General features: G+C 55.2%; 54 protein-coding genes (1 of these 54 cut by a window edge). 21 read left to right on the top strand and 33 right to left on the bottom strand.

Features of this window, described 5'->3' with window-relative positions; translation table 11 throughout:
• The 5 genes from GM298_RS17140 to GM298_RS17120 all read right to left on the bottom strand — a co-directional run.
• Positions 1 to 301 (bottom strand): DUF4310 family protein (locus GM298_RS17140; protein ID WP_266154681.1); only part of this gene is annotated, 301 nt, incomplete at its 3' end.
• 12 nt (positions 302 to 313) lie between these two features.
• The gene (locus GM298_RS17135) at positions 314 to 1090 is read right to left on the bottom strand and encodes a DUF4311 domain-containing protein (RefSeq protein ID WP_025759080.1); all 777 of its coding nucleotides are present in this window, start codon (positions 1088 to 1090) and stop codon (positions 314 to 316) included.
• Between the two features lie 22 nt (positions 1091 to 1112).
• Positions 1113 to 1412, bottom strand: a complete 300-nt coding sequence (locus GM298_RS17130; RefSeq protein ID WP_006810338.1) for a DUF4312 family protein — start codon at positions 1410 to 1412, stop codon at positions 1113 to 1115.
• Positions 1413 to 1414: 2 nt separating this feature from the next.
• Positions 1415 to 1777 (bottom strand): SFCGS family glycine-rich protein, encoded by a 363-nt coding sequence (locus GM298_RS17125; RefSeq protein ID WP_006810339.1) that lies wholly within the window; start codon positions 1775 to 1777, stop codon positions 1415 to 1417.
• Between the two features lie 10 nt (positions 1778 to 1787).
• A complete protein-coding gene (locus tag GM298_RS17120; protein ID WP_025759077.1) occupies positions 1788 to 2126 on the bottom strand; it encodes a glycine dehydrogenase in 339 nt (112 codons plus the stop codon).
• Between the two features lie 417 nt (positions 2127 to 2543).
• Here GM298_RS17120 and GM298_RS17115 point away from each other — a divergent pair, with 417 nt between their 5' ends.
• Positions 2544 to 2699: a Hok/Gef family protein gene (locus GM298_RS17115; RefSeq protein WP_010427375.1), complete on the top strand. Its 156-nt coding sequence runs from the start codon at positions 2544 to 2546 to the stop codon at positions 2697 to 2699.
• A gap of 70 nt (positions 2700 to 2769) precedes the next feature.
• On the opposite strand, the gene cybC is transcribed toward GM298_RS17115, so the two are convergent.
• Both cybC and pmbA read right to left on the bottom strand, forming a co-directional pair.
• Positions 2770 to 3156, bottom strand: a complete 387-nt coding sequence (gene cybC, locus GM298_RS17110) for a cytochrome b562 (RefSeq protein ID WP_128339277.1) — start codon at positions 3154 to 3156, stop codon at positions 2770 to 2772.
• A gap of 38 nt (positions 3157 to 3194) precedes the next feature.
• Positions 3195 to 4547: a metalloprotease PmbA gene (gene pmbA, locus GM298_RS17105; protein ID WP_266154673.1), complete on the bottom strand. Its 1353-nt coding sequence runs from the start codon at positions 4545 to 4547 to the stop codon at positions 3195 to 3197.
• A 95-nt stretch (positions 4548 to 4642) separates the two neighbouring features.
• On the opposite strand from pmbA, the gene yjgA reads away from it, so the two are divergent.
• A complete protein-coding gene (yjgA, locus tag GM298_RS17100; RefSeq protein WP_008501414.1) occupies positions 4643 to 5194 on the top strand; it encodes a ribosome biogenesis factor YjgA in 552 nt (183 codons plus the stop codon).
• Between the two features lie 101 nt (positions 5195 to 5295).
• Here the strand turns inward: yjgA and mpl are convergent, their stop codons facing one another.
• On the bottom strand, positions 5296 to 6675 hold the full coding sequence (gene mpl / locus GM298_RS17095; protein WP_045284444.1) for a UDP-N-acetylmuramate:L-alanyl-gamma-D-glutamyl-meso-diaminopimelate ligase: 1380 nt from the start codon (positions 6673 to 6675) through the stop codon (positions 5296 to 5298).
• Between the two features lie 197 nt (positions 6676 to 6872).
• Between mpl and fbp the strand changes: the two genes are divergently transcribed.
• Both fbp and GM298_RS17085 read left to right on the top strand, forming a co-directional pair.
• Positions 6873 to 7871 (top strand): class 1 fructose-bisphosphatase, encoded by a 999-nt coding sequence (gene fbp, locus GM298_RS17090; protein ID WP_025759072.1) that lies wholly within the window; start codon positions 6873 to 6875, stop codon positions 7869 to 7871.
• Positions 7872 to 8021: 150 nt separating this feature from the next.
• Positions 8022 to 8378, top strand: a complete 357-nt coding sequence (locus GM298_RS17085; protein WP_045284443.1) for a helix-turn-helix domain-containing protein — start codon at positions 8022 to 8024, stop codon at positions 8376 to 8378.
• Here GM298_RS17085 and GM298_RS17080 read toward each other — a convergent pair.
• From GM298_RS17080 to ytfQ, 5 genes are all read right to left on the bottom strand, one after another.
• Entirely contained in the window at positions 8350 to 9921 is a 1572-nt protein-coding gene (locus GM298_RS17080) for a methyl-accepting chemotaxis protein (RefSeq protein WP_025759068.1), read from the bottom strand. The genes GM298_RS17085 and GM298_RS17080 overlap by 29 nt on opposite strands.
• A gap of 93 nt (positions 9922 to 10014) precedes the next feature.
• A complete protein-coding gene (gene yjfF, locus GM298_RS17075) occupies positions 10015 to 11016 on the bottom strand; it encodes a galactofuranose ABC transporter, permease protein YjfF (RefSeq protein ID WP_025759067.1) in 1002 nt (333 codons plus the stop codon).
• Positions 11003 to 12028 carry a galactofuranose ABC transporter, ATP-binding protein YtfT gene (gene ytfT, locus GM298_RS17070; RefSeq protein ID WP_014830435.1) on the bottom strand — a complete coding sequence of 342 codons (1026 nt, stop codon included), beginning with the start codon at positions 12026 to 12028 and terminating at the stop codon, positions 11003 to 11005. The genes yjfF and ytfT overlap by 14 nt, the downstream gene beginning before the upstream one ends.
• A 10-nt stretch (positions 12029 to 12038) precedes the next feature.
• The gene (gene ytfR / locus GM298_RS17065; protein WP_025759065.1) at positions 12039 to 13541 is read right to left on the bottom strand and encodes a galactofuranose ABC transporter, ATP-binding protein YtfR; all 1503 of its coding nucleotides are present in this window, start codon (positions 13539 to 13541) and stop codon (positions 12039 to 12041) included.
• 135 nt (positions 13542 to 13676) lie between these two features.
• The gene (gene ytfQ / locus GM298_RS17060) at positions 13677 to 14633 is read right to left on the bottom strand and encodes a galactofuranose ABC transporter substrate-binding protein YtfQ (protein WP_014882271.1); all 957 of its coding nucleotides are present in this window, start codon (positions 14631 to 14633) and stop codon (positions 13677 to 13679) included.
• Positions 14634 to 14942: 309 nt separating this feature from the next.
• Here ytfQ and ppa point away from each other — a divergent pair, with 309 nt between their 5' ends.
• Entirely contained in the window at positions 14943 to 15473 is a 531-nt protein-coding gene (gene ppa / locus GM298_RS17055; protein ID WP_008501423.1) for an inorganic diphosphatase, read from the top strand.
• A gap of 97 nt (positions 15474 to 15570) precedes the next feature.
• On the top strand, positions 15571 to 15894 hold the full coding sequence (locus GM298_RS17050) for a hypothetical protein (protein ID WP_266154664.1): 324 nt from the start codon (positions 15571 to 15573) through the stop codon (positions 15892 to 15894).
• Positions 15895 to 15940: 46 nt separating this feature from the next.
• Here the strand turns inward: GM298_RS17050 and GM298_RS17045 are convergent, their stop codons facing one another.
• The 3 genes from GM298_RS17045 to tamA are packed head-to-tail and all read right to left on the bottom strand — an operon-like array spanning position 15941 to position 21794.
• On the bottom strand, positions 15941 to 16285 hold the full coding sequence (locus tag GM298_RS17045; RefSeq protein ID WP_025759063.1) for a gamma-glutamylcyclotransferase family protein: 345 nt from the start codon (positions 16283 to 16285) through the stop codon (positions 15941 to 15943).
• A 2-nt stretch (positions 16286 to 16287) separates the two neighbouring features.
• On the bottom strand, positions 16288 to 20064 hold the full coding sequence (gene tamB, locus GM298_RS17040) for an autotransporter assembly complex protein TamB (RefSeq protein ID WP_266154662.1): 3777 nt from the start codon (positions 20062 to 20064) through the stop codon (positions 16288 to 16290).
• Positions 20061 to 21794, bottom strand: coding sequence for an autotransporter assembly complex protein TamA (gene tamA / locus GM298_RS17035; RefSeq protein WP_025759061.1), 1734 nt, complete (start codon positions 21792 to 21794; stop codon positions 20061 to 20063). The genes tamB and tamA overlap by 4 nt, the downstream gene beginning before the upstream one ends.
• Positions 21795 to 22018: 224 nt before the next feature.
• Here tamA and msrA point away from each other — a divergent pair, with 224 nt between their 5' ends.
• On the top strand, positions 22019 to 22660 hold the full coding sequence (gene msrA / locus GM298_RS17030) for a peptide-methionine (S)-S-oxide reductase MsrA (RefSeq protein WP_025759060.1): 642 nt from the start codon (positions 22019 to 22021) through the stop codon (positions 22658 to 22660).
• Here msrA and GM298_RS17025 read toward each other — a convergent pair whose 3' ends face one another.
• Entirely contained in the window at positions 22661 to 23719 is a 1059-nt protein-coding gene (locus GM298_RS17025) for a LacI family DNA-binding transcriptional regulator (protein WP_266154661.1), read from the bottom strand. It lies immediately after the preceding gene.
• 192 nt (positions 23720 to 23911) lie between these two features.
• Here GM298_RS17025 and GM298_RS17020 point away from each other — a divergent pair, with 192 nt between their 5' ends.
• From GM298_RS17020 to GM298_RS17000, 5 genes are all read left to right on the top strand, one after another.
• Positions 23912 to 25063 carry a Gfo/Idh/MocA family protein gene (locus GM298_RS17020; RefSeq protein ID WP_266154660.1) on the top strand — a complete coding sequence of 384 codons (1152 nt, stop codon included), beginning with the start codon at positions 23912 to 23914 and terminating at the stop codon, positions 25061 to 25063.
• Positions 25064 to 25079: 16 nt separating this feature from the next.
• A complete protein-coding gene (locus GM298_RS17015) occupies positions 25080 to 26258 on the top strand; it encodes a Gfo/Idh/MocA family protein (RefSeq protein ID WP_266154658.1) in 1179 nt (392 codons plus the stop codon).
• A gap of 2 nt (positions 26259 to 26260) precedes the next feature.
• Complete coding sequence (locus GM298_RS17010) at positions 26261 to 27328, top strand: Gfo/Idh/MocA family protein (RefSeq protein ID WP_266154656.1); 1068 nt, start codon at positions 26261 to 26263, stop codon at positions 27326 to 27328.
• Positions 27329 to 27340: 12 nt separating this feature from the next.
• A complete protein-coding gene (locus GM298_RS17005; RefSeq protein WP_266154655.1) occupies positions 27341 to 28363 on the top strand; it encodes a Gfo/Idh/MocA family protein in 1023 nt (340 codons plus the stop codon).
• A 78-nt stretch (positions 28364 to 28441) separates the two neighbouring features.
• Positions 28442 to 29989, top strand: a complete 1548-nt coding sequence (locus GM298_RS17000; protein WP_266154654.1) for an MFS transporter — start codon at positions 28442 to 28444, stop codon at positions 29987 to 29989.
• Between the two features lie 766 nt (positions 29990 to 30755).
• On the opposite strand, the gene GM298_RS16995 is transcribed toward GM298_RS17000, so the two are convergent.
• A complete protein-coding gene (locus GM298_RS16995; protein WP_266154653.1) occupies positions 30756 to 32165 on the bottom strand; it encodes a PAAR domain-containing protein in 1410 nt (469 codons plus the stop codon).
• A 10-nt stretch (positions 32166 to 32175) separates the two neighbouring features.
• Positions 32176 to 32886: a hypothetical protein gene (locus GM298_RS16990; RefSeq protein WP_266154651.1), complete on the bottom strand. Its 711-nt coding sequence runs from the start codon at positions 32884 to 32886 to the stop codon at positions 32176 to 32178.
• Between the two features lie 747 nt (positions 32887 to 33633).
• On the opposite strand from GM298_RS16990, the gene GM298_RS16985 reads away from it, so the two are divergent.
• The gene (locus GM298_RS16985) at positions 33634 to 34971 is read left to right on the top strand and encodes a hemolysin family protein (RefSeq protein WP_025758299.1); all 1338 of its coding nucleotides are present in this window, start codon (positions 33634 to 33636) and stop codon (positions 34969 to 34971) included.
• A gap of 70 nt (positions 34972 to 35041) precedes the next feature.
• Here GM298_RS16985 and GM298_RS16980 read toward each other — a convergent pair whose 3' ends face one another.
• Positions 35042 to 35248, bottom strand: a complete 207-nt coding sequence (locus GM298_RS16980) for a DUF1107 domain-containing protein (protein ID WP_008501430.1) — start codon at positions 35246 to 35248, stop codon at positions 35042 to 35044.
• A gap of 324 nt (positions 35249 to 35572) precedes the next feature.
• Between GM298_RS16980 and GM298_RS16975 the strand changes: the two genes are divergently transcribed.
• Positions 35573 to 36130 carry a YtfJ family protein gene (locus tag GM298_RS16975; RefSeq protein ID WP_025758297.1) on the top strand — a complete coding sequence of 186 codons (558 nt, stop codon included), beginning with the start codon at positions 35573 to 35575 and terminating at the stop codon, positions 36128 to 36130.
• Here the strand turns inward: GM298_RS16975 and cysQ are convergent.
• Positions 36124 to 36864, bottom strand: a complete 741-nt coding sequence (cysQ, locus tag GM298_RS16970; protein WP_095450385.1) for a 3'(2'),5'-bisphosphate nucleotidase CysQ — start codon at positions 36862 to 36864, stop codon at positions 36124 to 36126. The two genes, GM298_RS16975 and cysQ, sit on opposite strands and share 7 nt — an antisense overlap.
• 190 nt (positions 36865 to 37054) lie before the next feature.
• Between cysQ and GM298_RS16965 the strand changes: the two genes are divergently transcribed.
• Positions 37055 to 38998, top strand: a complete 1944-nt coding sequence (locus GM298_RS16965) for a bifunctional 2',3'-cyclic-nucleotide 2'-phosphodiesterase/3'-nucleotidase (protein WP_262748129.1) — start codon at positions 37055 to 37057, stop codon at positions 38996 to 38998.
• 68 nt (positions 38999 to 39066) lie between these two features.
• Here the strand turns inward: GM298_RS16965 and GM298_RS16960 are convergent, their stop codons facing one another.
• On the bottom strand, positions 39067 to 39453 hold the full coding sequence (locus tag GM298_RS16960) for a winged helix-turn-helix transcriptional regulator (RefSeq protein ID WP_025758293.1): 387 nt from the start codon (positions 39451 to 39453) through the stop codon (positions 39067 to 39069).
• 84 nt (positions 39454 to 39537) lie between these two features.
• On the opposite strand from GM298_RS16960, the gene GM298_RS16955 reads away from it, so the two are divergent.
• From GM298_RS16955 to GM298_RS16945, 3 genes are all read left to right on the top strand, one after another.
• Complete coding sequence (locus tag GM298_RS16955) at positions 39538 to 40386, top strand: SDR family oxidoreductase (protein WP_266154649.1); 849 nt, start codon at positions 39538 to 39540, stop codon at positions 40384 to 40386.
• Positions 40387 to 40467: 81 nt separating this feature from the next.
• Positions 40468 to 41292 carry an AraC family transcriptional regulator gene (locus GM298_RS16950; RefSeq protein WP_025758291.1) on the top strand — a complete coding sequence of 275 codons (825 nt, stop codon included), beginning with the start codon at positions 40468 to 40470 and terminating at the stop codon, positions 41290 to 41292.
• Between the two features lie 76 nt (positions 41293 to 41368).
• On the top strand, positions 41369 to 42334 hold the full coding sequence (locus tag GM298_RS16945) for a DMT family transporter (RefSeq protein ID WP_095450388.1): 966 nt from the start codon (positions 41369 to 41371) through the stop codon (positions 42332 to 42334).
• A gap of 39 nt (positions 42335 to 42373) precedes the next feature.
• Here the strand turns inward: GM298_RS16945 and GM298_RS16940 are convergent, their stop codons facing one another.
• Positions 42374 to 44023: a methyl-accepting chemotaxis protein gene (locus tag GM298_RS16940; protein ID WP_262748126.1), complete on the bottom strand. Its 1650-nt coding sequence runs from the start codon at positions 44021 to 44023 to the stop codon at positions 42374 to 42376.
• Between the two features lie 244 nt (positions 44024 to 44267).
• Between GM298_RS16940 and ytfE the strand changes: the two genes are divergently transcribed.
• Positions 44268 to 44930 carry an iron-sulfur cluster repair protein YtfE gene (gene ytfE / locus GM298_RS16935; protein ID WP_262748125.1) on the top strand — a complete coding sequence of 221 codons (663 nt, stop codon included), beginning with the start codon at positions 44268 to 44270 and terminating at the stop codon, positions 44928 to 44930.
• An 86-nt stretch (positions 44931 to 45016) separates the two neighbouring features.
• On the opposite strand, the gene cycA is transcribed toward ytfE, so the two are convergent.
• Positions 45017 to 46426: a D-serine/D-alanine/glycine transporter gene (gene cycA / locus GM298_RS16930; protein WP_008502891.1), complete on the bottom strand. Its 1410-nt coding sequence runs from the start codon at positions 46424 to 46426 to the stop codon at positions 45017 to 45019.
• A 312-nt stretch (positions 46427 to 46738) separates the two neighbouring features.
• Positions 46739 to 47359 carry an FKBP-type peptidyl-prolyl cis-trans isomerase gene (fklB, locus tag GM298_RS16925; protein ID WP_008502892.1) on the bottom strand — a complete coding sequence of 207 codons (621 nt, stop codon included), beginning with the start codon at positions 47357 to 47359 and terminating at the stop codon, positions 46739 to 46741.
• 233 nt (positions 47360 to 47592) lie between these two features.
• Between fklB and GM298_RS16920 the strand changes: the two genes are divergently transcribed.
• Entirely contained in the window at positions 47593 to 48237 is a 645-nt protein-coding gene (locus tag GM298_RS16920; RefSeq protein WP_045284427.1) for an OapA family protein, read from the top strand.
• A gap of 68 nt (positions 48238 to 48305) precedes the next feature.
• On the opposite strand, the gene rplI is transcribed toward GM298_RS16920, so the two are convergent.
• Genes rplI through rpsF form a run of 4 tightly spaced genes read right to left on the bottom strand, consistent with a single transcriptional unit; the run spans position 48306 to position 49745 of the window.
• The gene (rplI, locus tag GM298_RS16915) at positions 48306 to 48755 is read right to left on the bottom strand and encodes a 50S ribosomal protein L9 (protein WP_003856039.1); all 450 of its coding nucleotides are present in this window, start codon (positions 48753 to 48755) and stop codon (positions 48306 to 48308) included.
• Positions 48756 to 48796: 41 nt separating this feature from the next.
• On the bottom strand, positions 48797 to 49024 hold the full coding sequence (rpsR, locus tag GM298_RS16910; RefSeq protein WP_000135199.1) for a 30S ribosomal protein S18: 228 nt from the start codon (positions 49022 to 49024) through the stop codon (positions 48797 to 48799).
• Between the two features lie 4 nt (positions 49025 to 49028).
• Positions 49029 to 49343 carry a primosomal replication protein N gene (gene priB / locus GM298_RS16905; protein ID WP_025758284.1) on the bottom strand — a complete coding sequence of 105 codons (315 nt, stop codon included), beginning with the start codon at positions 49341 to 49343 and terminating at the stop codon, positions 49029 to 49031.
• Positions 49344 to 49349: 6 nt separating this feature from the next.
• Positions 49350 to 49745, bottom strand: a complete 396-nt coding sequence (gene rpsF / locus GM298_RS16900; protein ID WP_025758283.1) for a 30S ribosomal protein S6 — start codon at positions 49743 to 49745, stop codon at positions 49350 to 49352.
• 342 nt (positions 49746 to 50087) lie between these two features.
• On the opposite strand from rpsF, the gene yjfY reads away from it, so the two are divergent.
• Positions 50088 to 50363 carry a DUF1471 family protein YjfY gene (gene yjfY / locus GM298_RS16895; protein WP_025758282.1) on the top strand — a complete coding sequence of 92 codons (276 nt, stop codon included), beginning with the start codon at positions 50088 to 50090 and terminating at the stop codon, positions 50361 to 50363.
• Between the two features lie 140 nt (positions 50364 to 50503).
• On the opposite strand, the gene GM298_RS16890 is transcribed toward yjfY, so the two are convergent.
• The 4 genes in view from GM298_RS16890 to ulaC are tightly spaced (at most 12 nt apart) and all read right to left on the bottom strand, a layout consistent with a single transcriptional unit that may run on beyond the window.
• Entirely contained in the window at positions 50504 to 51190 is a 687-nt protein-coding gene (locus GM298_RS16890; protein WP_266154645.1) for an L-ribulose-5-phosphate 4-epimerase, read from the bottom strand.
• Positions 51183 to 52043: an L-ribulose-5-phosphate 3-epimerase gene (locus GM298_RS16885; RefSeq protein ID WP_266154643.1), complete on the bottom strand. Its 861-nt coding sequence runs from the start codon at positions 52041 to 52043 to the stop codon at positions 51183 to 51185. The genes GM298_RS16890 and GM298_RS16885 overlap by 8 nt, the downstream gene beginning before the upstream one ends.
• Before the next feature lie 9 nt (positions 52044 to 52052).
• The gene (gene ulaD, locus GM298_RS16880; protein ID WP_025758278.1) at positions 52053 to 52703 is read right to left on the bottom strand and encodes a 3-keto-L-gulonate-6-phosphate decarboxylase UlaD; all 651 of its coding nucleotides are present in this window, start codon (positions 52701 to 52703) and stop codon (positions 52053 to 52055) included.
• Between the two features lie 12 nt (positions 52704 to 52715).
• Positions 52716 to 52854, bottom strand: the final stretch of a protein-coding gene (gene ulaC, locus GM298_RS16875) for a PTS ascorbate transporter subunit IIA (protein ID WP_003856024.1). Its footprint extends 329 nt past the window's final position; 139 of the gene's 468 nt are visible here — the last part of the coding sequence; the start codon falls outside the window, past its right edge — the gene reads right to left on this strand; its stop codon occupies positions 52716 to 52718.

The raw sequence follows: 52854 nt of genomic DNA, 5'->3' as shown, positions 1-52854 counted from the left end.
GCAGCAGTGCCGGAACCCCCAGCCCCACGCCGGTCTGGATGGCGCCGCCGATGTCGAGAATACCGACCAGCGAGCCTTCGATAATGCGGGCGAACAGGAAACTCGCGCCAAACGCCGCCACCGCGCCGTAGACGCCGGTATCAATCCCGGCTTTCAGCATCGCCACGAAAGCCACTTCGTTAAACGCGCCGATGCCATAGAGGTAGTACATGTGCGTCCCGGCGAACACGCCGGAGGAGAGCAGGCCAACGAAGAGCGGGAACGACCAGTCGGCATACCAAAAACCTTTATTCTGTTCCATTGCAGGCTCCTGTTATTTACCGCTGAGCGAGTTGTGGATCATGTCGAGCCAGTTCGGCACGGTCAGATGGAAGGATTCGATCATCTTCATGTCGAAGCCGCGGAAGAAGCCGCTCAGCACGAAGAGCAGGACGATAGCCGCCATCATCACTTTGGTGACGTGGTTCCAGCCGCTCTCTTCCACGCCTTTACCGATCAGGATCCCCAGTACCAGGCCCGGTACGGCGTTGCCCATAATCAGCTGCGCCGCGCCGCCGAAGATGGTGGCCCAGAAGCCCGATTTTTTACCTGCGTCGATGGCCGCCAGCCAGAAAATCACCGGCATCACGGTGTTGACCAGCAGGTTCGCCGCCGGCACCAGCACCTTCACGGCGGTGACCTGCAGTGCGGCAGGGACCGAGGAGGCGGTCAGGTTCAGGAAAGTCACGACGACCATGCCGATCACGCCGCAGGCAATCGCCATTTTGCGCGGGTCGTGCAGCGTTTCGCCGACGTTACGGTTTTTGATCATCAGTGCAGCCGCACCCCAGTTCGGGATGATGCGGTGGTCAACGTCCTGTGTGAAAGCCCCTGCGGCCACGGAAGAGGCCCAGGCGTTAAAGAAGAAACCTAACCCAAATGAGAAGTGAGACGCCGGATCCCCTTCGCAGGAGTTCAGCTCCCCCAACGTACGAAACGCGCCCATCCCCTGTGTGGTAGGCGCATGAAACATGCGTGCAGCACCGGCCCCGACACCGACGCCTACCAGGCCGCCGATGATGAGCGATTTTATTAATATAATTAAGAACATCAGTCTGCCCTTTTATGAATAATCAGCGTTGCGTGACGAAATCCACCTGGTCAAGATTGATGGCGGTCACGTTGACGGTCACATCCAGCTCCACGCTGTAGGTGCGTCTTTCCCGGCGCAGAAAGAAGAACAGAAAGGCTTCTTTTCGCACCGCTTCTTGCGCCTGAACGACCTGCACATCCTGTGGCTCAATACGCAGTAAGATATGCGGTGAGGCTTTCATCACCGCGGCCTGAACGTGGTTGAGCGCGTCGGCAAAGGCGCGCGCTTTGGCGTCGCCTTTCCCCTTCACTCTCACCGTGGTTGTGAACTGTTCTTTCATGCTTATGCGCCGTATTTTTTCTGCCACGCCTGCACCAGACGCTCGCCCAGCTCTTCTTTATCCATAAAGCCAAAGCCCAGCACGTTGCAGCCTTCGTTGATGGCAGTCACGCCTTCATCCACGGAACGCATACCGTATTTGGCTTTGTAGCCATATTTGGTCTGGGCGGTGATGGCGCCCGCGCCGCCGCTGCCGCAGAAGGAGATACCGAAGGTGGCGTTTTCCGCTTTCATCACGTCGCCCAGCTTCATATCCGCGGCCATGCCCGGCACAACCACCGCGCGTCCACCCGCTTTTTCCACACCAGCGGCCACTTTCTGACCTTTACCCAGGCGATCGCCAATCACGACTGTAATCTGTTCCATGTGTTGCTCCTTAAAGGTTGTCTTTCGCGACTTCAAAGTGAACGGAGAGCAGCCAGGCCTCTTCATCAGGAAGGTTGCCAAACTGCGCCACCACTTCACGTGCCAGCCGCATTGAATCCGGTGAAATTTCGTCGAACAGCTCTGCTTCAACCTCCGGCAGCGGCTCGCCGGTCACGGACCGGTGCGCCATCGCACGAACGTGGGAGGTGAGCATCTGCTCCTGTACCGCATTGGGGATGATGTTGTGCCGGGCCAGCAGGGCATAAACCTGCTGCAGCATCGTGTTCGCAAGCTGCTCTGTTTGCACTGCCTGTTCCCCAACGTCGTTCATTACCGCTCCGTTACTCACTGGTCTTACCCCGTTAATGGCTCTGTAAGTAAACTAACGGCGGGGGGAAAGGGTTTGTAGCGAGTTGTTTTCCACTTCGAAGTGGAAAGGCGGGCCGCAGCAGTGATCTGTGCCACATAAATGAGCTGAATCTGGATAAACCACTGTATTTACGTGATGAATGTCACGCTATTACGCGGCAAGAAACAGGTCAGCAAAGTGGAAAAGATTACGAGTCGGCTCGTAGAAATGTGACGTGGATAAGGTTTTCTTATGGGGATTCGCTAGAGTGGCGACGGGTGCTTGAGACTGACCGTCTCAGGCAAGGGACGGAAAGTGGAAAGCCCCGCCTGATAAAAAATCAGGGCGGGGGCTCGAAACAACACGTCACGACCGTGGAGTTCGCTACCTCGCCCGCTTTACAGCAAGGAGGCATCCATGAAACGCAGAAACCCAAGTATCGGGGTTTTGATGATTATTTCTTTGACGATAATCATCTTAACGCTGGTGACGAGGAAAACACTGTGCGAGATCCGTTTTCGAAACGGCTCGCTTGAAGTGACCGCGCGGATGGAGTGTCGCTCCGGCAAGTAGGGAGCAAAGATGCGGGGGCGCGCAGTGCGCCTCCGCATACGGAGGAAGGACGTACAGCTCAGGCACCCAATTAACGGTACTTTTTATGATACGTGTTGCGCGTCGTCACAAACTGCTCGGCCGCGGCCTGGGCTTCTTTCACTTTGCCTTCGTTGACGAGCTTCAGCGCACCGTCGATTTGCCCTACCAGCACGTCAAAGCCGTGACGGTAGTCTTTCATCTCGGCACTGTCTGCCGCTTTGTTTTCAAGCTTAGGTGGTGTTGCTTTCTGGGCATCCAGCGCCGCTTCACGCATTTTGGTCAGCGCGTCTTTCATTTCCGCCGCATTGTCCGTTTTCTGCACCACCTTCAGGTTTTGCCCGAGGATACCCATGTCGTCTTCAAGATCGGCAGCAAACGCAGAAGAGCCAAGAACCAGCGTTGAAGCCGCGACGATCGCTAACAGATGTTTACGCATTGCTCACTTCCTTTTTTATTATTAACAAAACGCTATCTCTATTGTCCGGCGATTTTCATTTCCGGAAGTAATACAGAACCACACTGTATATTGCTGCGTGTTTCAATATCGTTACCGACCGTAACGATATTGCGCCACATGTCCTTCAGGTTGCCGGCAATGGTAATTTCGCTCACCGGATACTGGATTTCGCCATTTTCAACCCAGAAGCCCGCCGCACCGCGAGAGTAATCCCCGGTGATGCCGCTCACGCCCTGGCCCATCAGCTCTGTGACGACCAGCCCGGTGCCCATCTCTTTCAGCATCTGCTCAAAGTTCAGGCCCTGTCCGGCGATGCGCCAGTTATGGATACCGCCTGCATGCCCGGTGCTTTTCAGCCCCAGCTTGCGCGCGGAGTAGTTGGTCAGCAACCACTGGGTCAGCACGCCGTCTTTGACGATATCACGACGTTCGGTACGCACGCCTTCGCTGTCGAACGGTGTGGAGGCGAGGCCTTTCAGCAGGTGCGGATGCTCTTCGATGGTCAGCCAGTCCGGCAGGATCTGCTTGCCCAGCGAGTCGAGCAGGAAGGTCGATTTACGGTATACCGAGCCCCCGGCGATAGCGCCCACCAGATGGCCAAACAGTCCGGTCGCCACTTCATTGGCAAAAATGACCGGGGCCTTCATGGTGGAGAGTTTACGCGGTGACAGACGTGACAGCGTGCGTTCGGCACACTCTTTACCGACCCACTCCGGAGACTGTAAATCCCCCAGCGCACGGCCGATGGTGTAGGCGTAGTCGCGCTCCATGTCGCCGTTCTCTTCGGCGATCACGCAGCTGGAGAGCGAATGACGGGTGGAGCAGTAGCCCTGCAGCATGCCGTGGCTGTTGCCGAACACTTTGATGCCGTAATGGCTGTTGAAGCTGCCGCCTTCGGTATTGGTAATACGTTTATCGGCCTGCAGGGAAGCCTGCTCAGCGCGGGCTGCCAGTTCAATGGCTTCGTCCGGCGTGACGTCCGCCGGGTGGAAAAGGTCGAGATCCGGGGCGTCAAAGGCCAGCAGCTCTTTATCCGCCACGCCAGCGTAAGGGTCTGGCGAGGTATAACGGGCGATATCCAGCGCCGCCTGCACCGTACGGGCAATGGCATCCGGGCTGAGGTCGGTCGAGGAGGCACTGCCTTTGCGATTCTGGTGATACACCGTGATCCCCAGCGCGCCATCGCTGTTGAATTCTACATTTTCCACTTCGCCATAGCGGGTACTCACGCTAATACCGGTGGTTTTGCTGACCGCCACTTCGGCGCCATCTGATTTACCTGAAGCGAGCGTCAGCGCGGTGGAGACGGCTTCTTCCAGAATCTTACGCTGCGCTTCAACTTGTGAGGTTACTTTCATCGCAAATGCCATACTGTAAGAGAGAGTTAACTGAAGTCTAACAGAGAACCGTTTTTCAGTGCGCGTCTTAACTGGTAACATTAGCCTCTTTTTTTAAGGAGCCTGACATGACTAAGCAGCCCGAAGACTGGCTCGACGACGTTCCCGGTGATGACATCGAAGACGAAGATGATGAGATCATCTGGGTCAGTAAAAGTGAAATTAAACGCGACGCCGAAGAGTTAAAACAGCTTGGCGCAGAAATGGTGGAACTGGGTAAAAACGCGCTGGACAAGATCCCGCTCGACCAGGATCTGCGTGATGCCATTGAACTGGCACAGAAAATCAAAAAAGAAGGCCGTCGTCGCCAGCTTCAGCTTATCGGTAAAATGTTGCGCCAGCGCGACGTCGATCCGATCCGCCAGGCGCTGGACAAGCTGAAAAACCGCCATAACCAGCAGGTTGCGCTGTTCCACAAGCTGGAGCAGATCCGCGATCGTCTGATTGAACAGGGTGATGACGCCGTACCGGAAGTCCTGAACCTGTGGCCGGATGCCGACCGCCAGCAGCTGCGCTCCCTGATCCGTAACGCGAAGAAAGAGAAAGAAGGGAATAAGCCGCCGAAGTCTGCGCGCCTGATTTTCCAGTATCTGCGCGAGCTGTCTGAGAACGAAGAGTAATCCGTGCGTTTTGCGCCGGATGGCGGCGTAAACGCCGTATCCGGCCTACAAGGACGTGCAAAAGACAGGCCCGGTAAGCGCAAGCGCCACCGGGCTTTTTTTTACACGTCGGCGGCCACTTCCGCTTTTTTCGCCAGACCGTCCAGCAGCTTCTGATGGATCCCACCAAAACCGCCGTTACTCATCACCAGAATATGGTCGCCCGGCTGGGCCGCTTTCACCACCATCTCCGCCAGCGTATCCACATCCGCGCTCCAGTGCGCCGGCTGGATGCAGGCATCGGCCACTTCCGCCACCTGCCACGGAATATGCTGCGGCTGCAGCAGGAAGACCTCATCGGCACGCCCTAAAGAGGGCGCGAGATCGTCTTTGCAGATCCCCATCTTCATGGTGTTCGAACGCGGTTCCAGCACCGCCAGAATGCGCGCGGTACCGCCGACTTTGCCGCGCAGGGCCGCAAGCGTCGCCAGAATCGCCGTTGGATGGTGTGCGAAATCGTCATACACCGTGACGCCGTGGGCTTCACCGCGCAGCTCCAGACGGCGACGGGCATTGATAAACGAGCCCAGTGCGTTCGCCGCATCCGCAGGCTGAACACCCACATGGCGTGCGGCCGCGATCGCCATCAGGCCGTTGTGCATGTTGTGTTCACCCACCAGGCCCCACTTCACCTCACCCACTTTTTCACCGTCGAGCAGCACTTCCCACTCCGAGGCATCCGCGTTGAGTTTCTTCGCCTGCCAGTGGCCCTGCTCGCCCACCAGCTCCTGCTCGCTCCAGCAGCCCATTGCCAGGGTCTGTTTCAGGTTGATGTCGTTTTCCGGCAGGATGATACGGCCCTGGCCCGGCACGATGCGCACCAGATGGTGGAACTGCTTCTGAATGGCTTTCAGATCGTCAAAGATATCCGCATGGTCGAACTCAAGATTATTGAGGATCAGCGTCCGCGGGCAGTAATGGACGAATTTGGAACGTTTGTCGAAGAAGGCGCAGTCATACTCGTCGGCTTCGATAACAAAGAACGGGCTGTCACCCAGGCGCGCAGAGACGTCGAAATTACCCGGTACGCCGCCAATCACGAAGCCCGGTTTATAGCCACAGGCTTCAAGGATCCACGTCGCCATCCCGGCGGTAGTCGTTTTACCGTGGGTCCCGGCAACGGCAACCACCCAGCGGTCACGCAGCACGAAATCATGCAGCCACTGCGGGCCAGACATGAACGGAATATTGCGTTCCAGTACCGCCTCAACGCACGGATTGCCGCGGGTCATGGCGTTGCCAATGATGACCAGGTCCGGCTCGGGATCCAGCTGGCTGGCATCGTAGCCCTGAATCAACGCGATGCCCTGTTTCTCCAGCAGCGTGCTCATTGGCGGATACACATTGGCGTCCGAACCTGTCACTTCATGGCCCAGCGAGCGCGCCAGCATTGCCAGTCCGCCCATGAAAGTGCCACAAATCCCCAATATATGAATGCGCATACGTCACTATCCTTCTTCAATGTGGCGCACATTTTACTCACATGTTAGCGGCTGTGAAACGCATTTCAGGAAAATCCGTATCCTGCTGGCGCGATTCACCTCTGCGCTACTATTTGAATCTTTGTTAAGATTGTTGGGCTTTAGTCGTTTTAGTGAACATACAATCGCTTTACTCACAAAGATGCAGGGAAAGTGTTATGAAAACGTTAGGTGAATTTATTGTCGAAAAGCAGCACGAGTTCTCTCATGCTACCGGTGAACTCACTGCTTTGCTGTCGGCAATAAAGCTGGGCGCTAAGATCATCCACCGTGATATCAACAAGGCCGGTCTGGTCGATATCCTGGGTGCCAGCGGTGCCGAGAACGTTCAGGGCGAGGTTCAGCAGAAACTCGATCTGTTCGCAAATGAAAAACTGAAAGCTGCACTGCGCGCGCGCGACATCGTTGCGGGTATCGCCTCCGAAGAAGAAGATGAAATTGTTGTTTTCGAAGGGTGTGAACACGCGAAATACGTTGTTCTGATGGATCCGCTCGACGGCTCCTCCAACATCGACGTTAACGTTTCTGTCGGTACCATTTTCTCCATCTACCGCCGCGTCACGCCTGTTGGCACGCCGGTGACCGAAGAAGATTTCCTGCAGCCGGGCAATAAGCAGGTTGCTGCCGGTTACGTCGTGTATGGCTCCTCCACCATGCTGGTGTATACCACCGGGTGCGGGGTTCACGCCTTTACGTACGATCCTTCCCTGGGCGTCTTCTGCCTGTGTCAGGAACGTATGCGCTTCCCGGAAAAGGGCAGTACCTACTCCATCAACGAAGGAAACTACATCAAGTTCCCGAACGGTGTGAAGAAGTACATCAAATTCTGCCAGGAAGAAGATAAAGCGACGCAGCGCCCTTACACGTCCCGCTATATTGGCTCTCTGGTTGCGGACTTCCACCGTAACCTGCTGAAAGGCGGTATCTACCTCTATCCAAGCACCGCAAGCCACCCTGACGGGAAACTGCGTCTGCTGTATGAATGCAACCCGATGGCGTTCCTGGCCGAACAGGCGGGCGGCAAGGCGAGCGACGGTAAAGAGCGTATTCTGGATATCGTGCCGGAAAGCCTGCACCAGCGTCGTTCATTCTTCGTCGGCAACAACCACATGGTTGAAGACGTTGAACGTTTTATCCGTGAGTATCCGGACGCGTAATACCTTTCTTCAGGGGAGCCCGTCTGGCTCCCCTGTTCATTTATATATTTTACCGTATAAGTGTTTATAAAAAACACGCTTTAATCCTGAGCACTGCTCCTGCATTATTTCCATAACAGTTTGACAGATATTTCGTGGAGCAGAATCGCAATGAAAAATTATTCTCGTGCTAATACCGGTATTGATTTAAATCTTATCCCTGTTTTTATTGAGATCGTCCGCTGCGGCAGCATGGCAAAGGCGGCGGTGCGTCTCGACATGTCCCGCCCCGCGGTGAGTCTGGCCCTGAAACGTTTTAATCAACTGTTTGATGAGCCGCTGTTTTTCCGCAAAGGTTTATATCTCGAGCCGACGGAAAAAGCATTAGCTCTAACCAGTTCGCTGGAAATATTAATGGGCGATATTCACGATAATATCGCAGCAGTCAATTCTGCAAAAAATAAAACCCCGACACAAAACGTACCGGGGCTGGGCAATATTATGCCGCGTTCTGAGTCGTCACTTTGAATGAGGACATGGCGTCCATCAGCTGACGCGACTGCTCCTCAAGGGAGCGGGTCGCGGCGGAGGATTGCTGCACCAGCGCCGCATTCTGCTGCGCGGTTTCGTCCATCTGATTCACCGCAATATTCACCTGCTCAATGCCGCGGCTCTGCTCCTGGGACGCGGTGGCAATTTCGCGCATCAGTTTCGTCATGCGCAGCACTTCAGTTGCGATCTCATCCATTGTCTCGCCTGCCTGCTGAGCCAGCTCGCTGCCCTCGTTAACATGGGTCTGCGAATCACTGATAAGTGAGCGGATCTCTTTCGCCGCGTCGGCGCTACGGCTGGCAAGGTTTCGCACTTCGCCCGCGACGACGGCAAACCCGCGCCCCTGCTCGCCCGCGCGCGCCGCTTCCACGGAGGCGTTAAGCGCCAGAATATTGGTCTGGAAGGCAATGCCGTCAATCACGCTCAGAATGTCGGCGATACGCGCCGAGCTGCCGGAGATATCCCGCATTTTCTCAATCACATAGCAGACCATTTCGCTGCCATGATCCGCGGTATCAGACACCGATTTCGCCAGCTGGTGCGCCTGCTCGGCGTTATCGGCGTTGAGTTTCACCGTGGCGGTGATCTCTTCCATGCTGGCGGCCGTCTGTTCCAGCGACGTGGCGGTGGATTCAGTGCGCTCGGCAAGATCCCGGTTCCCCGCCGTCAGTTCGCGGCTGCCGGTGTCAATTTGCGCGCTGGCATCACGTACCCGCAGCACCGAGTTCATCAGCGACTGACGCATCTCCTCTATGGCGGCATTGAGACGGTTAAATTCCTGGCTCGCGGGCGCATTTAGCGTATGGGTTAAATCACCCGCCGCCACGTTCTCCAGCTGAGCGATTGACGCCGAGAGCGGCTTGAGCAGCATATGGCGCAACACCAGCCAGGCCAGCACGATAATGCCTGCCGTCATCAGCGCTGCGACGATAATCAGGATCAGTACGCGGGTTTTACTCGCCTGCACGGCACTGACTTCTGCCTGGCCTCGCGCTTCACTCCATTTCTGAAACGCCTGCATAGCGTTATCAAATTGCTTCGCCACCGGGATCAGGGCGTTTTCCAGCAGATCGTAGTAATTGTCAGCGCTCTGGTCATTCAGGGCTTTCAGCATCGGGTTGATCCCCTGCTGGTTATACGCCGCCAGCGTGGTCGCCACGTTATTGAGAAGCTGTTGCCCCTGCTCGTCAGCCACGCCGCCGTCGATCACGCCTTTCAGCGTTTTCTGGGCCAGGGCGACTTCCTGATTGATATTTTTTACCGCTCTGGAGGCATCGTCCAGCATACCGATTTCCATCATCCGGACGGCCTGGCCCGCTTCATTGCGCGCACGCAGAATCAGCGTATAGCCAGAATTAAGCTGCACCATCTGCTCACCCTGAAGGTGGTTGATACGCTGCAGAGAAGAAGAACTCTGTGTGAGGGCATAAATGCCAATGCCGCTGACAATCAGCAGCAGAAGGGTCATAACGGCCAGTAAAGAGAGCAAGCCGGTACGAATCGATAGCGTTTTAAGCATGATATTATTTCCGGTAGCGAGATATTTCTGGGCATAAAAAAAGAGTATCGGCCGCTACCGGAAAATGTTTAGACTTTAAGCAAATTCAGCATGTTATCGCTCTGTTGCCGACGTGTTTACGCGGGTAACAGGTGAGCTTTGGCGGTTCTCCCAGAGCACCGTCAGACCGCGCTGCAGGGCAATAAAGATAAACAGCAATATGCCGATGGCGATCTTCGTCCACCAGGAGCTGAGCGTACCGTCAAAGTTGATATAGGTCTGGATCAGCCCCTGGATGGCCACGCCGAACAACGTTCCCAGCACCGTTCCCACTCCACCGCTGAGCAGCGTGCCGCCGATGACCACCGAGGCAATGGCATCCAGCTCGACGCCCACCCCTGCCAGCGCGTAGCCCGCCTGGGTATAAACCGAGAAGACTATACCCGCCAGCGTCGCCAGCCCGGTCGAGAGCATATAGATGCGAATGGTGGTGCTGCGGGTGGAGATCCCCATCAGGTTTGCCGAGGTGGCGTTGCCGCCAATGGCGTAAACCTGGTTGCCAAACCGGGTACGGTGGGCAAGGAAGATGCCAATGACCACCACGCCCAGCATCAGAAGCCCCATCGCGCTCAGACGACCGCCGCCGGGGATTTTCCACGCCAGGCTGGAGAGCGTGTCGTACACCGGATGGTTAATCGGAATTGACTCTTCCGACACCAGATAGCTCACCCCGCGCAGGAAGAACATGCCCGCGAGGGTAATGATAAAGGCCGGGATCTTTAACGCGTCGATCAACAGCCCCATAAAGGCACCAAACGCGCAGCCCATCACCAGCACCAGTGGGAAGGCCACCAGAGGAGAGATCCCCCAGAAACCGATCGCCTTCGCGAGGAACACGCCGGTGAAGGCGATCACCGAGCCGACGGAGAGATCGATCCCACCGGAGAGGATCACAAACGTCATGCCGACGGCGATAATCCCTAAAAAGGCGTTATCGGTCAGGATGTTGCAAATCACACGCGTCGAGGCAAACCCCGGGAACTGGGTCAGGCAGTAGAGATACCCCAGTACAAACACGCCCAGGGTGATCATTAACGGTAAATTACGTTTTATCATGGCCACGGATCCCCTTAATGATGCTGACAAAGCGCGGTGACTGGACGATCAGCACGCAGAGCACGACCACCGCTTTTACCACCTGGTTGAGTTCCGGCTGGAAACCGGAGAGCAGGATCCCGGTGTTCATCCCCTGAATGATCAGTGCGCCAATCACCGAGAGCAGCAGGTTAAAGCGCCCGCCCATCAGCGATCCGCCGCCGATCACCACTGCCAGGATCGCATCCAGCTCCAGCCAGAGTCCGGCGTTGTTGGCATCGGCCCCGCGAATATCTGCCGCGACGATAACCCCGGCGATGGCGGCGCACACACCGCTCAGGACGTAGGTCAGCATCACCATTAGCCGCGTATTGACCCCGGCGTTGCGTGCCGCGCGAATATTGATCCCGACGGCTTCAATGAACATCCCCAGCGCCGTTTTGCGGGTGAAGAGCCAGAACACCACCAGCGTGACCAGAGCAATGATCACTGGCGTGGGGAAGAACAGCAGCTTGCCGCTGCCGAGCCACGCCAGGTTCGGCGAGTTGAAGGTGACAATCTGTCCGGAAGTAATGAGCTGTGCCACACCGCGCCCGGCGACCATCAAAATGAGCGTGGCGACAAAGGGCTGAATCTTCAGCACCGCCACCAGAATGCCGTTCCATAATCCTGCCAGCACGCCGGTGCCTAATGCCGCCAACAGGACGACCGGCAGGCTGTGCCCGGCCACGGTCATCGAGGCTGCCGTGGCCCCGGCGATGGCCATCACCGCGCCGACGGAGAGATCGATCCCGCCGGTGGCAATGACCAGCGTCATCCCGATGGCCAGCAGCGCCACGGGCGCAGCCCGGTTCAGGATGTCTATCGGGCTGCCAAACAGGCGACCATCCTGAACAATAATCTGGAAGAAATGCGGTGCGACAAGGCTATCAACCAGCAGTACCACCAGCAGCGCCGCGATTTGTGGCGTGCCGGTTGGCCAGTTGAAGCGGCGCTTTGTTTCGCCAGTTTGCGAAAGCGAACGGGACATCACGATTCACTCCTTATGCCGCAATGGCATTCATGATCGCCGGAACGGACAGCTTATCCAGCGGGATCTCTGCCACCTGTTTGCGATCGCGCATGATAATGACGCGATCGGCATAGCCCACCAGCTCTTCCAGTTCAGACGAAATGACCAGCAGCGCCAGGCCGTCCGCACACAGCGTTTCGATAAGGCGGATAATTTCGGCGTGCGCCCCCACGTCAATGCCGCGGGTCGGTTCATCGAGGATCAGGAACTGCGGTTTGGTCAGCAGCCAGCGTGACAGCAGTACTTTTTGCTGGTTGCCGCCAGAGAGAAACTCAATGGGCTGTTCCGCGCTCGGGGTGCGGATGCCAAGCTGGCGGATAAAGCGCTCCGCAATCGCGTTCTGCTCTTTGCGGGGGATTGGCCGCAGCCAGCCGCGCTGCGCCTGCAGGGCCAGAATGATATTTTCACGCACCGAGGCCGCGGCAATGATGCCATCCGTTTTCCGGTCTTCCGGGCAGAAACCAACGCCAAGACAGGAGGCCTGATGCGGCGATCGCAGGGTTTGCGGTTTACCCTTGATCAGCGCGGTGCCGCTGTCCGCAGGTTTGATCCCGAAGATCACTTCGGCGGTTTCGGTGCGTCCGGAGCCCAGCAGGCCCGCCAGGCCGACAATTTCGCCCGGGCGGACTTCCAGGTTAAACGGCGAGATCACCCCTTTTTTGCCATAATCGCTGAACGCGGCGACCGGTTTTTCGCTCAGCAGCGTGCGGCCTGCACGCTGAAGGGCGTTGGTTTCAAGTTCACGCCCCAGCATCATTTTGACCAGTTCGATCTGCGGCAGCTCGTGGGTTTCACGGCAGCCGACAAAGCTGCCGTTACGCAGCACCGTAATGCGATCGCTCACCTCGTACACCTGATCGAGGAAGTGGGTGACGAAGATCAGGCTGACCCCCTGATCGCGCAGCTGGCGCATCAGGGTAAAGAGCATTTCCACTTCCTGGGTGTCAAGGCTGGCGGTGGGTTCATCAAGGATCAGCACTTTTGCGGAGAGATCGATGGCGCGACAGATGGCGACAATCTGCTGCATCGCCACGGAAAAGCGGTTCAGCGGCTCGCGAACGTCGAGGGAGAAGCCGTATGATTCCATCAGCTTCGTGGCACGCGCCTCCATCTCTTTGCGGCGCAGCAGGCCAAAGCGTCGTGGCTCCCGGCCAATAAACAGGTTATCCGCCACCGACATATTCGGTAGCAGGTTCACCTCCTGGTACACCGTCCCGATCCCCAGCTGTTGGGCATGAGCGGTGTTTTTCGGTGAAATGGCGTGACCTTCCAGCCAGATGGTGCCGCGATCGGCGTGGTAAACGCCGGTCAGGGCTTTAATCAGCGTTGATTTTCCCGCCCCGTTCTCCCCCAGCAGCGCCATGATTTCACCGCGCCGCAGGCTGAAATCAACGTTATCCAGCGCTTTTACGCCGGGAAAAAATTTACTCAAGCCCTCTGTGCGGAGGATTGCCTGGTGTTGTTCAGTGGTCATGGTTTTCCCCCCCTCACCCTAGCCCTCTCCCCGGAGGGGAGAGGGGATCGATCGTGCAAATTGTTTATTTCCAGCTCCGCCCTGCCTTTTTCCCTCTCCCCTATGGGGAGAGGGTCAGGGTGAGGGGCGAAGGTCTTAGTAGCCCATATTTTTCTTCTTCTCTAACTCTTCTTTCGCCGTGTCCGGCAGGTAGAGCGTGGATTTGGTGACCGTCACCTTCTCAGGCATCGTGCCGTCCTTCTTGAATTTCTCCAGCGCATCGAATGCCGGGCCGGCCATGTTTGGCGTGAGTTCCACACTGGCGTTGGCTTCACCGTCGATCATCGCTTTATAGATGTCCGGCACGCCGTCGATCGAACCGGTGAGGATATCTTTGCCCGGCTTCAGGCCCGCTTCTTTAATGGCCTGAATCGCCCCGATCACCATGTCATCGTTATGGGCATAAACCATGCAGATGTTCTTGCCGTTGTTTTCGGCCTTAATGAAGCTCTCCATGACCTCTTTCCCTTTACTGCGGGTAAAGTCGCCGGACTGGGAGCGGATAATCTTGATGTTTGGCGCTTTGGCAATCGCCTCAGCAAAGCCTTTCTTACGGTCAATAGCCACGCTCGCGCCGACCGTGCCCTGCAGCTCCACGACGTTACACGGCTTGCCATCCACCTGCTTCACCAGCCAGTCGCCAATTAATTGCCCTTCAAGCACGTTGTTGGCGGTCACGGTGGTCATATAGAGAGATTTGTCTTTTACATCGATGGAACGATCGAGCAGGAAGACCGGAATTTCAGCGTCTTTCGCTTCTTTCAGGACAGGTTCCCAGCCGGTTGCCACCACAGGCGCAATGAAGATGGCATCCACGCCCTGAGCGATGAATGAACGCACGGCTTTAATCTGGTTCTCCTGCTTTTGCTGACCATCGGCGATTTTCAGCGTAATGCCGCGTTTCTGGGCCTCGCTTTTCGCCACGTTGGTTTCTGCTGCACGCCAGCCCGATTCAGAGCCGACCTGCGAAAATCCTACGGTTAAGGGTGCGGCCATCGCCATAGACGACATGGCTGCCGAAACTGCTGTGACAAGAAGTAAGCGCTTCCACATATGAGCGTCCTCGTAGGGTGAGTTATTGTTGGTTAAAAGATGTTCTGCGAAATGACTATAGCCAATGAAATATGTAACGAATTGCGTTACATCACACTTCAGAAAAGTGAATAAAACGTTAATCACAAGTTTGTAATCGCTTTCATTTCTCCATGAAAAATGCGGCTGAGTTTATGGATTTTTCTGTCATGGAATCGGTCTGAAAAGTGGGAAGGAGAGGGAGAGAAGGCGAAAACAGGCAGAGACATTCAGTGCGAGTTGGCTATAATACCTGCCACTTGTTTACCATCCATTTTAAAGGACACCGACATGAGCTTACTCAACGTCCCTGCGGGTAAAGAACTGCCAGAAGACATCTACGTAGTTATCGAAATCCCGGCTAACGCAGATCCTATCAAATACGAAGTGGACAAAGAGAGCGGCGCCCTGTTCGTAGACCGTTTCATGTCTACCGCGATGTTCTATCCGTGCAACTACGGTTACATCAACCACACCCTGTCTCTGGACGGTGACCCGGTTGACGTGCTGGTCCCAACGCCATATCCGCTGCAGCCAGGCGCCGTCATTCGCTGCCGTCCAGTGGGCGTGCTGAAAATGACCGACGAATCCGGTGAAGATGCGAAGCTGGTTGCGGTACCACACACCAAACTGAGCAAAGAGTACGATCACATCAAAGATGTGAACGACCTGCCAGAGCTGCTGAAAGCGCAGATCACTCACTTCTTCGAGCACTACAAAGACCTCGAAAAAGGCAAGTGGGTTAAAGTTGACGGCTGGGACAACGCAGAAGCGGCGAAAGCAGAAATCATCGCCTCTTTCGAACGCGCGGCTAAGAAGTAATTCTTACGGCCTGCCGATAAAGCCCCGCTGGTCGGGGCTTTTTTTTGCCATTGAATAACAAGAACACTCCTGACCGTCGCGATCGTGAGCGTTATACATGCTAAGTTTCTTTCTTCAAAGCATAAAAATGGGCTACATAAAGGCGTTTGACTGTTACGGCAAAGACAGCAAATGGCAGTATCTCTGCATCATGGCATTCCAGCTTGCCTGGTTTTTGTTTTACTTATGGATCCCTTATCGAAGCGATTATGCGATTCTGCTGTTTTTACTGTTTTTCCTGCCCGTCATTTCAAGTAATACACGGTGCATAAACTACTATGGCCGTTCACGCGCTTTGTGTTTGTTATGGCTCATTGCCCCCTACATCATGCTGTTCGTTCCTCTGTTTTTAACCCGGCGCCGGGATCCAGAAGAGAAATGAAAGAGTAAAAAAAAACAACGCCACCTCACGGTGGCGTTGTCGTTTTTCAGTACTGGTCTCTGTCTAACCAGTTACCGCTTACAATCCGCGTTAACCCTTCGACCGGACGCTGGTAGACGTACATCCACGCGCTTCCGTACGGCGTCTGGATCAACTGGCGCGCGTATTCACCGCCCCTGGTGCGCAAGGCATCAAGTTCGGCAAGTGTCGCGTTATCAATACGATAAACCTCACCCTGTACCGTTCCCTCCCCGGGAACCGCGCCTGGATAGTGGCCCAGGCTGTACAACTGGTAGTTCTCGATATTGTAATTCCCCAGTAGCTGGGCATTGGTCATCCAGTGACTGTTGCCTTGCCTGGTTCTTAAACTGCCGTAGACAAATATTCGCATTGCTAAAACTCAAACTGATAGAGCAGATCAAGTGCCTGGTCTACGCCGGACACTGCTTCCAGATATAGCTTAGGCATCAGGCGATAGCGTAGCGTGAGTGTTGCCAGTGAGTCAAAGATCCCCACACCATATTTTACCTGCAGACCCGGCAGTACATAGCCGCTGACCACCACCTGCGAGGAGTCACCCACGCCCTGGGTGTCCAGCGCCAGATTGCTTACGCCGAACGTCTCACCGATTTTACCCACAACCTGCCCACTTTGTGCAACCCCCAGGCCCACTAACATCGAGGTCATCGCCGCACTGTCGCTCTGACCGCTGTCCAGACCTTGTCCACGCAGCAGGTATGAGAGAGCTTCCTGCTGCGACATCGCCGGGTCAGAGAAGATCTCCGCCTTCGGTTCGTCAGCGGAACCCGTAACGCGCACGCCTGCAATAACGTCGTTTTCCGTCGCTTCCGGGTTACGAATCGCTTCGATGTTAAGCAGAGGCTGATCCGGTGGACCGGAGAACAGCAGCTCACCTTTGCGGACAATCAGATCCTGGCCATAGGCATGGAAACGCCCTTCAGGAATATTGATTTGCCCGTTCAGGCCAAGCCCTTGTTTATCCTGCGCCACTTTCAGGTCGCCCGTCAGTCGCGCCTTCAGCCCAAACGCATCCAGCCGCACGTTATTCCCCACGTGCACGATAAGGTTACTGTTGATGGGTATGCCCGCGCTCTTCTGTTCGACAGGTTTCAGATTGTCATCGAGCATCACTTCATCATTTGAGACGCCGACTGCGCTTTCCGGCACGTCGTGGACCACGATGCGTGCCCACGGCACGTCGACGCGTCCGTCAAGCGTGAAGAGGCTTGGCGTGGCTTCAAAGACCACATCAGGCGAGACGTCCAGTCGCACCATAGGCGGTACGGTGATGCGCACCTTACTGCCTTTCGCCGCAATACGGGCCCGCCAGTTATCGAGCTGGCTCCAGTCCGCGTCGCCGCTGAGGTTGATTTGCCCCTGCTGGGTTAACACCGAGCCGCTCAGCGTCGAGCTCATGCCGTTGAAGTTCATCGCGAGCTGGCTGGGCTGCATGTCAAACGGCATAAAGTTACCGTCGATATCCACCCCGCTGAGCCGCATCTGACCGAACAGCTGCGGGCTTTGCGCGTTGCCGGCCAGACGCAGGTTGGCATTGAGCATCCCTTCTGCTTTTTCCCCGCGGGCGAAAATCGGGTTCACCATCGCCAGGTTGAAGTTGCGAATAGTGACGTTGCCGCCCAGATTGCGCCGTCCCTGTGGGTCGGTGATTTCAACTTTCCCGTCAAACTGACCGTTGTTGGTAAGACGAATCAGCCACCCCAGCTCCGCACGGTTGTTATGCAGGTCCGCGCTCAGGTTCAGGGTGTCGAAAGCCACCGGCAGCGGCGCATCGTTGACCTCCTGCGTCACCTTCACGTTACGTCCGGAAAGCGTGACGCTGCCCTGTGGCAGCCCCTCTTTGGTGGTGTCCCAGGCGACATCGGCTTTCCCGCTGAAGACGCCGCTCGCCTGGGTGGTATCCGGCATAAACGGTTTCAGCATCGCCAGATCGAAGCGATTGAGGTTGATCTGTGCGCGACCTTCCGCCCCCGCATCGATGGTCTGCGGTACGCACAGTTCCGCATTCGGGTTGGTCCAGCAGTGTGGCCCAATGCTGATCTTCTGCTCGGCGTTGCGGTAGTCCAGCGCGATGGCGCGCGACAGTGCCAGCGGCCCTACCGGGGTGTTGAAGCGGGTATTGTCCAGCGTCCCTTTCCAGCGCTCTTCCTTGCGGTCGAAGCTGCCGGTCAGGTGAAGCTGACCGGAGACCGGCTCGCCCTGCACCCGCAGCTGGAGGTCGTGCTGCTTCTCGTTCCCTTTGGCGTCCAGGGTGACAAGGTTAATGTTGACGTCCGGCTGAGAAATGCGCTCCACGCGCAGGTTCAGGTTACCGCCGATCTGATCGGTGGATTTCACATCCCCTTCCACGCGGACGCGGGCGACGCTCAGTTCCTGCCAGCGCAGGTTACTGGCGGTGATATCCGCCAGCAGCTGCGGCGCGTCGACCGTGCCGCGCACTTTCACTAGCCCTTTCGCCGTACCGCCAAGGCCCGGTAGCGCGTTATCCAGATTCGGCGCGTCGATGGTGGCATCCAGATTGAGATCTTTCACCCCCAGCTCGCCTTTGATATCCGCCGTGTTGCGACCCAGCGCCACGTGCAGACCCGGGATAATCCACTGCAGATAGCTGTTGCCTTTGACCGAGCCCTCAACGTTAACCTTGTTCTGCTTCACGTTACCGGTGAGCTTAATCTCCGGCACGTCCATCTGCCACGTTCCACCGTACAGGCTGCCGCGGGTTTTAATCAGACCATCCAGTTTCGACGGCCAGTCCGGCACCTCTTTGGCGGTGTTAATGCCCGTCAGCTTCAGCTCGCCGCGCCAGCTGATCGCCTGCTGCCAGTCGAGCAGCGCGGTCAGCTCAGTTTTGCCTTCCAGCGCCGCGACGGTCAGCTTATCGAGATTGACCTGCTGTTCGTTGCCCTTCGCATCCAGCGTGATGTTTGCAGGCGGTACACCCTGCCCCTTCACCGCGGTACGGAACGACAACGTATAATCGGTCATCTTGCCGCTCAGCTTCAGCTTCAGGTCATCGGCCTGGAACTGCTTTTCGCCGGTGAACGGCCAGGAAAGCTGCTTGCTGACGACCTCAAGATTCAGCGGCAGCCCGGCTTCCGCCAGCTGGGTTTGCGCACGCAGAACCATGTCCACCGGGCCGGAGAGATTCACGCCGACGTCCAGCTTGTCGCGCAGCGCCCCGCCCACTTTGACCTTCACCTTTTCGCCTTTCAGAGGATCGATATTGAGCGCGCTGTTCAGCGTGATATCCACCGGCCAGTTGTCGCGCAGCAGGGCATTCCCTGACGCGTTCACCGAGCCCTGGTTGGTGTCGATATCCAGCGCGTCGAGTTTCATGTTGCCGTCAATGCTGCTGACCTTCAGCAGCATGTTAAAGACCGTCAGGTCGGTATCGCCGGTCAGACGCAGCTGCTCGCCTTTGAACTCTTCAATGTTGAGGTTCAGCGGCAGGTGAACGTCGGTCATCTCCGGCAGGACTGGCTTAGAGAACAGATCTTTCAGCGTTTCGCCCAGCGGCTTCTCTTCCGGCTGCGGGTTCTGGATCTTCGGCTCGACGATCTCTTCCTGCGCCACGTCTGCCACTTTCGGCAGCGCGATCAGTAAACCCTGCAGGGAGGTGGGCGTCAGGGTCAGGTTTTTCTCCTGCCAGCGCAGGCCGGAGGTGAAATCCATCACCGACACGGTGGTGTCGTCGATTTTGATATTGACGTTATCCAGCGCCACCCGATAGAGCGCAATCGGGTACGGCGTGGAGAGATTCAGCGGACCGCTCTCCTCTTCTTCCACCGGCGCAGACTTCGGCATTTTTTTCGTATCTATCGCCACGTTGACATCTTTTAGCGACAGATCGTTGACGCAGAGCTTGCTGTCGCGCAGACAGCCCAGCTTCACTGCGAGGTGGAATTCACCGGCGTTCACCGCCACGCCCGGCTGTTCATAGCGGATGTTTTTCAGACGCAGGTCGCGCCAGCCGCCCGTCACCTGGCCGATTTCCAGCCCGGGCACCCAGCGGTTCGCGGCGTTAAACAGCAGATGCAGCCCGCTCGTCGTGCCCACCAGAAATGCCACCGTACCGAGCAGCAGCACGATAAAAATCAGTACCCCGAGGCTTATCTTCTTCCATAAACTCATAATTCAGGCCCCAGACCGATGTAAAACTGTAATCCGTGTTCTTCTTTGTCGCCCACCGGAACGGCGAAATCGAGCTTGATGGGCCCGACGGGTGACTGCCAGCGCACGCCTACGCCCGCGCCGGTTTTAAAATCGCTGCGGCGGATATCGCTCACCGCTTCGCCGCCATCGACGAACATCGCCCCCCACCATTTTCCGCTGACGTTGTATTGATACTCCAGCGAGCCGGTGGCCAGCTTGGAAGCACCGATCAGCTTGCCGTCATCATCTTTTGGCGCGATAGACTTGTATTTGTAGCCGCGGATACTGCGGTCCCCCCCGGCGAAGAAGCGCAGGTCCGGCGGGACTTTCTCGAAGTCGCCGGTTTCGATCCAGCCGAGGTTGCCGCGCATCACAAAGCGGTGTTTATCATACAGCGTGCGGATCCAGACGTTTTGCGCCTGAATTACCGAGAAATCCACATCGGAACCCCACATGGTGTTGGAGTAATCGATAGAGTAGCGCTGGGAATCGCCCCAGGTGGGCATCAGGCCGCCGCGCGAGCGGGTGCGACTGATCATCACCCCAGGATAAAGCAGCATGGTGGTGTTGGTGACGTTGGCCTGAGTAAAGTGGTCCAGACTCCAGCGCAGGTTAATGGCGCGCTGCCAGCCGCTGGAGAGATCCCAGTAACGTGACACGGCAAGCGTGGTGGAATCTGACTCGGTATCGTTCAGGTCAGTTCGCTTAAAGCCCCCCTGAACCAGGTAGTACTGCTCGAGCGGGTTTTTCAGCAACGGCATTTTGTAGCTGAAATCGAGCTGCTGTTCCGGGGCAGAGATACTGGCGCTGGTGGTCAGGCTGTGGCCCCAGGAGTTCATCCACGGCTTTTTCCAGGTGGCCTTCACGCGCGGGCCGACGTCCGTCGAATAGCCCACACCGGTTTCAATGGTGTTCTCGGTGCGCGGCGAGACAACGCCATGCAGCGGCAACACCTTGGTTTTGCGAGACTTATCAAATTCCGGCGCGACAATCACGGAGTTAAACCAGCCAGTGGCAGAGAGGCGTCGGTTCAGCTCTCCCAGATCGCTCGACTGGTAGTAATCCCCTTTTTTGAAAGGCACGAGGTTTTGCAGGTACTCTTCACGAATTTGCGAACCTTCGAACGTCACATCGCCAAAGCGATAACGTTCCCCGCTGTCGTAGTCGATATCCCAGAAGGCCTGACGTCGCGCCAGTGCAATACCGAGCTGGCTTTTGTTGAACTGGCTGTCAAAGTAGCCCTTACGCAGGGACACGCTCGTCAGCTCTTTTTTGAAATGGTCGTAGTCACCGTGGTTGAGCACGGTGCCGATTTTCGGCCGCGTGCTGAGCAGATCCAGATAGTCCCGGTCAGTACGCGCCCCGCCGCGCAGGATAACGTTGGTGCCGCCAATCAATACGGGCTCACCCGGCGAAACGCGGGCAATAAGCACCTGCCGCCCCTTCTTTGGCGGTGGACGGAGGTCAAAATCAATGGTGGGCTCGTAATACCCCAGCGCTTTCAGCCCTTCACGGATGGCATCATCCACGCGCGCGCGAAAACGCCGGTCCGGCGTCACCTCATCACTCTGGATGGTCGATAACTGCGCACGCACGTTTTTTTGTAGCGCCCCGGATAACCCCTCAACCTGCAAACGGACATTCGCCGCGCTGGCAATCCCGCTTGTCAGCAACATACTGACCAAACATAACTGGCGGATTTTTGTCACGTTCTCTCCTGAATATCCCTGTTTCCACCCTGGAAGCAAATGAAATGCCGCTCCGCGGCAAAATACGGCCTGTTGGCCAAAAACCCACATCGCGGGTTGAAAATGGGTATAACACCCAAATATTTCTTATGATTAAATCTAGACTCATTCAGCGCATTTATTGTGTTCAATTAAACGCTTCGTGACAACCTTAACCGAAACATCGCACCCCGGGAGGCCCCATCGTGAGTTTATTCGACAAAAAGCATCTGGTTTCACAAGCTGATGCATTACCGGGACGCAACACCCCTATGCCTGTGGCGACCTTACACGCCGTCAATGGCCATTCCATGACCAATGTTCCTGAAGGTATGGAAATCGCCCTGTTTGCCATGGGCTGCTTCTGGGGCGTTGAACGCCTCTTCTGGCAACTGCCTGGCGTTTACAGTACGGCAGCCGGCTATACGGGCGGTTACACGCCAAACCCAACCTACCGCGAAGTCTGCTCCGGCGAAACCGGCCATGCGGAAGCGGTGCGCGTGGTGTATGACCCCGCGGTGATTAGCTACGAGCAGCTCCTGCAGGTCTTCTGGGAAAACCACGACCCGGCGCAGGGCATGCGTCAGGGCAATGACCACGGCACCCAGTACCGCTCGGCCATTTATCCGCTCACCCCGGAGCAGGACGCCGCGGCGCGCGCCAGCCTTGAACGCTTCCAGCAGGCCATGCGTGAAGCGGGCGATACGCGCGAGGTGACCACGGAAATCGCGACGGCAAAACCGTTCTACTATGCCGAGGACGATCACCAGCAGTATCTGCATAAAAACCCCTATGGCTACTGCGGTATCGGGGGCATCGGCGTCTGCCTGCCGCCACAGCTGGCCTGATTACTGATCCAGCGCCACGCGAGCCGCGTGGCGCGTAGCATTGCTGACCGAACCGTAATCCATCACTTTGCCCTGCAGCAGCAGGTTAAAGACCGGCGCCTGCGGTCGGTTCAGCCGCGTCTGCAGCAGGTGCACAGCCTCAATCCCCAATTCCCGGCAGGGTACCGTGACGCCCGTGACCGGCCTTTCCAGACGGTGCGCCAGATTCCAGGCAAAATCGGTGGTAATGAGCGAAATATCTTCCGGGATACGCAGCCCGTGGCGCGTTAATGCCCTGACCACCCCTTCGGTCATGCTGGTACTGTTGGGGAAAATGACCTCCGGCCACTGGGATCGGTCATGGCTTAACAGCCACGCATCGAGCGCCTGCTCGGCCTCGTCTGCCGTAAACCACTCCGTGACTAACAAATCGCGCTGGGGATCAAAGGCAACGTGAAAATGGCGGTATGCCTCTTTAATGCCGTCCAGACGCGCATACAGCGTATCCCGTCGCAGGCAGGTGAGCGTAAGCACGCGGCGGTGCCCCTGCTCAAAGAGGTATTGCATGGCGGTAAAGCCGATCGCCCGATGGTCGGGTGACACGGAATCCAGGACCCGATCCCGGTCAACAGAGTTGATTAAAACGCAGGGTTTATTAAGCGTGCTGGCCAGTTTAAATATGGTGGCATCATCCGTGCCGATGATAATTATCGCATTGATATTTTTATGGCTGGCCTTTTCCATAAATAACTTCACATCCGCGTGTTGCTCTTCTAATGCACAACAGCTGACCCACACATTGTGTCGCGAGCAGGCTTCGGCAATGCCTTTGGTCACTTCCAGATAAAAAATATCACCGCGTCCCTGAAAGGTTCTTTCCGGTGCAAAAACCGCGATGCCGTTAATTAACAGCCGTCCGCTCGCCATTGACTCCAGAACACCTAATTCTCGCGCGGTGCGAACGATCGCGTCCCTGGCTTTATCGCTGGTATAAGACTTGCCGCTTAATACCCGCGAAACCGTGCTAACGGAATAGCCCGTCAGGGACGCGATCTCCTCAATTTTTAACCTGCCCGGCATAGTGTGACCTCGCTCTCAATCAGTTTTTGCAAATATTTGCAGAAACAGCACGTTGATTTTAAAACCAAATTTCAGAAAGCCTGGAGATTACTTAATCACCTTGCGAGTATTCTCACAAAAACACATTGTCGCTGTGGCTCCCCTTTCCTATTTTCCGGTCATCACTCATTTCAACTGAAATTAAGGTGTGACATGGAGAAGGTACGTTTTGGCATTATTGGAATAGGTAATATCGGTACGGTCCACGCGCGTTATTTACTGGCGGGTACGGTCAGTGACGCCTGCCTGACGGCGGTTTGCGATAATGCGCCGGAAAAGCACCCGGCTATTCGTCAGCTGGTCGGCTCCATCCCTCTCTTCAGCGACGCGCAGGAGATGCTCCAGAGCGGGCTTATCGACGCGGTGATTGTCGCGACGCCCCATTATGACCATCCACGCCTGTCGATGCTGGCGATGCGCCACGGCATCCATACCTTGTGTGAAAAACCGGCGGGCGTGTATACCGCCCAGGTTCAGGAGATGAACGCCTGCGCTCGGGAGTGCGATGTGGTGTTTGGCATCATGTACAACCAGCGCCCGAACCCGCTCTACCAGAAGGTGAAGGATCTGATCGACAGCGGCGAGCTGGGTGAGATCCGCCGGTCGAACTGGATCATCACCAACTGGTATCGCTCGCAGAGCTACTACAACTCCGGCGGCTGGCGCGCCACCTGGAAAGGCGAAGGCGGCGGCGTACTGCTCAATCAGGACCCGCATCAGCTCGATCTCTGGCAGTGGCTGGTCGGCATGCCTGTTCGTCTGCGCGCGTTTTGCCAGTTCGGTAAACATCGCGATATTGAAGTGGAAGATGAGGTCACCGCTTATGCCGAGTACGCCAGCGGCGCGACCGGCGTGTTTATTACCACCGTCGCGGAAACGCCGGGGACCAACCGGCTGGAAATCACAGGCGATCGCGGCAAGGTAGTCGTCGAAGAAGGCAAGCTGCGCTACTGGCGACTGCGAGAATCCGAAACCGCCTTCAACGCCCGCTGGCAAAACGGCTTTGGCGAACCCGAATGCTGGGAGGTCACTCTTCCCGTCGCCCCGGAGTGCAGCGAACACCATGTCATTACCGCCAATTTCTGTGCCGCCATCCTGCGCGGCGAGCCGCTTATTGCACCGGGCCTGGAAGGCATTCGCGGGCTGACGCTCTCCAACGCCATGCACCTTTCCACCTGGACCGACGACTGGGTCGACCTGCCGCTCAACGAGAAACAGTATCTGCGCCTGCTGCAGCAGCGTATCAGCACCTCAGTGGCTAAAGAGACAGCCAGCGTCACGCTGGATGCTTCCGGCACCTGGTAACTCCGGAGAAGAAACGATGTTAAATGTCGCTATCGTGGGAACAGGGAATATCTCGCATAACCATATTCAGGGCTATTTGCAGTTTGGCCAGCGCTGTCGGATCGTCGCGCTGGTGGATATCTACCCGGAAAAAGCCCACGAGAAAAAAACGCGCTACGGCCTGACGGACGCCCGCGTGTATGAAAGCCACCAGCAGATGCTGGCGTCAGAGCCGGAGATTGACATCGTGGATGTCTGCACCCCGCCCTACGTCCATGCAGAGATCAGCATTGATGCCCTCAATGCCGGTTGCCATGTGCTGTGCGAAAAACCGATGGCCGCCTCGCTGGAGGAGTGCGACGCGATGATCGCCGCACAAAAGGCCAGTGGCAAAATCCTCTCCATCATTGCCCAGAATCGCTTTACCGACGCCTTCTGGCGTCTGAAAGCGGCGCTGGATTCCGGTCTTGCCGGCAAGATCTGTCATGCCCAGGTGGATTCGTTCTGGTGGCGCGGACACTGCTACTACGACCTGTGGTGGCGCGGCACCTGGGAAAAAGAGGGGGGCGGCTGCACCCTTAACCACGCGGTTCACCACATCGACGCCATTCAGTGGATGCTGGGCTTCCCGTCCGAGGTGGTGGCGATGATGACCAACGTGGCGCACGACAATGCCGAAGTGGAGGACCTCAGCGCCGCGATATTTAAATACCCCAGCGGCGCGCTCACCCAGCTGACCGCCTCCGTTGTGCACCACGGGGAAGATCAGAAAATCATTATCCAGGGTGAAAAGGCGCGCATCTCCGCGCCATGGCAGGCCTTTGCCAGCGTCAGTGCGGACAACGGTTTCCCGCAGGAAACCCACGACCAGCAGCGAGAAGCGCAGCTCGACGCCGTGTTTCAGGAGACGCCGAAGCTCGACTGGACGCTGCACACCGGGCAGATTAACGATCTGCTTGACGCCATCGGGCACGGCACGGCGCCGTTAGTCGATGGTCTGCAGGGCAAACGCTCCCTGGAGCTGATTACCGCGATTTATAAATCCGCCATTACCCGCACGGTGGTCACGCTGCCGATTCAGCGCGACGACCCGTTTTACCGCACAGGTGGGACGAACAGCCTCGCCCCCCGTTTTTATGAAAAATCCGCAAGCGTCGCCAACTTCAGTGAAGTCGGCGCCATCCCTCTGGGCAAAGATCTGGATCGAGGACTCTAACCATGAACAAAAATGACGGAATGAACTACGCGCCGGTCGGTAAACCACAGCCGGTGGTGAAGGAAGGCGAATTTGTCTTTGCCGCCGCCGCGCTCGACCACGGCCATATCTACGGCATGAGTAACGGGCTGATTGAAGCCGGGGCCACGCTGAAGTGGGTGTACGATCCTGACCCGGCAAAAGTGGATAAATTCATCCAGCAGTATCCGCAGGCACGCGTTGCCGCGTCGCTGGAGCAGATCCTCGCCGACGATGAGGTGCGCCTGGTGGCCGGCGCCGCCATTCCCTCCGAGCGCTGCGCGCTGGGGCTGAAAACGATGGCCGCCGGCAAGGACTACTTCACGGATAAAGCGCCACTCACCACCCTTGAGCAACTGGAAGACGCCAAAGCCATGGTGGAAAAAACGGGCCGCAAATACGCGGTGTATTACAGCGAACGCCTGCATGTGGAGAGCGCGGTCTTTGCCGGACAGCTGGTGCAGCAAGGGGCCATTGGCCGTGTCGTACAAACGCTGGGGACAGGCCCGCACCGGGAAGGCACCGGGCGCCCGGACTGGTTCTACGATCGTCGTTATTTCGGCGGGATTCTGTGCGATATCGGCAGCCATCAGATTGAACAGTTCCTTTTTTACACCGGCAACCACGACGCCTCCGTGGTGGCAAGCCAGGTCCGCAACGTCAAACACCCACAGTATCCCGCCTTCGAAGATTTTGGTGATGCCATGTTGAAAGGGGAAAACGGCGCCAGCGGCTATTTTCGCTGCGACTGGTTTACCCCTGACGGGCTTTCTACGTGGGGCGATGGCCGCCTGACGCTGCTCGGCACCGACGGGTATATCGAGATCCGCAAATATGTCGATCTCACCCGCGGCGAGCAGGACGTGGTGTACCTCGTCAATAAAGAGGGAGAGTTCCGCTATCCGGTCGCCGGCCAGGTCGGCTTCCCGTTCTTTGGCGAACTGATCCTCGACTGTTTGCATCGTACTGAAAACGCCATGACCCAGGCACACGCCTTCAAGGCGGCGGAGCTTTGCGTGAAGGCACAGATGCTGGCCAACGCGACAAAATAACGGGAGGCGACAATGACGATCCTGAACACGGCGGTGATCGGTGCCGGGGCGATCCACATTTGCCATATCAATGCATTGCGCCAGATCCCCGGGGTCGCGCTGCGCGCGCTGGTCGATACCGAAAGCGTGAAAGGGCTGAAGCTGGCAATGGGCTATCAGTGCCGCTTTTATCAGGATTACCGGGAAATGCTGCTGGATGACGCCATCGACGTGGTGCATATCTGCACGCCGCATGTCGAGCATAAGCCCATGATCCTGGCGGCGCTCGCCGCCGGGAAGCATGTGTTCTGCGAAAAACCGGTGGGCATGAACCGCAGTGAACTGGTGGATATCACCCGCGCCGCGGAACAGGCATCGGGCCTGCTCGGCGTGTGTTATCAGAACCGCTATAACCCCACCAGCCTGCGCATTCGCCAGGCGCTGGACGATAGCGAACTGGGGAAAATGCTCAGCATCAAAGCGGTGCTGACATGGTCACGCTCGGGGACGTATTACACCGAAAGTCCCTGGCGCGGGCGGCTGGCAACGGAAGGTGGCAGCCTGCTGATCAACCAGGCCATTCATACCCTCGACCTGATGCAGTGGTTCGCCGGCGGGGTGACGCGTGTGAAAGGCGTGGTGGATAGCGGTGAGCTGGCGGCGGTAACCGAAGGCGAAGACAGCGCGATGGCCACCCTGCACTTTGCCAACGGCGCGCGTGGCCTGTTTTACGCCAGCAACTGCAATACCACCGATTCCCCGCTCCTGATGGAGATCCACTGTGAGCGGGGCTCGCTGCTGCTGAACGACAACGCGCTCTGGCGTGTGACGTCGGGGGAGCGCGTTACCCTCGCGAGCGACGGCTCCCCGGATGGCTCGGTCAAAAGTTACTGGGGGCTCGGGCATCAGCAGGCGATCCGCCGTTTCTATCACGCGATTACCCACCCGGGCTACGCGGACTACACCGACATCCGTGAAGCCGGAAAATCACTCACTCTTGTGGAGGCTATTTACCGCTCATCTCAATTAAGGCAATGGATAGAGATCAACAACTAGAACGTAATTTGTATTCCAGCAGTAAATAAAAAAACGACCCAAATATGGGTTTATAGCTACCCTACACTGGATATTATTATGGTCAAACCAACTGAACGTAGAGTGGGTTATGGCGTGGCGCTCGGCTACGGCATAACCGATCTTTTTGGCGGCGGCGCTTTCGCCATTATCGGCACCTGGCTGTTATTTTTTTACACCACCTATTGCGGCCTCTCGGTGATTGAAGCGGGGTCTATATTCGCGATTGCCCGCGTTATCGATGCGTTATTAAGTCCGATTATGGGGTATATCACCGATAATTTCGGCGACACCTGGCTCGGGCGTAAATTTGGTCGTCGCCGCTTCTTTTTATTACTCAGTTCACCGTTAATGTTTTTATATGCTCTGCTGTGGTTAACGGATATGGGTTACTGGTATTACCTGGGCACATATCTTTCGATTGAGCTGCTGTCGGCGATGGTGCTGGTGCCCTGGGAAACCCTGGCGGCAGAGATGACAAATCGGTATGAGGAGCGTAGCCGCCTCTCCGGCGTGCGGATGATCTGTTCCCAGTTGGGTGGTTTTCTTGCGGTTTCCGTTCCCGGCGTGATTATGCAGTTCACAGGGAAAGATAATCCGTTTACCTATACCCTCACCGGGCTGATCTTCTCCTGTGTATTCTGCATCGCAGTATTTATTACCTGGTACATCACCTGGGAAGCGAAGGATGTGCAACAGGAATCCACGTTTAAAGTGGAGAAGCATCGCAGCAGCGGGATACTCAATCACCTGAAATATCTGGTGCTGGATCTCTTTTCCTCTTTCCGGATCCGCGCGTTTCGCCTGCATATTATTATTTATATCTTTTCCTTTACGGCGATGGACGTATTCGGGTCGGTCTTTACCTATTATGTCGTTTATTGTCTGAGCCAGGATGCGGCGGCGGTGTCGGGCTGGCTGAGCATTGCGGCATTCGCCTCGGTACCCGGCACGTATGGATTTATGTTGTTGCTGAACAGGTTGAATATTACCCCTTCCGCCGCGTTACGCCTCTCCTACAGCTGCATTTTCCTGGTGCTGGCTTTCCTGTTTGCGATCTACCTGACCAAAACCCAGGTGCCGACGCTGCTGTTCTCGGCGGTCTTTATCCTGCTCGGTGCCGCCCGCTCAGGCCTCTATTACATTCCGTGGAACATCTACAGCTTCATTCCGGATATCGACGAGATAGTGACGCAGCAGCGCCGCGAAGGCATTTTTGCCGGCGTCATGGTCCTGACCCGCAAAAGCACCGTGGCGATGGCCATCATGATTATTGGCCTGGTGCTGCAGGAGGCCGGTTTTGTGAAAGGCAGCGGCGCGCAGCCTGAAAGCGCGCTGGGGGCGATAATGGGTCTGATGATTTTCGCGACGTCAGCCCTGCTGGCGGTCAGCTTCTTCACTACCTACATGTTTAAGCTCACCCGCGAGACGCATAAGCTGCTCCTCAAAGAGATTGCGCGCCGTAAGCTCGGCGGAGATTACCGCGACTGCGACGCCAGGACGCGCGTGGTGATCAAACAGCTCACCGGCTATGAGTATGATCAGGTCTGGGGCGGCGATGCGACACGCCGGGCGGTTGGCGATGTCCGCCTGTCTACCGTGAAATAACGCGATGTACCGGACTGCGCCCGCTGTCCGGTCTGTTTTATGCCAAAAATGTGACCTCTGGCAGATTTACATCTCTTTACGCTCTACCCTAAAGAGATTCTTTACCGATCGTTTTTTAGTCAATACAGGGTTAGTGGAAAGTTCAGTACGGAGATCTGAGTACACGGCATTTTGTCGGCGGGGTAGAAATTGATCAGGTGAACGAGATTTTAAATCAGGCGAAAAAAAACGGACTGTACTTTTTCCTGAGTAAAAGATTACTTAAGTTTTTTGCCAGAAATCGGGAGGCCTGGGATTTGATTATTTTGTGCTCTAAAGACCAATAACCTAATCACTTTCGTATTCACGGACAAGAAAAGCCGCTTTAGCGGCTTTATAAAATAGACTTAGAGAAATAAGTAAGATGTTATGATGGTTGTACAAAACAGAACAATCATTATTAAGAAAAGAGTGAACTTGATTTTTAGCCACGATACTTCCTCTTTAGGTAAATTTTTGATGAAATCATAATGTTCGGGGTTCATATTTCTCACCGGAAAACTTCCCTTTTTAAAAGCAAATGGGAAGATGAAGTACATATCTTTTTGAAAAGCTAAGAATATCCCCCCAGCCTGGGCAAGGATTATACCTGCGGGTACGTATCCAAATCGTTCTTTAAAAATATCGCACAATAAAAGGTGTTGTTTATTCTTCGTGACCGAATATGCACATGCTACAATTGTCGATAAGACAAACAATATGAATATGATAGCAGATACAATTTTCATCATTTTCCTACTGTGTTATAAATTATTTCACCATACTCTTCACCTTTGTCTGAGAGATAGTCTCCGCCGACATACCCACCACCAGTACCAAGAATTACACCACAAGCTAATGCACCTGCTCCGGCAGCTTCTATTGTTAAAGCCCCCAAAATGACAGAACAGAGGCCAACACCAGCAGCACCGCCAGCATAACTACCAGCAAGCCCCCCTGCAAAGCTACCTATTTCCGTGTATTTCTTTTTAGTACATTCGCTTTCACGACCAACAGAACAAGCCTCATTTATTTCATTGATAGAATGCAAAGCACTAAAGCCGATCCCGACATAACCAACATATCGCATAGCTGCTACATATTTTGCCGCTCGCTCTATATGTGTAGCGTAGCCATCAATATCACTTATTCCCGTTTCATTCCATTTATGAGTTATCGATTTAGTTGATAAACCAAGAGCACTTTTTAAGTTGTTGTACTCACCAAGTTTCATACCTTTATTAAGGAAGCCGACTTTAAGTACATGATCAAGTTCCTTGAATAGTTGAGCACGTCTTACATAGAACTGCTCACCGATCAAAGCCCCTCTTGTGATGTATGTATTCTTGTACGTTTCCTGAATTTCTTTCAGGATTTTTTCTATATTTTCGAAATACTTCCCAACAGGTTCAGCAGCAAGCCCGATTCCTTTATCGGCGATGTTGCTAAAGTTAGCTATTGTTGCATAGTGATCGTGTAAGAAGTTAGCCTCTTTATGCGTAAGCGGTTCTAATGCTGTATCAATACGTTGTTTAGCGGCCTGCATATGTGCGATCTGATCACTGTCCTGTTTTTCTGGATCAACAACAAGCAGGATAGAACCAGCTTTGTATTGCTTACCTTCTCCATTAAGTGAACGGTAAAGTTCGCGTGTTCCTGCTGGCGGTTCACTCTCGAATAGATATCTTTCGTAGGCTCCAGTTTCAGCACCGTAAGGAAGTACACAAAAGCCAGCATCTACTGGTTCACGTTTAGTTTCTTCCTTATGTGGTTTTTTAGCTGTCTGGGCGTGCTGTACGGGTTCTTCCGCTTTTGTTGGTACAGGAGCAGCTAAAGGGGCGGCAGTAACTACAGGGACAGCCTTAACAGCTTTCTTCTCCTCGACCCAATAGGAAGCATTTGGGAATGACGAAATGAAACTTGCGTTACAGGGGCATGTACTGCGGCTATGCAAAGTACCTGCTGCGGCAACTCCATGAATCGAGTAAGTGGGGATACCACCTGCGATATGGTATACCTTGCCATCTTTACCACAAGAGACAGAATCGCCATTTCTCGCGGTCGCAATCCCTCCAAAGCTGTGATTTGGGGAACCTGAAAGAATACTACCGCCGCACGTTGTTTTGTCGCCAATCCTCAGAAAATGACCAGTAGCCATAGAATCATCCTTAATGAAGTTTGTTAGCAGGTTTAGAACCATTCACTGCCAGAGAAGATACGATCCACATTTGCTTTTCAATGGAATAGGTGGATACACAGTATTGCGTTGCCGGGCTGAACATCGGTGTTGCGGTGACAAGTGCCGTTGATACAGCATTCTGGGCATGTTCTTTTATGAAGTTGAGAGGTTGAGAGTTCAGGATCTCCATTGATTCACAGTAGCTGGGAAACTCTTCATGCCAGTAACCATTCATCCCCTCGAACAGAGATTCATCGAATTTCAGGATTACCTTGTTTGTGATGGGATCTAAGCCTTCACCGATTGGGAATGATTCAGGGAATTGCAGAGTTCGGTATAGATCAGATTGCAGTATAAGGTTTCTGAAATCGTCGATTGAGAACCCAAACACAAGCATCATGTCGTAATGTGATTTATGGGCTTTCGTGTTAATCATCATTTCTGTAATGTTCAGATCAGAGAATGGGTAAACCTTCCATTCCGACAGGGTTTCTGCCTGATTCAGTACTTCAGCAGCAATTGCCGCATCAAGAATCGAAGTGTAAAGAGCCATCCCCTGAAAATTGCCACCGCCAACCCACTGAGTCTCTAACCACTGAATCCCGTCATCATTTACCGTCATCCGGGCAACTGAGAAAAGTAAAGTTGGGCTGATGTAATCGTTTGTACCAGGTGCATAAAAATGAATCTTTTTGGTCATAACGTCCTGTTCTCGTGTTGTTTTTTTAGACTCTAATTCTCACATGAACATTACGGTTTTGTACAGAGATTGAACTATTAACCTCATGCTTTTGCCACAAATACATAAAACAGAAAGTATTTACATATCATGCAATTGCCATTACACATGATTGCTTTCGCTACCTTGTGCCAGTACAAACAGTTATTGAGATTGATCGAGCAACCTATACGCTGGCTGGCACATACAGCCCCGATACCACACGGTTGGTCTTAGTGATCGACATTAACGATCTATTGCTTACTTATCTCTGGACTTTAGAAACATTTTTCGTATTCGCCGTTAGCGGGAAGAGACTTATAAAGACCTAATTGAGCTTTCTGTCGCGATACTGAACAACAGTTTTGTCATGAGTCCGTACACTGATCCGAGAAGTTTCCCAGTTAATCTACGCTGCCACATAAAAGAGCGTTCAGAGGAAGCTGTCCTGTCTAAAAAACGCACATTTTGCTGTATAAAGATTGGATAATGATCTGGTAAAGATTGCATGAAAACCCTCTTAAAATGAGAATGGTTCCCATCAATTCCCAAACACAACACTTATCGGTACTTAAGCGTCAAAATGTGACCTCTGGCAGATTTACATCTCTTTACGCTATACTACCCGCTGAAATAATCGGCTCAACGCTACGAGCTGACGTTCAATGTGTTTCCACACAAATGGTATCAACTCCCCTTCTGAGGATCTGGCGAGAAGCCGGATAAACTATGTTAAACAGTATTTTAGTAATACTTTGTCTTATTGCCGTCAGTGCATTTTTCTCGATATCGGAGATCTCGCTGGCCGCGTCCCGTAAAATCAAACTGAAGCTGCTTGCTGACGAAGGCAATATCAACGCCTCCCGCATTCTCAAAATGCAGGAGAACCCCGGTACGTTCTTCACCGTGGTGCAAATTGGCCTGAACGCGGTCGCCATCCTGGGCGGTATCGTGGGCGATGCGGCGTTTTCCCCGGCATTTTATAGCCTCTTTGTGCAGTACATGTCTGCCGAACTGGCCGAGCAGTTGAGCTTTATTCTCTCCTTCTCGCTGGTGACCGGGCTGTTCATCCTCTTCGCTGACCTGACCCCGAAACGCATCGGTATGATTGCGCCAGAAGCTGTAGCTTTGCGTATCATCAACCCGATGCGCTTCTGTCTGTACGTGTTTCGTCCGCTGGTGTGGTTCTTCAACGGCCTGGCGAACGTGATTTTCCGCATCTTTAAACTGCCAATGGTGCGTAAAGACGACATCACTTCTGACGACATTTATGCGGTCGTGGAAGCCGGTGCGCTGGCCGGGGTGCTGCGTAAGCAGGAACACGAGCTGATTGAGAACGTATTCGAACTGGAATCCCGTACCGTTCCCTCTTCCATGACGGGCCGTGAAAGCATTATCTGGTTCGATTTACATGAAGATGAGCAGAGCCTGAAGAACAAAGTGGCGCAGCATCCGCACTCTAAGTTCCTGGTCTGTAATGAAGACATCGACCATATCATCGGTTACGTCGACTCGAAAGATCTGCTGAACCGCGTGCTGGCGAACCAGAGCCTGGCGCTCAACAGCGGCGTGCAGATCCGCAATACCCTGATTGTGCCGGACACCCTGACGCTTTCAGAAGCGCTGGAAAGCTTTAAAACCGCCGGGGAAGACTTCGCGGTGATCATGAACGAATACGCTCTGGTGGTGGGTATCATTACCCTCAATGACGTCATGACCACCCTGATGGGCGACCTGGTTGGTCAGGGGCTGGAAGAGCAGATTGTTCAGCGTGACGATAACTCATGGCTGATTGATGGCGGCACACCGATTGAAGACGTGATGCGCGTGCTGGATATCGACGAGTTCCCGCAGTCCGGAAATTACGAGACCATCGGCGGCTTTATGATGTTTATGCTGCGTAAAATCCCAAAACGTACCGACTCGGTGAAGTTCTCCGGCTACAAGTTTGAGGTGGTGGATATTGATAACTACCGCATCGACCAGCTGCTGGTGACGCGTATCGATAACAAACCGACCGTGCTGGTACCGAAGTTGCCAGATGCGGAAGAGAAGGTGTCGGCGTAAGGTTTCTTCCCCACAAACATCAACGGCTCCCATCGGGAGCCGTTTATTTAACTACTGCATAGCACGTTGGTTAAGCCATCTCAGTTTGCAGACGCATAACCTGACGGTTGACTTCGGACATCACAGACAGGTGCTGTTTGTCCTTCACTTTTGGGACAAGGATCTTGCCCTTATCAAACTCAAAAGCGCCAACATCCTTGATATACAACCGTCCACGGAACAGGATCTTCACGTACTTCGCCACCTGAAGCGGGTTGTAGCGTTGGAAAATTTTCATTCTTGTATCTCCTGCGAATCATACGCTCTTGCGGTGCCACAATCGGCCCGACTGTCCTGAGCGCAAATTTTAATGCCCAATGACTATAGACCAGAACTACGTTGTTACCCAGTGTGCATAAGTTTATTTACCGTTTGATTACAATTATTCAGAATAATCTTTGCAAACCGCCACTGAGGGCAGTATAAGCCGTCGTTTTTTCGTGGATATGTGCGTTGACCCGCAAACTGGCATCGCGATTGCGGGAAAACCACATTGATCGCACTTATCATTAAAAGCGCATGACCAAGTGGTCGGATCACCTGCAAACAATAAGGAAACGCCATGACCCTACGTACTATCCTTGCCGCAGCTTGCCTGCTGCTGCCTCTGTGGGCTTGCGCTCACAACATTGAAAAAGGACAACGTGTACCGCCAGTCGGCATTGCTGACCGGGGAGAATTGATTCTCGACAATGATAAGTTTAGCTATAAACCCTGGAATAGCGCGCAGCTCGCGGGCAAAGTGAGAGTTGTACAACATATTGCCGGTCGTACATCTGCAAAAGAGAAAAATGCCAACCTCGTGGAAGCGATCAAAGCCGCAAAATTCCCTCATGACCGCTACCAGACCACCACCATTGTGAATACCGATGACGCCATTCCAGGCTCTGGCATGTTTGTGCGCTCAAGCCTTGAGAGCAATAAAAAGCTCTACCCGTGGTCGCAGTTTATCGTCGACAGCAACGGCGTGACGCGTAAGGCATGGCAGCTTGAGGAAGAGAGCTCTGCGATTATCGTGCTGGATAAAGAGGGCCGCGTAGAGTGGGTAAAAGACGGGGCATTGACTCAGGAAGAGGTGCAGCAGGTTGTCGACCTGCTGCATAAGCTGCTGGCTCAATAAATAGAGACGCGGAAGCCGGGGTTGAGGAACGATTCGCGCGGGGTGTAGTCCAGCGGTTTGCCCTGCCAGTCATGAACATGCGCCCCGGCAGCCGCGGCCACGGCATGCCCGGCCGCGGTATCCCAGATGTTGGTTGGCCCAAAGCGGGGGTACAGCTGCGCATGCCCCTCCGCCACCAGGCAGAATTTCAGCGATGAGCCAATCGAGGTGGTCTGGTGTTCACCCAGCTGTTGCAGATACTCCTGCAGCTCGCTGTCGCTGTGCGAACGGCTAATCACCACCAGCGGTGGACGCGCATCGCGCACCTGGATCTGCTTACGTACGCCGCACTCTTCCTTCCAGGCCTTCCCGTCTGCGGCGCTGTACATCACTTTTAACACCGGCGCGTAGACCACGCCCAGCACCGCTTTGCCTTTCTCGATCAGGGCAATGTTGACGGTGAACTCACCGTTGCGCTTGATGAACTCTTTCGTCCCGTCCAGTGGGTCTACCAGCCAGTAACGCTGCCAGTGCTGACGCTCTTCCCAGCTTTGCGGCGCTTCTTCAGAGAGCACAGGGATGTCCGGCGTTAAGGCCTGTAAACCCTGCAGGATCACCTTATGCGCCGCGATATCCGCTGCCGTGACCGGAGAGTCATCTGCTTTACTGACAACCTCCATGGGTTCACTACCGTCATACACCTGCATGATGGCTTCCCCCGCATCCCGTGCGAGCTGACAAATCTTATCTAGCATTTTCCACCTCTTTGTTAACGCAGTGAGGTTAACTCTTTGTTTTAGTTATATCGTAATGTGAACAATTCCGCTATCTGTGAAGCAATTCCGGTTTCAGGTTACTTTTTTCTGTCAGGATTCACATTTCTGTAAGCAACACGTTATAGATACATACTCTTTTGTGGCCTGGATCGAAAAAAGGACTCCTCTGATGATTAAGTTTAGCGCAACGCTCCTGGCGACGTTGATTGCAGCGAGCGTGCAGGCGGCGACGGTTGATCTGCGTATTCTGGAAACAACCGACCTGCACAGCAACATGATGGACTTCGATTACTACAAAGATACCCCGACGGAAAAATTCGGTCTGGTACGTACGGCAAGTTTGATCAACGCCGCGCGCGGTGAAGTGAAAAACAGCGTGCTGGTCGACAACGGCGATCTCATTCAGGGCAGCCCGCTCGGCGATTACATGGCGGCGAAGGGACTGAAAAAAGGCGAGATCCACCCTGTGTATAAAGCGATGAACACGCTGGACTACACCGTCGGCAACCTCGGCAACCACGAATTCAACTACGGCCTGAAATACCTACATGATGCGCTGGCAGGGGCCAAATTCCCGTACGTTAACGCCAATATCATCGATGTTAAGACCCAAAAACCGCTCTTTACCCCTTACCTGATTAAAGAGACAGAGGTGGTCGACCAGGACGGTAACAAGCAGACGCTGAAAATCGGCTACATCGGTTTTGTGCCGCCGCAAATCATGACGTGGGATAAGGCGAATCTCAGCGGCAAAGTCACCGTTAACGACATTACCGAGACCGCGCGTAAATACGTGCCGGAGATGCGCGAGAAAGGGGCGGATTTGGTTGTCGTGGTCGCCCATTCCGGCCTCTCGGCCGATCCGTACCAGGCCATGGCAGAAAACTCCGTGTACTACCTGAGTGAAGTTCCGGGCGTCGACGCGATCCTTTTCGGTCACGCTCACGCGGTCTTCCCGGGCAACGATTTTGCCAGCATCAAAGGAGCGGACATTGAGAAAGGGACGCTCAACGGCGTGCCATCGGTGATGCCAGGCATGTGGGGCGACCATCTCGGCGTGGTGGATCTGGTGCTGAATAACGACGGCGGCAGCTGGAAGGTCACGCAGTCAAAAGCTGAAGCGCGCCCGATTTACGACGCGGCAGCGAAAAAGTCACTGGCGGCGGAAGATAAAAAGCTGGTCGACGTGCTGAAGCACGATCACGACGCCACCCGTGAATTCGTCAGCAAACCGATCGGCAAATCCGCCGACAATATGTACAGCTTCCTGGCGCTGGTGCAGGATGACCCGACCGTCCAGGTGGTCAACATGGCGCAGAAAGCCTATGCCGAACACTTTATTCAGGGCGATCCGGATCTGGCAAAACTGCCGGTCCTGTCCGCCGCGGCACCGTTCAAAGTGGGCGGGCGTAAGAACGATCCGGCAAGCTATGTGGAGGTTGAAAAGGGCCAGTTGACCTTCCGTAACGCCGCCGATCTCTATCTCTACCCGAACACGCTGGTGGTGGTTAAAGCGACCGGTCAGGAGGTAAAAGAGTGGCTGGAGTGCTCCGCCGGGCAGTTTAACCAGATTGATCCGCACAGCAGTAAGCCGCAGTCGCTGATTAACTGGGACGGTTTTCGCACCTACAACTTCGACGTGATCGACGGCGTGAATTACCAGATTGACGTGACCCAGCCGGCAAAATATGACGGCGAGTGTCAGGCGATTAACCCGCAGGCAGAGCGCATCAAAAACCTGACCTTCAACGGCAAAGCCATTGATCCTAAAGCCATCTTCCTGGTGGTGACCAATAACTATCGCGCCTACGGCGGCAAGTTTGCCGGTACGGGGGACAGCCACATCGCCTTTGCCTCGCCTGACGAAAACCGCGCGGTGCTGGCCGCCTGGATCGGCGCGGAGTCGAAAAAGCGTGGAGAAATTCACCCGGCGGTGGATAACAACTGGCGTCTGGCGCCGATCCACAGCGCGACGCCACTGGACATCCGCGTTGAAACCTCACCGTCCGATAAGGCAGCCGCGTTTATTAAGGATAAGGCGCAGTATCCGATGCAACAGGTGGCGACGGATGATATTGGGTTCGCCATTTATCAGCTTGACCTGAGCAAGTAAAAGAAAAACTTCCCTCTCCCTGTGGGAGAGGGTCAGGGTGAGGGCATCAGGCCGCACATTCCCGCCTTTTACGCCGCACGCTCGTCCCGATTCGCCATCACCTTCGGCGTATTCACCTCGATCCAGTCCGCCAGCGCGGCGACTTTCTCGCTCACCTCTACGCCAAGCGGCGTCAGGCTATACTCTACGTGCGGCGGCACAACCGGATACGACACGCGATCGACAAACCCGTCCATCTCCAGCGCCTGGAGTGACTGGGACAGCATCTTTTCACTTACGCCGCCCATTTTACGGCGCAGATCGCTAAAGCGGTGCGTTCCCTCGCGCAGGGCCAGCAGAATCAGTACCCCCCAGCGGCTGGTCACGTGTTTGAGTACCTCCCGCGAAGGACACTGTTCCGCAAAAAGATTGCCATCGCGCATTTGTTCGCTGAGCGTCGGGATCGTTGTTTTCATACTTACCTTTTTGTACGTACTTACTAAAAGTTAGCTATGGTGCTAGTGTGCCACAACACCAGACAAACACGAAGGAGATTCATCATGATCGCGATTACCGGCGCTACCGGCCAGCTTGGCCATCTTGTTATCGAACAACTGCTAAAAGCCGTCCTGGCCGGCCAGATTGTAGCCATCGTACGTAACCCGGCGAAAGCGCAAGCCTTGAGCCAGCAGGGGATTGTAGTGCGTCAGGCTGACTACACCGACGAAGCCGCCTTCACCGCTGCGCTGAATGGCGTGGATAAGCTGCTGCTGATCTCGTCCAGCGAAGTCGGCCAGCGCGCGACACAGCACCAGAACGTGATTAACGCCGCCAAAGCCGCTGGCGTGAAATTTATCGCCTACACCAGCCTGCTGCATGCGGACACCTCTCCGCTGGGTCTGCACGTTGAGCACGTTGCAACGGAAAACGCACTGGCGGCGTCCGGCATTCCTTATGCCCTGCTGCGCAACGGCTGGTATACCGAAAACTATCTGGCAAGCGCGCCGCCTGCACTGGAGCATGGCGTCTTTATTGGTGCAGCCGGTGACGGCAAGATTGCCTCTGCCACCCGTGCAGACTATGCCGCAGCGGCGGCCAAAGTGATTGCTGAAGAGGGTCATGCGGGCAAGGTCTACGAACTGGCGGGCGACCACGGCTGGACGCTGAGCGAACTGGCGGCTGAGCTCAGCAAACAGAGCGGGAAGCCGGTCACCTATCAGAACCTCAGTGAGGCGGATTTTGCCGCCGCGCTGAAGGGGGTTGGTCTGCCGGCAGGGCTGGCGGATATGCTGGCGGACTCCGATGTGGGCGCGTCAAAAGGCGGCCTGTACGACGACAGCCGTACCCTGAGCAAACTGATCGGCCGCCCGACCACGCCGCTGGCGGAGAGCGTCAAAGCCATCCTGTAATTGTTAAGAACTGGTTATTTTTTGTGGCATCCCCTCGGGTCATCTTTGATAATGGAGAGATGACCCATGAGGAGGCTCCCCGTGCAAGGCGTACCGGAACAGTTCATTGATGAGAGAGACCACGCGCGCTTTCGCCATCTGGCGCAGGTGCCGGGCATCGAACTCTATCACGCGCATATTTCCCGCTATGCCTTTGAGCCTCACACTCACGAAGCCTTCGGAATCGGCACCATTGAAACCGGTGCCGAGCGTTTTCGCTATCGCGGCACCCAGCATCTCGCCCCTGAAAAATCCGTTGTGACCATGAACCCGGACGAGATCCATACCGGTGAATCCGCCACCGAAGACGGCTGGCGCTACCGGATGGTGTACATCGAACCCGATCTGCTGGAAGAGGTTACCGGCCTCCGGCACTGGTGGTTTAGCGATGTGACCCGTTATGACCCGCTGCGCTCGCAGCAAATCGGCAGACTCATTTATGGTTTGTGGCACACGGACGACCCGCTGGCACAAAAAGGGCTGCTGCTGGATCTGATTGAGACCTTCCAGCCGTTAGCCCACCACGCGCCGGTTATTCACGAAGGGGCACACCGGTTCGAACGGGTGCGTGAGTATCTGCACGATAACTATATGCACGCCCTGACGCTGGACGAGCTGGCCAGCGTCGTCTCGCTGAGCCCGTATCATTTCCAGCGCCAGTTCAAAGCCCATTTTCATGTGACGCCGCATCAGATGCTGATGGCCATCCGCCTGTGGCGCGCCAAGGCGTTCCTCACGCACGGCATGCCCGCAGCAGAAGTCGCCGCCGCAACCGGGCTGACCGACCAGTCGCATTTAACCCGCGCGTTTACCCGCCGCTACGGCATTACCCCCGTGCGCTATCAGAAGCAGGTCGCCCGGCGCTAATGCGCAATCTCATACAATACGCCCCCCCTTTGCCCCGCCTACACTGATCGCAACGTGAATCAATGTGGATGGAAAAATGATTAGTGGTGTGTTGTATGCCCTGCTGGCCGGGATGATGTGGGGGCTGATTTTTGTCGGTCCGCTGATCGTGCCCGAATACCCGGCACTGCTGCAGTCGACAGGACGTTATCTGGCGCTGGGGCTAATTGCCCTCCCCCTGGCGTGGCTGGGACGCGCGCGCTTGCGTCAGCTTAGCCGTCAGGACTGGGGCACCGCGCTGGCGCTGACCATGATGGGTAATCTTATCTATTACGTGTGCCTCGCCAGCGCCATTCAGCGTACCGGCGCGCCGGTGTCGACCATGATTATCGGTACGCTGCCGGTCGTCATCCCCGTCTTTGCGAACCTGCTCTACAGCCAGCGAGATGGCAAACTGGCGTGGTCAAAAATGGCGCCAGCGCTGATCTGCACCGCCGTGGGTCTGGTATGCGTCAATATTGCCGAACTGCGTCATGGGCGGGTGGACTTCAGCCTCTGGCGTTACGGCTCGGGGATCGGCCTGGCGTTTATTTCTGTCGCATGCTGGGCCTGGTATGCCCTGCGCAATGCGCGCTGGCTGCGGGAGAACCCGGAAAAACATCCAATGATGTGGGCAACGGCGCAGGCGCTGGTGACGCTGCCGGTCTCACTGGCGGGATATGTTGGGGCGTGTATCTGGTTAAGCCATCAACAGCCGGACTTCGCCCAGCCCTTCGGACCGCGACCGTGGGTCTTTGTCGGGCTGATGATCGCCATTGCCGTGCTCTGCTCCTGGGTGGGCGCGCTGTGCTGGAACATTGCCAGCCAGAAGCTGCCGACGGTGATCTTAGGTCCGCTGATCGTCTTCGAAACCCTGGCCGGGTTGCTGTATACCTTCCTGATGCGCCAGAGCGTGCCGCCGCTGTTAACGGCCTGCGGGATCGCGTTGCTGGTGGTAGGGGTGGTGATGGCCGTGAAAGCAAAGCCGGAAAAACCGAGGGTCGTTCCGGCGTCGGAGATGTGATTTTTGCCGGGTGGCGGCTACGCCTTACCCGGCATGATATTAAAACGTTTCCCAGTTCGCTTCAGACGCAGCCGCGACGGGCTGCGTTTTAGGCACGTAGGTTTTTACCGGTGCCGTTTTGACCGCCTGGTTGCGGATGATTTTAAACACCGCCACCGCATCGTTCAGACGAGCAGCCTGGTCTTCCAGCGCGGCAGCCGCGGCCGCAGACTCTTCCACCAGCGAGGCGTTCTGCTGGGTCACGCGGTCCATCTCGGCTACCGCCTGGCCCACCTGGTCGATACCGCGGCTCTGCTCGTCAGAAGCCGAGGCAATTTCACCCATGATGTCGGTCACGCGGGTAACCGCATTAACGATCTCAGCCATCGTGGCTCCGGCTTCATTAACCAGCTGCGAGCCGGCGTTTACCCGCTCGCCGGAATCATCGATCAGCGCTTTGATCTCTTTCGCCGCCTGGGCGCTGCGCTGAGCCAGGGTACGCACTTCACCGGCCACCACCGCAAAGCCACGCCCCTGCTCACCTGCTCGCGCCGCTTCCACCGCCGCGTTAAGCGCCAGGATATTAGTCTGGAAGGCAATACCGTCGATCACGTTAGTAATTTGCGCGATTTTACTGGAGCTGGTGGCGATCTCTTCCATTGTACGCACAACGCCTTCGACCACGTTTCCGCCCTTCTTCGCCGTTGAAGAGGCATCCAGCGCCAGACGGGAAGCCTGACGCGCGTTATCGGCGTTCTGCTTCACGGTTGCCGTCAGCTGTTCCATGCTGGCTGCCGTCTCTTCCAGGGAAGCAGCCTGCTGTTCGGTACGGGAAGAGAGATCGTTACTGCCGGCAGAAATTTCACCGGCACCAGTGTAAATGGTATCGGCCCCTTCTCGCACCACGCCCACGGTGTTCGCCAGCGAGGTTTGCATCTCCTGCACGTTGCGAGCCAGGATCGCCATTTCATTGTTACCGTCTGCCTGAATCGGCTGGGTCAAATCCCCTGCCGCAATGGCACGGATATGGTTGATGACCTCTTCCAGCGGCAGCAGCAGCACGCGGCGCATGGCTATCCAGCTGGAAATAATCACCACAATCACCAGCAACATCACCGCAGAGAGGATCCACAGGATGCGCTTGTAATCACTTTCATTATCCTGAATGCCTTTATCTGTCAGCGCAGCCTGCGCTTCACGCCATTCACGATAAACCGTCTGCATCGCGTTTTGTTTTTGCTCCGCATTCTGCTTAAACATATCTTCCAGATTGCCCTGGCTCAGCAGAACGTTCATTTGCGTCAGCGTCGCGGAGTATATGCGGTACTGCTCTTCAAGCCGGTTCGCCAGGTTTTCATCCAGCCCCGGGGTATTCGGCAAGGCATAATATTTATCGTAATGGACCTGCGCTTCCGCCAGCAGGTTTTTCGCCGTGTTCACCAGCTCATTTAACTGGCCGCCGTTAATCTGCGAGGCCATGCTGCTTTGCAGGCGCAGCATCCCGCGGTTCAGGGTGACGCGCGCCTGGTTCAGGCTGATCCACGCGTCGGTAAACTCCGCCACATTTTTGCTGGAAAGCTGCGACACGGTGAAGTTGTCTTTATCGTTATTCAGCGCGTTGATAAAGATACCGGCGGAAATCACTTGCATGATGCCGAGCACAAGCAGCACCGAAATGAGAAGGGTAATGACTTTTATACGTTTAAACATGCGTTGCCTTTGTTATATGCAGGTTTGTCTGACGTGGATCTATCGGCAGGCGCGGCGGGTTGTTTACTGTTTCTCCACTTTTAAAAAGTTTCTAAAGGATTTTCCCGAGCCCATTCAGGGAGTTAAAAGAGCTATTTTTTTGTGATCTGCATCGCATTTTCACCCTTCCCTCCTAAGGGTTATAGCATCACCATAAAGATGCATTTAATATGCAATTTATATTATTGATGACGAGGTAACTGCTATGGCCTTACGCGACCAACCCCTTGGCGAGCTGGCGCTCTCCATTCCTCGCGCTTCTGCGCTGTTCCGTAAATACGATATGGATTACTGCTGCGGTGGTAAACAAACCCTGGCGCGTGCGGCTTCGCGCAAGGCGCTGGACGTTGAGGTAATTGAAGCAGAGCTGGCACAGCTGGCCGTGCAGCCTGTCGACAAGGACTGGCGCGCCGCCCCGCTTGCGGAAATCATTGACCATATCATCAAACGTTACCATGACCGTCATCGCGAACAACTGCCGGAACTGATCCTGCAGGCGACCAAAGTGGAACGCGTTCATGCCGACAAACCTTCCGTACCCCGCGGCCTGGCGAAATACCTGACCCTGCTGCACGAAGAGCTCTCCAGCCACATGATGAAAGAGGAGCAGATCCTCTTCCCGATGATAAAACAGGGAATGGGCAGTCAGGCGATGGGGCCCATCAGCGTAATGGAAAGCGAACATGATGAGGCGGGCGAACTGCTGGAGGTGATCAAGCACACCACCCACAACGTCACCCCGCCACCGGAAGCGTGCACCACATGGAAAGCGATGTATAACGGCATTAACGAGATGATCGATGACCTGATGGAGCACATCAGTCTGGAGAATAACGTTCTGTTCCCGCGGGCATTAGCGGGGGAATAAAAAAGCCCGGTGGCGCTAGCGCTTACCGGGCCTACAACGACCTCGAACGTAGGCCGGGTAAGCGTCAGCGCCACCCGGCAACATGCTTACCGCATGCCTGCCATCCGTTTCTTACCGATAAACATCCAGCCCAGCCCCAGCGCGATAAACCACAGCGGCGTGACGATCAGTGCCTGACGGGTATCATCTTCCAGCGTCAGCAGAACCAGTACGAACACGAAGAACGCCATGCACACCCAGCACATCAGCTTGCCCAGCGGCATTTTGTAGATTGATTTTTCATGCAGGTGTGGACGCTGCTTGCGGTACACCAGGTATGAACACAGGATGATGGTCCAGACGAACATGAACAGGATCGCAGAGACCGTGGTGATCATGGTAAACGCGCCAATCACGCTTGGGTTCACGTAGAGCATTACCACGCCGCCCAGCAGGCACATGCAGGAGAAGGTCAGCCCTTTCGCCGGTACGGCACGTTTAGACAGCTTCGCGAACGCGCTCGGCGCCACGCCTTCCTGCGCCAGACCAAACAGCATACGGCTGGTAGAGAACACGCCGCTGTTGGCCGACGAGGCCGCAGAAGTCAGCACCACGAAGTTAATCAGGCTCGCGGCAGCAGGCAGACCCACCAGCACGAACAGCTCAACGAACGGGCTCTTGCTTGGCACCACTGAACTCCACGGCGTCACCGACATAATGATGATCAGCGCGAAGACATAGAACATGATGATACGCACCGGAATGGAGTTGATTGCGCGCGGCAGTGATTTCTCCGGATCTTTGGTTTCCGCAGCGGTCGTACCGACAAGCTCAATCCCCACAAAGGCGAACACCGCGATCTGGAAGCCCGCAAAGAAGCCACTGATGCCTTTCGGGAACCAGCCCCCGTCATTCCACAGATGGGTGAACGATGCCTGAACACCGGTTGGGGACTGGAAGTGCGTCAGCACCATCACCAGACCCACCACGATGAGTCCGACAATCGCCACGATCTTGATCATCGCGAACCAGAATTCCATCTCACCGAACATTTTAACGGTGGCAAGGTTGAGGCTCAGCAGCAGCACAATGACCGCCAGCGAGGCCACCCAGTCCGACAGTCCCGGGAACCAGAACTGCGCGTAAGCCGTGATCGCCACGACATCCGCCATACCCGTCACAACCCAGCAGAACCAGTAGGTCCAGCCCGTGAAATAGCCTGCCCACGGCCCGAGCAGGTCAGAAGCAAAGTCGCTGAAGGATTTGTATTCGAGGTTCGAGAGCAGCAATTCACCCATTGCACGCATCACGAAGAACAGCATAAAACCGATAATCATATACACAAATATGATTGACGGCCCGGCCAGACTGATGGTTTTGCCTGACCCCATAAACAGCCCGGTACCGATGGCACCCCCAATGGCAATAAGCTGAATATGACGGTTTGTGAGATTGCGCCGTAGCGACTGTTCAGACGACGCCTCTTCGTCGGCGACGACTTTGACCTGATCTACCATGTGATATTTTCCTGTTTATGCCTGTCTGTGTTGTTAAGGCTCTTCTGGCCTTTAAATACGTCAAAAGATGACGTTCCCCGTGTAAGGGCTAATCGATATTAGGTAAGAATCGGCGGGATGAACACTATGATTTAGATATTATGTTAACAATATGTTGAAAGTGAGTGTCATATCACTCATACAGCGCGAAACAGCTCACAAAAATACACGCAACAGTTTCGTTTGCAAGATAAAATATTGATTACGTCGTAACTATAGGTTTTAACACTATTTTCCCCTCCCCAACCGGGGAGAGGAAATAAGAAAAGTCGATTACAGAATTTCCAGCAGCTCGACTTCAAATACCAGGGTGCTGAATGGCGGGATGGACGCGCCAGCGCCACGTTCGCCGTATGCCAGGTTATGCGGGATAGTCAGTTCCCATTTGGAACCGACTGGCATCAGGGTCAGCGCTTCGATCCAGCCCGCAATAACGCCGTTCACCGGGAATTCAGCCGGTTCGCCGCGCGCGACGGAGCTGTCGAAGACGGTACCGTCGATCAGTTTACCGGTGTAGTGGACGCGAACGTGGTCGGTACGCGCCGGGATTGCGCCGTCGCCCTGATTTATCACGCGGAACTGCAGACCGGACTCGGTGCTGTTCACGCCTTCACGCTCACGGTTCTCTTCGAGATATTTCACACCTTCGGCTGCCATCTCTTCAAAGCGCGCACGACGCACGGCGTCAGCACGTTCGTGGATTTCACGCAGCGCACGGTGTACGACATCGACCGGAACGGCAGGCTGTTTGCCTTCCAGCGCGTCAGCGATACCCGCCACCAGCGCTTCTGGTAACAGACCTTCCAGGCCGGATTCGCTCAGTTGCTGTCCTACCTGCAAGCCGATACCGTAACTTGCCTGCGCTTCGATAGTGTCAAAAGTCGGGGTGGTCATGGGTTTTCCTTCCATCACATTTAAAGTAGCGGGCAGCATATCAGCCATGCCCTTATGGGTAAAACTTTGTCTGAAGTTAAGGTGACAAACCGCGACGAAACAGAAACAATAGAGAGAACCAGGATTAATCCCGAACTGATGTCACAGATGTCGGGTTTGCTACGTCGTTCAGGCAGTTAGCAAACTATACTTCGGAGCACAGGATAAAAAAGACGCGGAGCAGGAGGAGTGCCATGCCCGGGCGATTTGAACTGAAACCTACCCTGGCGAAAATCTGGCAGGCGCCGGACAATTTTCGCATCATGGATCCGCTGCCGCCTCTGCATCGCAGAGGGATCATCATTGGCGCGTTGATGGTGATCGTGGGCTTCCTGCTTCCTTCCGGTGGCGATGATGTCGATACCGCGCCCGTCACCCGCAACGCTCAGCTGGACATTCAGTCGCAAACGCGACCGCAGCCTGACGCACAACCCATGCAGACGCAACTCGTCACCCCGTCGAACGATCCGGGTCAGGTCGCGCCGGTTGAGCCTGAGCCCATTCAGGATGAACAGCCGCAGGAGCAGGCCGCCACCCCGTCTGCGCCACCGGCACAACAACCCACCGGTATTGAACAGCAGTGGCGTTCCTATCGCGTGGAGCCGGGCAAAACCCTGGCGCAGCTGTTCCGCGACCACAACCTGCCGCCGACCGACGTCTATGCCATGGCGCAAGTGGAAGGCGCGGGTAAGCCGCTCAGTAACCTGCAGAACGGGCAGATGGTGCAGATTCGCCAGAATGCCAGCGGTGTGGTGACAGGATTAACGATTGATACCGGCAATGGTCAGCAGGTGCTGTTTACTCGCCAGCCTGACGGCAGTTTTATCCGGGCGCGTTAAAAACCGGTTTCTTTAAAAAGCAAAACGCCGGCGCAAGGCCGGCGTTTCAACGTGAGCAGAGTAAAAAATTACTCAGCTACAACGTTAACAACCAGTTTAGCGAACACTTCGCTGTGAACCTGGAAGTCAACTTCGTGCTCACCAGTGGTACGCAGAACGCCGTTCGGCAGACGAACTTCGCTCTTAGCCACTTTAACGCCTGCTGCAGTAACTGCATCAGCGATATCGCGGGTACCGATGGAACCGAACAGTTTACCTTCGTCGCCAGCTTTGGAAGCGATGGTAACAGTGCCCAGTGCGTTGATTGCTTCAGCGCGAGCATTAGCAGCCGCCAGAACGTCAGCCAGTTTGGCTTCCAGTTCAGCGCGACGTGCTTCGAAAAACTCTACGTTTTTCTTGGTAGCTGGAACAGCTTTACCCTGTGGAACCAGGAAGTTACGAGCGTAGCCCGCTTTAACGTTTACCTGATCACCCAGGCTGCCCAGGTTTGCTACTTTATCAAGCAGAATAACTTGCATTACCTTATCCTCTTAAAGTCGTATTAATGGACCGTGCCCGATTACTGATGACGATCAGTGTACGGCAGCAGGGACAGGTAGCGAGCGCGTTTGATAGCGCGAGCCAGCTGACGCTGATATTTTGCACGAGTACCGGTGATACGGCTTGGGACAATCTTACCGCTTTCGGTGATGTAGTTTTTCAGCGTTGCGATATCTTTATAGTCGATCTCTTGAACGCCTTCCGCGGTGAAACGGCAGAACTTGCGACGACGGAAATAACGTGCCATATGGCTAGTCTCCAGAATCTATCAAATCAATCTGCTCGGCATGCAGAACCATTTTGCTCAGACCGTTCTTTGCCTTGTGGCAAGAAATGAACCCCTGAACGATTACTGCACTACCGACCGTTAAACTGTGAGTAATGGCCTGGTTTTCGTGTCCGCTAACAATAACGGGCATTTGGCACCACGCCTGCCGGTGAAACCCGGCTTCCTCTTGCACAGAACGATGCTCAAGCACGAACTGGCAATGCGGAATTCCTGATGGACTGACCTTTCGAAGGGGAGCCCTGCATACGATGCCGGACAACGCCAGACGGTTGGTCATCAGAAATTACTCTTCAGAATCCCCAGCATCAGAATCATCTGCGGTTTCGTTTGCGAAATCATCGCGACGCTCACGGCGCTCGTCTTTCGCTTTAACCATCGGAGATGCTTCGGTAACTGCGTGTTTAGTACGCATAACCATGCTGCGGATAACGGCATCGTTGAAGCGGAAGTTAGTTTCCAGCTCATCGATCACTTCCTGCGGCGCTTCAACGTTCATCAGAACGTAGTGAGCTTTGTGCAGTTTGTTGATCGGGTAAGCCAGCTGACGGCGGCCCCAGTCTTCCAGACGGTGGATCGTGCCCGCTGCTGCAGTGATTGCACCAGTGTAGCGCTCGATCATACCCGGAACCTGTTCGCTCTGGTCAGGATGGACCATAAAAACGATTTCGTAATGACGCATCGAATTGCTCCTTACGGATTATTCAGCCTCCTGTCTGGGTCAGCCGAGGCCCGGGGAGGCAAGGAACGTGTTAAAGGTCGGCTGAAAAATTGACGCGTCATAATACTTGCGCGCCCCCGGAAACTCAAGCTGATTGCACAAATAATTCGCACAAAGCGTAAAGCTGGTCTAAGTGGGTGATTTAAAATTAATCGCATCAGGAAGCGGTGTTTTTTTGAACAACTGCATCAGAAATGGTCACGCATCCCCGCCGGATGAGTGATTACACTTTAATCAGAGATCACCTGAATTAAAGAAGGAGCATCCCCCTCTCTCACAGCACGCAGTCGTGGAGCGCAAATCATGAAAAAAATCGCATTAGCCATTATGGCGGCGCTTTTGCTCAGTGCAAACGCGATGGCAGCCATCAAAATAGACGGCCGGCAGGCCAGGAACATGGATGATGTGCAAAGCTTGGGCGTAATCTACATTAATCATAATTTCGCCACTGAAAGTGAAGCAGATCAGGCGCTTAATGAAGAAACCGATGCGCAGGGCGCAACCTACTATCACGTCGTTCTGACGCGTGAGCCCGGCAGCAACGGCAATATGCACGCCAGTGCAGATATTTACCGATAACGCTTTAACGCTAGCACCAGGAAAGCCAACAACGAGAACATAGCCATAGTTTACGTTGCCCCCTGCCCGGGGGCTTTTTTTTGTGAATGGCTCTGAAATACCACCGGTTACAATTGTTTTCGGTATTCCAGAGCTCTTATTCACTTCTGCCCGTAATAAGCATTCGGGCCGTGCTTGCGCATGAAATGCTTGTTCATCAGGTAATCATCAATGCCCTGAAGCTGCGGATTGATGCCGCGGGCAATCCACGCCATGCGTGCCACCTCCTCCATCACGACAGCATTATGTACCGCGTCGTGAGCATCTTTTCCCCAGGCGAACGGACCGTGCTGATAGACCACAATACCCGGCGTATGCAACGGTTCAGTTTCACCCAGCGTATCGATAATCACCTTCCCGGTATTGAGTTCGTACTCCCCTTCCACTTCAGCCTGCGTTAACGCGCGGGTGCAGGGAATGTCGCCAAAGAAATAGTCCGCATGGGTCGTACCCAGCGCCGGAATGGCCAGCCCCGCCTGCGCCCAGGCCGTGGCATGGGTCGAGTGGGTATGCACGACGCCGCCCAGTGATGGATAGCGTCGGTACAGCGCCAGATGCGTGGCCGTATCTGAAGAGGGACGCCATTTTCCCTCCACAGCCTGTCCGTTGAGATCCACCACCACCATATCGTCAACGGTCATGGTGTCATACGCTACGCCGCTCGGTTTGATCACCACCCGCCCCTGCTCGCGATCGATAGCGCTGACGTTGCCCCAGGTGAATGTAACCAGCCCGTAACGCGGGAGATCCATATTGGCCTCAAAGACCTGCTGCTTGAGCTTAAGCATATTCAGCCTCCAGTAACCCCGCCTGCGCCATGCGCTCGCGCACCCAGTCCCGGGCTTTTGCCACTTCCGCGGCCGGGTCGTCCGACGTTTCACTCCACATCTCAATCAGGTACGGCCCGCAGTAGCCTGTCTGTTTGAGCGTCTGGAAGCACCGTTCAAAATCCACCACCCCGGTGCCGAACGGAACATTTTTGAATACGCCAGGACGGGTATCTTTGACGTGAACCGCCACGATATGCCCGATCCCCGCCTGCAGCTCCATTTGTACGTCGTTATCCCACGCCGACAGATTGCCGATATCAGGATAGAGCTGGAACCACGGGTTGTTCAGGTAGTGCGCGTAGCCCAGCGCCTTACTGATGGAGTTCATCAACGGATAATCCATGATCTCCATCGCCAGCGTCACCTGCGCGCGGCTGGCCATCTCGACGCTCTCTTTCAGGCCGTCACGAAAACGACGGCGCGTTTCATCATTGGCTTCCTGGTAGTAAACGTCATACCCGGCGAGCTGAATCACGCGAATGCCAACATCCTGCGCAAAGCGAATGGCTTTACGCATGATCGCCAGCCCCTGCGCACGCACAGCATCATCTTCGCTGCCAAGCGGAAAACGACGGTGGGCGCTGAGGCACATGGAAGGCACGCGCACGCCCGTTTCCGCGATAGCGCTCACCAGCGCCAGACGCTGTTCGCGGCTCCAGTCGAGGCGAGAGAGGCGCACATCCGTCTCATCCACTGACATTTCGACAAAATCGAAATCCAGCTGTTTTGCCAGCTGCAACCGCTCCAGCCAGCACTCCCCCGCAGGGAGTGCCTTTTCATAGATGCCAAGCGGGACCTGTTTTGACAACATACCCGCTCCTTAGCCCCAAAGCTGAGCGATTGAGCGTTTGAACTGACGCGCAGCTTCTACCGGAGAGGCCGCATCACGAATGCTACGCCCCGCAATAAAGACGTGAATCGGGATGCCCTTGAACAGCGGCAGATCTTCCAGCGCCAGACCACCGGTAACGGTCACTTTAAAGCCCATATCCGCCAGGCGTTTAATCGCGCTGATATCCGCATCGCTCCACGCCACGCCTGCGGCCTGGGCATCACGGCTGCGGTGATAAACCACCTGCTGAATGCCAGCCTCGCGCCACGCCTGTGCCTGCTCCCAGGTCCAGAAACCGGTCAGTTCGATCTGCACATCGCCGTTGAACTCTTTTGCCACGTCCAGCGCACCTTTCGCGGTGTTGATATCCGCACAGCAGATCACGGTGACCCAGTCAGCGTTAGCTTCGAAGCACATGCGGGAGAGAATTTTTCCTGCGTCAGCAATTTTGGCATCCGCCAGCACGATTTTGTGTGGATAGAGCGCTTTCAGGTCGCGAACGGCGCGAACGCCCTCGCCTACGCACAGAATGGTGCCCACCTCGATGATGTCCACTTCTTCGGCGATCAGACGGGTCGTTTCGTAAGCGTGGGACAACGTCTGGTTATCCAGCGCAACCTGCAACATCGGTAATGACATATTCAATTCCTCTTAAACGGCCGCCGCTGTGGCGTTATCAATTAAATCCAGAACGTCCTGCGCAGTGCGGCAGGCGCGTAAACGGTCAAAATTCGCTTCGTCATCAAACAGATTAACGATCTGCATGATGCCGACCTCCTGATGGGTGTTG

Origin of the sequence: Enterobacter sp. HSTU-ASh6, from assembly GCF_026319105.1 — a bacterium.
GTDB classification, from domain to species: domain Bacteria; phylum Pseudomonadota; class Gammaproteobacteria; order Enterobacterales; family Enterobacteriaceae; genus Enterobacter; species Enterobacter sichuanensis.
Note: the sequence above shows the minus strand (reverse complement) of the source record. Positions and strands in the feature narration are given on the sequence as shown.

Bases quoted from the DNA above. Each gene is read 5' to 3' on its own strand.
- GM298_RS17135 (WP_025759080.1), bottom strand. From the start codon at position 1,090: ATGTTCTTAATTATATTAATAAAATCGCTCATCATCGGCGGCCTGGTA.
- GM298_RS17130 (WP_006810338.1), bottom strand. From the start codon at position 1,412: ATGAAAGAACAGTTCACAACCACGGTGAGAGTGAAGGGGAAAGGCGAC.
- GM298_RS17125 (WP_006810339.1), bottom strand. From the start codon at position 1,777: ATGGAACAGATTACAGTCGTGATTGGCGATCGCCTGGGTAAAGGTCAG.
- GM298_RS17115 (WP_010427375.1), top strand. From the start codon at position 2,544: ATGAAACGCAGAAACCCAAGTATCGGGGTTTTGATGATTATTTCTTTG.
- cybC (WP_128339277.1), bottom strand. From the start codon at position 3,156: ATGCGTAAACATCTGTTAGCGATCGTCGCGGCTTCAACGCTGGTTCTT.
- pmbA (WP_266154673.1), bottom strand. From the start codon at position 4,547: ATGGCATTTGCGATGAAAGTAACCTCACAAGTTGAAGCGCAGCGTAAG.
- yjgA (WP_008501414.1), top strand. From the start codon at position 4,643: ATGACTAAGCAGCCCGAAGACTGGCTCGACGACGTTCCCGGTGATGAC.
- mpl (WP_045284444.1), bottom strand. From the start codon at position 6,675: ATGCGCATTCATATATTGGGGATTTGTGGCACTTTCATGGGCGGACTG.
- fbp (WP_025759072.1), top strand. From the start codon at position 6,873: ATGAAAACGTTAGGTGAATTTATTGTCGAAAAGCAGCACGAGTTCTCT.
- GM298_RS17085 (WP_045284443.1), top strand. From the start codon at position 8,022: ATGAAAAATTATTCTCGTGCTAATACCGGTATTGATTTAAATCTTATC.
- GM298_RS17080 (WP_025759068.1), bottom strand. From the start codon at position 9,921: ATGCTTAAAACGCTATCGATTCGTACCGGCTTGCTCTCTTTACTGGCC.
- yjfF (WP_025759067.1), bottom strand. From the start codon at position 11,016: ATGATAAAACGTAATTTACCGTTAATGATCACCCTGGGCGTGTTTGTA.
- ytfR (WP_025759065.1), bottom strand. From the start codon at position 13,541: ATGACCACTGAACAACACCAGGCAATCCTCCGCACAGAGGGCTTGAGT.
- ytfQ (WP_014882271.1), bottom strand. From the start codon at position 14,633: ATGTGGAAGCGCTTACTTCTTGTCACAGCAGTTTCGGCAGCCATGTCG.
- ppa (WP_008501423.1), top strand. From the start codon at position 14,943: ATGAGCTTACTCAACGTCCCTGCGGGTAAAGAACTGCCAGAAGACATC.
- GM298_RS17050 (WP_266154664.1), top strand. From the start codon at position 15,571: ATGCTAAGTTTCTTTCTTCAAAGCATAAAAATGGGCTACATAAAGGCG.
- GM298_RS17045 (WP_025759063.1), bottom strand. From the start codon at position 16,285: ATGCGAATATTTGTCTACGGCAGTTTAAGAACCAGGCAAGGCAACAGT.
- tamB (WP_266154662.1), bottom strand. From the start codon at position 20,064: ATGAGTTTATGGAAGAAGATAAGCCTCGGGGTACTGATTTTTATCGTG.
- GM298_RS17025 (WP_266154661.1), bottom strand. From the start codon at position 23,719: ATGCCGGGCAGGTTAAAAATTGAGGAGATCGCGTCCCTGACGGGCTAT.
- GM298_RS17020 (WP_266154660.1), top strand. From the start codon at position 23,912: ATGGAGAAGGTACGTTTTGGCATTATTGGAATAGGTAATATCGGTACG.
- GM298_RS17015 (WP_266154658.1), top strand. From the start codon at position 25,080: ATGTTAAATGTCGCTATCGTGGGAACAGGGAATATCTCGCATAACCAT.
- GM298_RS17010 (WP_266154656.1), top strand. From the start codon at position 26,261: ATGAACAAAAATGACGGAATGAACTACGCGCCGGTCGGTAAACCACAG.
- GM298_RS17005 (WP_266154655.1), top strand. From the start codon at position 27,341: ATGACGATCCTGAACACGGCGGTGATCGGTGCCGGGGCGATCCACATT.
- GM298_RS17000 (WP_266154654.1), top strand. From the start codon at position 28,442: ATGGTCAAACCAACTGAACGTAGAGTGGGTTATGGCGTGGCGCTCGGC.
- GM298_RS16995 (WP_266154653.1), bottom strand. From the start codon at position 32,165: ATGGCTACTGGTCATTTTCTGAGGATTGGCGACAAAACAACGTGCGGC.
- GM298_RS16990 (WP_266154651.1), bottom strand. From the start codon at position 32,886: ATGACCAAAAAGATTCATTTTTATGCACCTGGTACAAACGATTACATC.
- GM298_RS16985 (WP_025758299.1), top strand. From the start codon at position 33,634: ATGTTAAACAGTATTTTAGTAATACTTTGTCTTATTGCCGTCAGTGCA.
- GM298_RS16980 (WP_008501430.1), bottom strand. From the start codon at position 35,248: ATGAAAATTTTCCAACGCTACAACCCGCTTCAGGTGGCGAAGTACGTG.
- GM298_RS16975 (WP_025758297.1), top strand. From the start codon at position 35,573: ATGACCCTACGTACTATCCTTGCCGCAGCTTGCCTGCTGCTGCCTCTG.
- cysQ (WP_095450385.1), bottom strand. From the start codon at position 36,864: ATGCTAGATAAGATTTGTCAGCTCGCACGGGATGCGGGGGAAGCCATC.
- GM298_RS16965 (WP_262748129.1), top strand. From the start codon at position 37,055: ATGATTAAGTTTAGCGCAACGCTCCTGGCGACGTTGATTGCAGCGAGC.
- GM298_RS16960 (WP_025758293.1), bottom strand. From the start codon at position 39,453: ATGAAAACAACGATCCCGACGCTCAGCGAACAAATGCGCGATGGCAAT.
- GM298_RS16955 (WP_266154649.1), top strand. From the start codon at position 39,538: ATGATCGCGATTACCGGCGCTACCGGCCAGCTTGGCCATCTTGTTATC.
- GM298_RS16945 (WP_095450388.1), top strand. From the start codon at position 41,369: ATGATTAGTGGTGTGTTGTATGCCCTGCTGGCCGGGATGATGTGGGGG.
- GM298_RS16940 (WP_262748126.1), bottom strand. From the start codon at position 44,023: ATGTTTAAACGTATAAAAGTCATTACCCTTCTCATTTCGGTGCTGCTT.
- ytfE (WP_262748125.1), top strand. From the start codon at position 44,268: ATGGCCTTACGCGACCAACCCCTTGGCGAGCTGGCGCTCTCCATTCCT.
- cycA (WP_008502891.1), bottom strand. From the start codon at position 46,426: ATGGTAGATCAGGTCAAAGTCGTCGCCGACGAAGAGGCGTCGTCTGAA.
- fklB (WP_008502892.1), bottom strand. From the start codon at position 47,359: ATGACCACCCCGACTTTTGACACTATCGAAGCGCAGGCAAGTTACGGT.
- GM298_RS16920 (WP_045284427.1), top strand. From the start codon at position 47,593: ATGCCCGGGCGATTTGAACTGAAACCTACCCTGGCGAAAATCTGGCAG.
- rplI (WP_003856039.1), bottom strand. From the start codon at position 48,755: ATGCAAGTTATTCTGCTTGATAAAGTAGCAAACCTGGGCAGCCTGGGT.
- rpsR (WP_000135199.1), bottom strand. From the start codon at position 49,024: ATGGCACGTTATTTCCGTCGTCGCAAGTTCTGCCGTTTCACCGCGGAA.
- priB (WP_025758284.1), bottom strand. From the start codon at position 49,343: ATGACCAACCGTCTGGCGTTGTCCGGCATCGTATGCAGGGCTCCCCTT.
- rpsF (WP_025758283.1), bottom strand. From the start codon at position 49,745: ATGCGTCATTACGAAATCGTTTTTATGGTCCATCCTGACCAGAGCGAA.
- yjfY (WP_025758282.1), top strand. From the start codon at position 50,088: ATGAAAAAAATCGCATTAGCCATTATGGCGGCGCTTTTGCTCAGTGCA.
- GM298_RS16890 (WP_266154645.1), bottom strand. From the start codon at position 51,190: ATGCTTAAGCTCAAGCAGCAGGTCTTTGAGGCCAATATGGATCTCCCG.
- GM298_RS16885 (WP_266154643.1), bottom strand. From the start codon at position 52,043: ATGTTGTCAAAACAGGTCCCGCTTGGCATCTATGAAAAGGCACTCCCT.
- ulaD (WP_025758278.1), bottom strand. From the start codon at position 52,703: ATGTCATTACCGATGTTGCAGGTTGCGCTGGATAACCAGACGTTGTCC.